Genomic DNA, 55,462 nt, shown 5'->3' with positions numbered 1-55,462 from the left:
CGCGTCACTCGCGGTGAGCGGGGTGCCCGTCGGCGAGGAGGCTCCCGTACGCCAGAGCCAGCACGGGGAAGCCGAGGTAGTGCAGCGCCAGGCGGGCCGTCTCCGCGGTGGACGGCTCATGGCCGGTGGCCTCCTTCAGGAGGGCGACCACGTAGTGCAGGCCGCCTCCCACGAGCGCGAACCACGCTTGGTTCTTGCTGAAGGTGGAGCTGTGCGCGGGCACCAGCTCGGCGGCTGCCCGCTGGACCTGGGCGAGGGTGACTTCGCGGCGGACGCCGTCGGAGAGGAACGTCGCGTTGACGGTCATGCGGATGGTCCTTCGGGTTGATATCGCGCCCGCCGTGGGGCTCGAATTGGCCGGGCCCCCGGAGACTCTCTGGCACGGCCTTCGTCTCCGGGGCGTCAGCGCGCCTGGACGTCCATGTGGAGGCGTACGGTGGTGCCCTGTTCGGGGGTGGAACGGATTTCGACCAGGTCGCAGAGCTGGTGCGCGAGCCACAGGCCGCGGCCGCCGAGCTGTCGGGCCGACGGCCGGATGCGGCCGGCCATCGGGTCGGCAATGTATCCGGCGTCCCGGAACTCGCACAGGAACACCGAGTCCTGGGCCCACGTACGCAGGGTTCCGGAGCCCCCGCCGTGGCGGATGCTGTTCGTGGCGATCTCGGTGGCGGCGACGGCGAGCTTCGCCTGCTGCTCCTGGGAGACGCCCGCGTCGGACGCGCACTGGGCGACCTTCGAGCGGACCGCGGCCAGGTCCCCGTACGTGTAGCTGACCTCCTGGTACGGATCGCACGGGGCGGGCAGTACCTCGAACGGGTAGGGTCCGGCGTCCAGGAAGTCACCGTTGGGTGTGTTCCGGCCGTCTTCGTGGATCAGCGGGTGGCAGCGGGAGACGGACCTCAGCGCGGCCTGGTCCCCGTCCGTGGCGTCGTAGGGGCACAGCATCGACCACGCGGAGCTGCGCGCGAAGGCCTGGTTCAGCAGCCACTCGTGCTGGCGCAGCTCCGAGAGGTGGGCGGCGTTGCGGGCCTGGCTCCAAGCGGTCTCGCCGACACCCCGTACCGGCCGGCCTCCCTCGCCGCTCCCCTCCAGCCAGGCGGTCCAGGCGGCGACGAGCCGCCCCGGATTGGGTCCGGCCGTTGCGGTGTCGACGAAGGTTACGGCGGGCTCGCCGGCCAGCTCGCCCCGCAGCAGTGCTGCCCTGGCCTCGGGGACGGCGACGACCACCGCCTCGTCGGCCTCCAGCGCCTCACGGATGTAGCCGAGGGTGCCGGTCATGAACTGGTCCTGACCCCGGTACGGGTACAGCTCGTGGCGGAAACGGGCCTCGCTACGGGCTGCCGACTCGGGAGCCCCGGGCGGCTGGGTGGTGCTCATACGGCCATCACCACCGGCACACCAGGCGCGGCGTACCCCGCGAGTTCCCAACACAGCCGCACGGTCTCGTTGGCACCCTCCACGACGACGTGCCGTCCGGGAAGGTGGTTCGCCGCCTCGACCAAGGCTCCCATTCCGGCGGCGTCGATCATCTGCAGACGCCCGAAACACAGCCTCATCCTCGGCGTGTACCGCAACGCCGCGCGAAGCGCGGCATTGAACGCCGCCGCCCCCTGTGAATCGATCACCCCGTCCACGCTCCAGCTGCCGACGCCCGTACTGAACATCCGGAAGGCCGGACGCTCTGCACGTGTGCCCATCTCATGCGGGTGCACACTCGCCACGTACTCCAGCGTATCCGCCTGCCACTGGGACGGACGGAACGCGCACACCACCATCGCGCCGCACTCCGAGGCGAACTCGTCGAGCCTGAGCTCCTGGGCCATGAGGTCGTGCGCCGCACCGGGCTCCGTCACCGGCATCCGCTCGGCAAGCACCCGTACCGAACGGTAACCCTCTCGGGCTGCGGTACGGGCTTCGCGCTTCACCGCCGCCAGAACCGAGTCGGCATCCCCCGGGTCGGGCAGATCGAGCACCACCGCGGCCGAGGCCCGGAACGTGTCCCCGGCAACGCCGCCGACCGCCCCGACCACCACGATCTTGTCCCCGTACAGGGCCCCGTCGGCCACGTACGCCCGTGCCGTACCAGGAAAGGGAGCAGCCGCGTCGACGCGCCAGCAGACGTGGTCACCGACGTCCACCTCGTCCAGCGTCGCCAAAGCCCGTGCCGCTCTCACCTCGCCCCCTTCTCGGCCGTCCGACCCCATGCATGGATCAGACTACTGCGCCGTGACGGGGCGATCTCGCTACGGCTGAATCATGCATCCCGGCACTGGCGCGTGAAGACACGGGGAGACACGCGGAGACACGTGGAGACACGTGAAGAACAGTCTCGGCCAGCTGGGCGGATGGGGCTCGGGATGGCCGGATGTGCCGCATCCTCGTCATTGCAGCCATCGGGGAGGGACGTGATGATCAGGTCATGCCCGAAACGCACAGAGTCGTCATCGCCGCCTTTCCCGGGGTGGAGCTGCTGGACGTCACCGGCCCGGCCGAGGTGTTCTCCGTCGCCTCCCGGGTCCTCGGCGGCGACCGGCCCGCCTACCAGGTACGGATCGCGACGGCCGATGGTGGCGAACTGCCGACGGGTAGTGGGGTCCGGCTGCTGGCCGACCTGGCCCTCGACGAGGTGGACGGCCGGGTCGACACCCTGCTCGTCGCCGGTGCCATCGACCTGGCCGACGGCGCGGTGGAGCCGGTGGTCGACGCCCAGGTCACCGCATGGTTGCGGCGGGCGGCTCCGCGGGCCGGCAGGACGGGTTCGATCTGCGCCGGCGCCCACCTCCTTGCCGCTGCCGGGCTGCTCGACGGGAGGCGCGCGACGACGCACTGGCTGACCGCTGCCCGGCTGGCCGCGGAGCATCCGCAGGTCACCGTCGACCCGGACCCGATCTTCATCCGCTCCGGACCCGTATGGACCTGCGCCGGTGTCACCTCGGGGATGGACATGGCGCTCGCGATGGTCGCCGAGGACCACGGCGGGGCAGTGGCCCTGGCCGCCGCCCGGATGATGGTCATGTACGTCAAGCGCTCCGGCGGGCAGAGCCAGTTCAGCGTGCCGCTCTCCGTACAGGACGAGGCTCCCGCCGACGACCGGATCGACGACCTGCGGCGGTGGATCGCCGACCACCTCGCCGAGGACCTGTCGGCCGAAGTCCTCGCCGAGCGCCTGCACTTGAGCGTGCGGCACTTCACGCGCGTGTTCCGTCAGCGCACCGGCACCACGCCTGCCGCCTACGTGGAGGCCGCTCGACTGGAGGCCGCCCGGCGATTGTTGGAGGAGAGCGACCACAGCCTGCCGGAGACCGCCGCGGTCAGCGGTCTGGGCTCGGTGGACACCTTGCACCGCTCCTTCCAGCGCAGGCTGGGAACGACCCCCGCGGAGTACCGGCGCCGCTTCCGGTAGCCATCCACTCCCCCGCCCCCCGGCCGGACGTACCGCGCACTCTCGATCGCCGCCCGGCGGATCTCAAGCATGCCCGCACACGGGCTGCCGCGACACACTGGAGCACACCATGTCCCGTACGAAGGTCCTCCCGATCCCGGTCCTGGGCCGGCACGCGGTCAACGCCTACCTGCTGTTGGGCAGTCGGCCGGTGATCGTCGACTCGGGGACGCCCGGCAGCGGCCGGCGGATCATCGACCGGATCACCGAGTACGGGGTGGACCCGGCCGACGTCTCGCTGATCGTCATCACCCACGGCCACATCGACCACTTCGGTTCCGCCGCCGAGCTGCACCGCCTCACCGGCGCGCCCGTCGCGGCCCACGTCGCCGACCTCGGACCGTACCGAGGCGGCCGGGCCCGCGCGCCATACCTGCCGACCGGACCGATGGGCCGCGCGATGGCCCGCCGCAAGGAGCTCCACGTCCAGGCCGAACCGTTCGAGCCCGACGTGCTGATCAGCGCCGCGACCAGCCTGGAGGACTTCGGTGTCGCGGGACGCGTCATGCCCACCCCCGGGCACACCGCGGGCTCCGTCTCCGTCCTCACCGACGAGGGCGACCTCGTCGCCGGCGACTTGGTCGCCAACTCCTTCATGGGCCTCATCCCCGGAAGGCCCGCCAACCCGCCCTTCCACGACGACCCGGTCGGCAATCTCGCCAGTCTCCAGGCGATGCTCGACCTCGACCCCACCGCCCTGCACGTGGGCCACGGCGCCCCCCTGCGCCCCGACCGGGTCCGGCGGTGGGCGCGGCGCGAACACCATCGCCTGGCCCGGCTCGAAGCGGCCGGCCGCCTCACCACGCGTGCGGAGGGCCGGCCCTGAACGAGGCGCACGCCGCGGCGGCCCGGGCGGGGGTGGAACCCGCCGCGAGTACACGAGCGGTTCTCGGGGCCGTTCGGGGATTACCGGCGAGCGGATGCGAGATGTCTAAGGAGGCGGTCGAGCAGTGCCGCCATTTCTGTGGCCGGATCCGCGCCGGCCGGGAGACGCGGTGGGCTCCCTGCGATGGCGCGCGTGGTGAACCCCGTATCCATATGGGGCAGTCGTGCGTCGACGACGTCCACGCCACGGCGGCGTACTTCGCGGGAGACCACTCCGAGCCAGACGGAAAGCGCCGATTTCGCGGCCGCGTAGTCAGCGGTTCCCATGAGCGGCGTTTCGACGATGGCGCCCGTGATCGCGGCGAGGAACCCGCCGTCGCGCACCACGGGGACCGCTCCGCGGAGCACAGCCATGGGGCACAGCGCGTTGACGGTCATCAGGTGTTCAGCGACCGCGTCCGGTACGGAGTCCGCACTGCCGAACGCGGGAACGCCGACGGCCACCAGAACTCCGTCGAGTCCGCCGAGAGCGGCGGCCGCCCGAGGTGCCGCTCGGGCGCAGCCGTCCAGGTCGTAGGCATCGATGGGAAAGGCCGGGCAGCCGGTCCGGATCGCCAGAGCGTCCAGTCGGGCGGTGTCACGCCCGGCCACGGCGGGCTGAGCCCCGCGGGCCAGCAGGCCGTGGACCGCGTGAGTGCCGAGCTCGCCCGTGGCACCGACCACCAGCACGCGGGGCGCCTCGCCGTCCACGAGCTACCGCCTCGGCAGTTGGGGCTGCGCGGTGCCGCCCGCCAGGACGCTCTGGGTGGCTTCGGCTTCCGGCGTCGTGTCGCCACGGTGGCGACGCTGCCAGTAGGGGTTGTCGTGAGGGAGACCGCCGCTGACTCGGCCGTACATGCCGAAGGTCATGATCAGCAGGCCCATGAGGAAGCTGAAGATCACGTTCGTCATACCGAAGTCGAGGATGTTGCCCGGCCGCCCGATGAGAAACAAGTGGACGAAGCCACTCAGCACGAACAGCACCCCGACTGCGATGTTGACGCTCGAAGCGACGTTGCCGCCGATCAGAGCCGCGACGAAGAGGAGCAAGCCGAAGACCACGGAGATGGTGCTCAGCAGCCCGTTCGTGGACATCCCCGCGATGCGCTGCCCGGCGGTGTCGAAGGAGGAGAGGCTGCCGGCGAAGCCGAGGCATCCGAAGACGAGGAGGAGGAGCCCGCACAGCGCAGCGCCGACCCGGTAGACGCGGCTGAGGGGATGATCGACCGGCAGTTCATCACGAAGGTCCATGGCCACTCCTGGGATCAGTCGCTTGTACAGCACCGACGAGTCGAGAATGACCGAAATGAGACGTTAGCGAAAGTCGCAGCGGTTCTGCACCGAATTGGCGTCTACACGGTCTGTGCGGAGCCGTCCCTGGCGGGTGTCACCTGCTCGATCGCCGGGAAGCGCGTGCCTGAGCATCCTCTCCCCACCGCGCCGCCCGGTCCGGATTACGGCAGAGCGCTACCGGCGTCCGGGGCCGCGGCCGCGGGTACCGGCGGCGTGGCCCACCGGATCCCGGCGATCACCGCACGGCCTCCGACCCCGGCCAAGGGCCGCAGGAGCCGTGCCGAGAGGGGAAGGGACAGCTGCCGTCTCGCCCATGGGGGCAGGAGGTCCACGGCGGCGGCGGCCAGGAGGGCGTACGGAACCCGTACGGCCCTCGGCAGCGGAGGATGCGACAGCAGGTACTCGGTCGTCTCGCGCGACTCCGCGGTGGAGCGGAGCTCTCCGCGGTACCGGGCGAGGCGGGCGGACAGCTCCGCGCGGGTGGCGGGCGGGTCCTCGGCGCCCAGGCGGGCGGCGACCAGCGCCATGTCGCGCACGTACGCGTCCTGCCCGGCCCGGTTCAGGGGCCGGCGCCCGTAGCGCTGGTAGGCCCGCAGGAAGCACTCCGCCTCGGCGGCGTGTACCCAGGCCAGGAGATGCGGGTCGGAGGCGCGGTAGGGCTCGCCCTGCGACGTGACCCCGCTGATCCGGTCGTGGACGCCACGCACCCGACGTACCGCCTGAGCAGCGTCCTGGTCCGTACCGAACGTCGTGACAGCCAGGAACGTACTGGTCCGCTGGAGCCGGCCCCAGGGGTCTCCCCTGAATCCGGAGTGCGCCCAGACGGCCGCCATCGCATGCGGGTGCAGGGACTGCAGCAGCAGCGCGGCCAGTCCGCCGACGTACATCGACGCGTCCGCGTGCACGAGTCTGATCGGACTGCCGGGCTCGAACCAGCGCGGACCGGGAGCGCCGTGGATGCGCGCACGCTTGTCGTGCGCCGAGGGGCCCGCCACTCGGCGTAGGAGCTCCTCCCCTGCCCGGGTCCGGAGCTCGGTGAGTGCTGGAGGTGACCAGAGCATGCTTCCATCATCGCGCCTGCGCCGCGTCCCGGTCGGACTGTGCGGGAATTCGGAGCGCCGTGGCAGGCGACCAGGCCGGGCAGATGTGGTCCTTCAAGGTTCGGGAAGGGGCTGGCTGGTACAGGCCGATCGCCTCGACGCCCAGCCGTTTCGCGGAGGCTTCGGCGGCGCGCTTGAGGTGGTCCGGGTCGCCGTTGACGGTCCAGCTCCCGTCCCCGGGTCGAGCGCGCCCACCCTTGGTGGCGGCCAGGACGTGGGAGGTGTCGCCGCCGTAACGGGCCAGGGCCCGCGACGAGTGTGACGCCGGCGTCGAGTGCGGCGTGGACGGTGGCTATGGCCATGCCCGGCCCTCGTCAGGGCGGTGTTCGATGGACAGCGGCATGGCGCCCAGCCCGATGGCGCTGACGGTGGTGTCTCCGATGGCGCGGTACTGCATGGTGGGGTGCTCCTCAGTCGGTGGTGGGGATGGCGGGGGATGCGGCGAGGGCCTCGGCGACGGCGCCGGGAAGCCAGTCGGCGGTGCGGGAGAACAGGTAACCCAGGCTTTTCGCGCGGGCGTTGCTCATTGCGTAGGAGCGGTCGAAGGAGAACGGCGAGGCCGGCGCGCCGGCGGCGACCATCCGGTAGACGGGTTCGCGGCCGACGGCGGCGGCAACCGTCGCGGCGAGGTCGCGCACGTCCAGCAGCCCGTCGGAGCAGGCGTTGACCGGCCCGGCGAAGTCACTGCCGGTGGCCGCCCAGAGCAGTACGGCCGCCAGTTCGGCGTGGTGGATGAACACCGTGGGCAGCGGGTCCTCGTGCACCTCGACGGCTTCGCCTCGGCGAATGCGCTCGGTGTAGTGGGCCAACCGGCCGGTGAACTCCCGTACGCCGCCGCCGAGTACGTGCGCACTGCGCACGCAGGCGAACGTGAAGCCACCGGCCCGGGCCAGGACGGCCTCCGCCTGCCGCTTGCCCTCCGCGTAGTGTCCCGCGAGGTAGGCCGCCTCGTGCCAGGGCAGGTCCATGGCCACGAGCCAGGCGGCCGGGTCCACGGTCTCCTCCGGCGCCCCGTGGCCCGGTGGCACGGCGGGCAGCGCAGCGGTCGCGGGGTCGTACACCTCGATCGTGGAGGTCATGACGTAGCGGCGCGTGCGGCCCGCGAAGACCTTGGCGGCGATCGCCGCCTGAACGGGCGTGTAGCAGACCTGGTCGACGACCACGTCGAAGGTGCGGGAGCCGAGGGCCGCGACGAGCGCCTCCTCGTCGTCGCGGTCGATGAGGAGGTGCTCGACGCCGGCGGGCGGCCGGCCGGAGCCCCGGTTCATCACCGTGACCTCGTGCCCTGCCGCCTGAAGACGCTCGACCAGGAGCTTTCCGAAGTACCGGCTTCCGCCGATGACGAGAATCCTTTGCATGCCTTCACTCTGGGCGCCTATCGTGATCAGCAGAAGTGATCACCTACTGGAAGCGCTTTAAGGAAAACTGTTGATCGATGTGCAGCGGCTGCGCGTACTGCGCGCCGTGGCGGAGCAGGGCAGCTTCACCAAGGCTGCCGCGGCGCTCCGCCTCACGCCCTCCGCCGTCTCCCAGCACGTGGCGCTGCTGGAACGCAGCCTCGGAGTCGAGGTCGTGGTACGGAGCACGCGCGGGGTCACCCTCACCGAGGCCGGCCGCATCATGGTCGGTGCCGCCGAGTCCGTGGCGGCCGAACTCGCACATGCCAGGCAGCGGGTGGAGCAGCTCGGCTCGGGCCGCACGCAGCTGACCGTGGCCACGTTCAGCACCGGCGGCCGGCACCTGCTGCCCGGCGCGCTGACCCGGTTCACGGCGGTCCGTCCCCGTACCCTCCTCCACGTCCGGGAAGGCGAGCCCGAGACCACCCTGCCCCTGGTCCGCCAAGGCGCCGTGGACTTGGCCCTCGCCTATCACTTCGACGGCCCCCTGCCCCTCGGGCCCGGCCCGAACACCGGCCTGACCTGGACCGCGCTGCTGGAGGACGCGCTGCACGTCGTACTTCCGCAGGCGCACCCGCTCGCCACCCGCGAATCGCTGGACATCGCCGAACTGGCGGCCGAGCCCTGGATCCTCGGCTGTCTCAAGACCGAGGCGTACCTGCACCGCTACGCCGAGCGAGCGGGCTTCACACCGGAAGTCCGCGGGAGCACCACCGACTACTTCTTCGCCCGCTCGCTCGTCGCCGCGGGCATGGGCGTCTCCCTCATCCCCTCCATCGCACTCCACCCGAGCGTGCCGGGCGTGCGCGTCGTCCCGGTCAAGGCGCCCGCTCCGACCCGGTACATCGGCGTGGCCACGATCGGCCGGCACGGCGAACGCCCGCACGTTGCGGCGTTCCTGCGGGCCCTGCGCGAGCAGGCGGCCCGGCAAGACCTGTCGGGGCCTGACGGCCACCGCAAGAACGCCACCTGACCACACGGCAGGCCGCGCCACCGGCGCGTGAGGCCGCAGGCCGGGGCGGGTCGGTTCGGGTCAGGCCAGGCCCGATGCGATGGCGCGGCGGACGGCGTCCGCGCGGTCACGGATCCCGGCCTTGGCGAACAGGTTGTTGATGTGCGTCTTGACCGTGGCCTCGCTGATGAAGAGCCGCTCGGCGATGCCCCGGTTGGGCAGGCCCTCGCCGATCAGCGCGAGGACCTCGCGTTCGCGGGGGGTGAGGTCCTCGGGCAGGGGCCCTTCGAGCGGGGGCGCCTTGGTCCTGGCGGTGGCGAGGAGGCGTTCCTGGACCTCGCGGTCGAGTACGGACTGACCGGCGGCCGCAGCCCGGATCGCGCGGGTGATGTCCTGGCGTCCGGCGTTCTTGGTCAGGTAGCCCCGGGCTCCCGCGCCCAGCGCGCCGAGAATCGAGTCGTCGTCGGCGAAGGTGGTCAGGACGACCACCGCGACCTGCGGGGCCTCGACGGCCAGTCGGCGGGTCGTCTCGATGCCGTCCATGACGGGCATCCGCAAGTCCATCAGCACCACGTCCACCGGGCCGGCGGCGACGGCCGCCAGTACCTCGGTGCCGTTCGCCGCGGCCGCGACGACCTCGATGCCCTCGGCCAGGGCGAGGACCGCGGCCAGCGGTTCGCGGACCGCGGCCTGGTCGTCGGCGACCACCACCTTCAACTGCTGCTCCTGCACTGCGTCTCCGGTCATTGCGGGATCACTGCCTCCACTTGCCAGTCGCCTCGGTGCGGGCCCTCGGTGGCCAGGCCCGCTGTGAGCGTTCCCCCCAGCTGGGCGACACGTTCACGCATGCCGATCAGTCCCATCCCGCTGCCCTCACCCGGGAGCACAGGTCGGGTGGCGGGGCGGTTGCGGATTCCCAGCACGGTCGATGCCGGGGTGAACGCCAGCTCGACCGAGACGGCTCCCCCGGGCGCGTGCCGGGCCGCGTTGGTCAGGGCTTCCTGGGCGATCCGCAACAGGCACCGGACCACATCGGCGGGCAACTCGCGCACGGCCCCGGTGACGGTGAGTGCGTCCCGGTGGCCCGAGGACGCGAGCATCGAGGCGAGGGTCTCCCGCAGCGGCAGCGCGTCCTCCCGCAGGGCGTGCACGGTCCACTGCGCTTGCTTCAGGCTCTCCTTGACGAGGCCGTGTGCCTTGGCGTGGGCCTCTCGGACCTTCTCCAGGTCCCCCGTGTCGATCAGCGCGTCCGCGAGCTCCAACTGCATGTTGATCCCGGCGAGGGAGTGCGCCAGGACGTCGTGCACGTCCCGGGCGATCCGGCCCCGTTCGGTGAGCACGGCGGTGCGCGCCTCGGCGCGGGCGGCGCGTTCGGCCGACTCGGCGGCGTCGATCGCCGCCCGTACGGCCTGCCGCTGACTGCGGTTGGCGATGCCGATGAGGACCGGGGCGCCGGCGGTGAGGCCGAACACCCACGGCAGCACCTCGTGCCCCGGTCCCAGGCGCAGGTACAGCACGGCACCGCAGAGCAGGCTGCAGAACCCCGCCAGGACGAGGGCCTGCCGGGTGTCCAGCCGGTATCCGATGTGGCCGGCGAGTATGAAAGCGAAGAGGTAGCCCGTTCCGCTGCTGCTCAGGCCGATCAAGGCAGCAGCTGCGACGACCCCGAGCGTGAGCCAGATGAGGGCGAGGCGCGGCGGGACCTTGTGCTCGGGCAGCCGACGGGCCAGCAGCGCCGCGGAGTTGACCACGACGAGTGCGGCTACGGCCAGGCCCCGGCCGCTCAGCCCCACGGGCCGGATCGTCAGGACTCCCACCGCGACGACCGCGAGGGAGACCACCCATTGCAGGCGCGGGTCGTGCCCGGGTACGGGACGCGTGCCCGCACCCCGGCCGATGTCGTCGCCGGGGTGCGGGGCGCTCTGGTCTGCGGGCACAGGCCGAAGATACGGCACGGTCAGACCGTGGTGCCGAGCACGGGCCGGGTCGGGGCCGTCCGCACCGCCCGGCTGCGTACGTAGATCGTGGCCACCCGGGTGACGACCTCGGTGAGTGCCATGAGGACGAAGGCCGCGACCCACGCCTGCCCGCTGGTGATGTGGTGCGCGAGGCTGAAGCGGGCGACGTCGTCGGCGCCGCCGCCGTGCTCCACCCAGATCTGGAAGCCCATTCGGGCCCCCATGCCCGCGATCCACAGGACCGCCGACACGGCGCCCGCCTTGATCAGGAGGTCCCCGTCGAGGGTGCGGATGCGGGTGTAGACCCCGCCGGCGATGCCGAGCGCGGCGCCCACCGCCGTCAGGGCCCCGATCAGGACGAGGTCGTTGCCGGCGGTGGGGACGGAGTCCAGGTACGAATAGGCCGTCAAGGCCACGATCGCCAGCGGGACCAGGAAGGTCTTGTGGTCGAGACGGCCCTCCCGCAGCTGCCGGAAGACGATCAGGACGAGGGCGATGTCGGTGATCCACTCGGTTGTTGTCATGTCCTCCAGACTGCTGCGGCGCCCTTCGCCACGCCTGGACCCGAGGGTGGAAAGGGGGGTGGAGATCGGGCACGGGCCTCCCCGTGGCCGCCGGATCGGCGCCGTGGTGGCGGACGCGGGCACGAACGCTCTGGCGCCTTGGTGCTCGGCCCGTTCAGGGGGCGGTCAGTGCCTCGACGAGTCGAGCGAACTCGGTGCGCTGCCGGTGGGTCAGTTGGGCATAGAGCGGTGCCTGCATCTCGTCGGTGATTCGCTCCGCCCGTTGCAGTCGGGGGATGTCGGCCGCTTCGGCGGGCTGCGGCCGGGGCCAGCCGTAGTGGGCTGCCTGCTCGACCCCCAGGTTGATGACCATGGCGGCTTCGGCGCTCAGCCCGACCCCGCGCACCGCGGCCAGGTGGCAGGCGCCGCGGTGTTCGCGCAGTACGTGTACGCGCTGCATGGCCGCTCCCACCGGGTCGCCGTCGGGGCACGGTTGCGCGCGCCAGCCGGCGAACAGGGGCAGTGCGGTGGTGTCGGCTGCCTCGATGAGTTGTCGTGCCAGGTGGTTGAAGTGCTCCACGTCGACGTCGGCGGGGATGTGCGCCCGCCCCCAGGCGCGGACGGCCTGCGCGTAGCAGGCGGCGGCCTCCAGCGCCGGCATCACGTGCTGCCCCGCCAGCCAGCCGCCGGTCACCAGCCCGGGGCCGAGGAAGCCCTGTACCGCTTGGACCACCGCGACCGGCGCCTCGCCGAGCACTCCGAAGCGACCGCGGCAGTAGAAGCCGCGGCCCGGGGCGAACCCGGCGCGCAGACCTGTCTCGGCGGTCGCCTCGTCGGACATGAACTCGTCACCGAAGTCATGGAGGGGGCTGGCCACGGCGGCGATGCACGGGAAGATTTCCATGGCCTTGAAGATCACCCACCGCAATCCGGTAGGTCAAGAGGAGCTTTTCTGCTGCGATCCTTTAGCTAAGCTATCGAGTCATGCTCGATATCCGCCGCCTGCACATGCTCAAGACCGTCGCCACCCGGGGCTCCATCACCGCGGCCGCCCGCTCACTGGAGCTGACAGCCGGCGCCGTGTCCCAGCAACTGGCCGCACTGAGAAAGGACGTGGGAGTCGACCTGCTACGGCCCGACGGGCGAACCGTCGCGCTGACGGAGGCCGGCCGTGTCCTCCTCGAACACGCCGACCGGATCCTCGCCGCCGTGAAGGAGGCGGAAAACGCCGTCGAGGCGGTCAAGGGCACGGTAGGCGCCACCGCCACGCTCGCCGCGTTGCCGTCCACCGTCGCCAGGATGGTGGCCCCCGCGCTCGCCACCCTCGCTTCCCGCCATCCGCAGCTCGCCGTGACCTGTCTCATCACCGACCAGGCGCAACTACGCGAACTCACCCTCGGCAGCGTCGACGTGGTGCTGGGGCAGCGCTATCACCACCTGCCCGCCGCGGCGCCCCGGGGCGTCAACGTCTCGCCACTGCTCGACGACCCCCTGGTGGTCGTCACCGCAGCCGACCAGGGTGGCGAGCAGCCCGTCTTGCTGGGCGATCTGGCCGCGCTCGATCTCGCCGTACCGCCGCCGGCCACGGACTGCGGACAAGCCGTCCTCCAAGGCTTTCGTCAGGCCGGCTTCACGCTCACGCCCCGCTACATCACCGCCGACATCGCCGCCCAGGTCACCCTCGCACGGGCCGGCCTCGCCACCGCGCTCGTCCCCCGCATGGCCATCGACCCGACCACCCCCGGAATCCGCACGTCCCCCATCGCGGACCACCCGATCCAACGGCTCCTGTTCGCCGCGACCCGACACGGCGACAGCCCGAACCCGACAACCACCGCCGTCATCGCAGCACTGCGCACAGCCGCTCGGGAAGGGAGGACCGGCACGTAGGGTTCCGGCCCTCGGCACGCTCGGTGTGGCGGGCGGCTGGGGGGTCGCCGAAGTGCCTCAGGAGGAATCGCGTACGACCAGTTCCGTCGGGAGCACCTGGCGCGGCTGCCCGCCCACCCCCTGTTCCGGGGCTTCGTCGGCTCCGGACTCCTCCGCGATCTTCTGCAGCAGGAGCCGGGTCATCGTGCGGCCCATCTCCTCGATGGGCTGGCGCACGCTGGTCAGGGGCGGGTCCATCAATCGGGCCACCGTGGAGTCGTCCACCCCCACGAGCGCGACGTCCTCGGGGACCCGCCGGCCGGCCTCGCGCAGTACGCCGCGTGCGCCGGCGGCCATCACGTCGGAGGCGGCGAAGACCGCGTCCAGGCCGGGGGCCCGTTCCAGGAGCTCGCGCATCGCCAGCCGGCCGCCCTCCTCCGTGAAGTCCGCGGTCGCCTCGAGCGACTCGTCGGGCTGGATCCCGGCCTCGGCAAGACCCGCGCGGTAGCCGCCCAGACGGGCGCGGGCCACGTACATGTCCAGCGGCCCGCTGATGGTCGCGATCCTGGACCGGCCGCGCCCGACGAGGTGGGCGACGGCGGCCCGGCCCGCACCGATGTTGTCGGAGTCCACGTAGGCCACCGGCTCGGCCTCCGAACGCCGCCCGTTCATGACGACCGGCAGGCCCAGCCGCGCGATCCGGTCGGGCAGCGGGTCGTCCCCGTGGACGGATGCCAGCAGTACGCCGTCCACTCGCTGGGCCGCCAGGTAGTGCTCGAACCGTTGCCGCTCGGCCTCGGTGCGGACGAGCGTGAGCAGCAGCTGCCTGTCCGCAGCGGCCAGCTCGGCGCTGACCCCGCGGATCAGGTCGAGGAAGTACGGCTCCGAGAACACCCGCGCCTCGGTCTCCGGAATGACCAGGGCCACCGCGTCGGTCCGACTGCCGGCCAGCGCCCTGGCCGCCTGATTGGGCAGGTACCCCAGCTCCGCGACCGCCCGGGCCACCGCGTCCTTGGCGCGCTCGCTCACCCGCGGCGCACCGTTGATGACCCGGGAGACCGTGCCCCGGCCGACACCGGCCAGGGCCGCGACCTCTTCCAGAGTGGGCCTGCGGCCGCTCTGCCGTCCGCTCACGCTCTTGGACTCCCCTCGTGTGCCGTCGCCCTCCACTTGGGCGCACTCCGCTCGGGCGCGGGCCCGGTCCGCCGATCGGCAAGGCAGGACGGTACACCCGACTCCTGGCCGTGGGGATACGTTACGCCGCACGGGAGTGGGAGCGCTCCCACGATACTTCCGATCCCCTCCCGCCGCCATGGTCGCGTACACGATCCGGCAGGGGCACTGCACCCCAAGGCGGAGCCGGTTACCTCCGGAAGCTTGCGCGTAATGAATTCGCCTTCATCTCTTGACACTCACACCCGTCAGGCAGCAACCTTCCGGCAATTGGTGGGAGCGCTCCCATGCAGGGTGCGACTACGGCTTTCACATCAGGCCCCGGCTGGGCTCCCGACCGAACCGCGCGCAGCCCGCCGGGCCCCCACGGCACCCATCGAGCAGCACCCTGGACGAGGAGAGTGGAATGCGTACTTCCAGCAGCACGCACGGACGCGGACGCCGCACCGCGAAGAATCCGGTCGCCGCCGTCGCCGTCATGGCGATCGGTGCGGCCCTGCTCACCGGCTGCGGCGGCGACGGCGACGAGGGCAAGGGCGGCGGCGCGGCCGACCGCGGGCAGATCACTCTGCGGATCGGCACCTTCGGTTCCTTCGGCTACGACGACGCGACCGGGGCCAAGCTCTACGCCGAGTACACGAAGGCCCACCCGAACATCAAGATCGAAGAGTCGAACGTCGCGGACGCCCAGAAGTACTGGGACACGCTCAAGCTGCGCCTGTCCCGCGCCAGCGGCCTCGCGGACATCCAGGCCCTGGAGGTCGGCTACATCGCGGAGGCGACCGGCCCCGCCATGGCCGACAAGTGGGCCGACCTCGGCACGTCGGGCGGCGCGGACCTCGGCGCGTTCCTGGACTGGAAGGTCAAGCAGGCCACGACGGGCGACGGCAAGGTGATCGGCCTCGGCACGGACATCGGCCCGATGGCCATCTGCTACAACAAGGACCTCTTCGCCAAGGCCGGGCTGCCGACCGATCGCACCGAGGTCGCCAAGCTCTGGGCGGGCGACTGGGCGAAGTTCATCCAGACCGGAGAGGCGTACAAGAAGAGCGCCCCGGAGGGGACCTCCTTCCACGATTCCGCGAGCGGTCTGTTCAACGCCGTGATCTCCAGTGAGCCGGTGCAGTACGCCAACGCCAAGGGCGATCTGGACTACGAGAACAGTCCGGGCGTGAAGAAGGCCTGGGAGACCGCCGTGTCGGCGGCCACGGGTGGACTGACCGCAAAACTCCGCCAGTTCGACGAGAAGGGAACCTGGAACGCAGCGTTCAAGAACGCGAAGTTCGCCACCGTGGCCTGCCCGAGCTGGATGACGGGGATCATCAAGGAGCAGGCGGGCCCGGAGAACCAGGGTAAGTGGGACATCGCCGCACCGCCCGTGGCCGGGAACTGGGGCGGCTCGTTCCTCGCCGTCCCGAAGTCGGGCAAGCACACCAAGGAGGCGGCCGAACTCGCCGCCTGGCTCACCGCTCCGGCCCAGCACGCCAAGGTCTTCGGCGTGAACGGCAACATCCCCTCCTCCAAGGACACCCTGAGCTCTCCGGCGGTGCAGGGCGCGAAGCTGCCGTACTTCGGTGACACCCCGGTCGGCAAGATCTACTCGGAGGCCGCGGCCGGCATCACGCCCGCCCCGATCAGCCGCTGGGACGGACAGGTGAAGACCTTCCTCACCGACAACGGCATCCTCGACATCGAGCAGCGCGGCACCGACCCGGCGAAGGCCTGGGAGAACGTCAGGAAGCTGGTCGCGGACAAGATCGACAAGTAGCCGGGCATCCGGCGGGCCGCCTCCGCCAGCCTCCCGCCGCCGCCCGCCTCCCCGCGGGAGGGCGGCGGACCGCGCCGCCACCTCCCCATCGCCGCACCAGCGCACGCATCGACCTGGAAGGACGCCCCCGTGGCCACCTCCGTACGGGCGACCAGTGGCGGCTCCCCGCCGCCCGCCGTACAGCCATCGACCCCCGGCACCGACTCCCGCGAGCAGCGGCCCTCCGGCCGGGGCGGACTGCGCAGCACGCTCTACCGCCTGGACCTGAAGGCGGTCCCCTACGTCTTCCTCGCCCCCTTCTTCCTCACCTTCGCGGCCTTCGGGCTCTTCCCCCTGATCTACACGGGCTGGCTCTCGCTCCACCGGGTGGAACTCGGCGGCAGCGCGCAGTGGAAGGGACTGGAGAACTACACCTCCCTGGCGGGCAGCGCGTTCTTCTGGAACGCCCTCGCCAACACCTTCACCATCGGCGTGATCTCCACCGTGCCCCAGCTGCTGATGGCCCTCGGCCTGGCCCACCTGCTCAACTACAAACTCCGTGGCCGCGGTTTCTTCCGCGTGGCGGTGCTCGCCCCGTACGCCACCTCGATCGCGGCGGCGACGCTCGTCTTCGCGCAGCTGTTCAACACCGACTACGGGCTGATCAACACCGTGCTGGGCTGGGCCGGTTTCGAGCCGGTCGCCTGGGAATCCTCCAAGTGGCCCGCGCAGATCGCCATTTCGGTGATCGTCACGTGGCGCTGGACCGGCTACAACGCACTCATCTACCTGGCCGCGATGCAGGCCGTACCACAGGACCTGTACGAGGCCGCGGCACTGGACGGTGCTTCGCGCCGGCGCCAGTTCCTCAGCGTGACCATTCCCTCGATCCGGCCGACGATCCTGTTCACCCTCATCGTCTCGACCATCGGGGCCACCCAACTCTTCGGTGAACCGATGCTCTTCGGCGGCAGTGTCGGCATCAGCGGGGGCAGCGGCAACCAGTTCCAGACGCTGAGCCTGCTCATGTACGAGAAGGGCTGGGTGACCGGCGCGCTGGGGCAGGCGTCCGCCATCGCCTGGGTCATGCTCCTGCTGCTCCTGCTCATCGGCGGCTTCCAGGCTCTGGTCTCCCATTCGAACCACCGTCGCGGCAGCGGCAGCGGCCGCGTCCGCGCAGGCCGCATGCGCACGAAGGCGGGGAGCTGAACCCATGGGCCTCACACGCGACACGACCACTGCCCGGGCGCCGCGCGCCGGGCGCTTGCGCCCGTCGGCCGGCCGCCAGCACCACGCCGGCCCGCTGACCTATGTCCTCCTCGGCCTCGCCGCCCTGGTCTCTCTCTTCCCCCTGTACTGGAACCTCGTCGCCGCCTCCCATACGGGCGAGCGCGTCGTCAAGGCTCCGGCCCCGCTCCTGCCGGGCCCCCGGCTGTTCGACAACCTCTCCTTCGCCTGGAACCAGGTCGACATGGGCGAGGCTCTGGTCAACACGACGGTCGTGGCGGGGCTCGTGGCCCTGTCCACCGTCCTGTTCTCCACCCTGGCCGGCTTCGCGTTCGCCAAACTGGCGTTCAGGGGCAAGGGCGCGCTGCTGGCGCTCGTGGTGGCCACCATGACGATCCCGCCGCAGCTCAGTGTGATCCCGCTCTACCAGATCATCACCGACCTCGGCTGGGTCGATCAGCTGCAGTCGGTCGTGCTGCCCTCGCTGGTCGCCGCATTCGGCGTGTTCTTCATGCGCCAGTACCTCATCGAAGCCCTGCCCGTGGAGCTGGTGGAGGCCGCGCGGATGGACGGCGCGCACAGCATGCGCATCATCTGGCACGTGGTCTTCCCGGTGGCACGACCCGCGATGGCGGTCCTCGGGATGCTCGTCTTCGTGCAGGCGTGGAACGACTTCTTCTGGCCCTTCATCGCGCTGACCCCCGACGGGAACCCCACCCTCCAGGTCGCCCTGGCCGGCCTCGGCTCGGGAAACCACACCGTCGACCAGGCCGTCGTACTGACCGGGGCGCTCATATCCACCCTGCCGCTGCTGCTGGTCTTCGCCGTCCTCGGCAAGCACATCGTGGGCGGCATCACCGCCGGCGCCGTCAAGAACTGACACCGGCGGCGCCATCCGGCACGGCTTCAGCCTCATCCTCACCCTCGTCCGAACCTGCGTTGGGAGCGCTCTCCTATGACCGCGTCCGAGAACCGGCCGCTCACGGCCACCCGCACCTTCCCGCCCGACTTCCTGTGGGGCACGGCCACGGCCGCGTACCAGATCGAGGGCGCCGCCCGAGAGGGCGGCCGGACCCCGTCCATCTGGGACACCTTCTCCCACACCCCCGGCAAGGTCTTCGAAGGCCATACCGGTGACGTGGCCGTGGACCACTACCACCGGTTCCCCGAGGACGTCCGTCTCATGTCGGAACTCGGCCTCGGCGCCTACCGGTTCTCCGTCTCCTGGTCCCGCGTTCAACCGACCGGCCGGGGCCCCGCCGTCCAGCAGGGCCTGGACTTCTACCGCCGGCTCGTCGACGAACTGCTCGCCGCCGGCATCACGCCCGCCCTCACCCTCTACCACTGGGACCTCCCCCAGGACCTGGAGGACGCGGGCGGCTGGCCCGAGCGCGCGACCGCGGGGCGGTTCGCCGAGTACGCGGCTCTGGTGGCCGACGCCCTCGGAGACCGGGTGAAGCACTGGATCACCCTCAACGAGCCCTGGTGCAGCGCGTTCCTCGGCTACGCCTCCGGCGTCCACGCCCCCGGCCGTACGAACCCGGTCGCCGCCCTGCAAGCCGCCCACCACCTGAACGTCGGTCACGGCCTCGCCGTCCAGGCCCTGCGGGCGGCGCTGCCCGGGGACGCTCAGGTCACGGTCTCCCTCAACCTCCACGAGGTGCGCCCGCTGACCTCCTCGGTCGAGGACCGGGAGGCGGCCCGGCGCATCGACGCCGTCGGGAACCGGATCTGGCTCGGCCCGATGCTGGAGGGCGCCTACCCCGAGGACCTGTTCGCGGACACCGCACACCTGACCGACTGGTCCTTCGTCCGGGACGGCGACACCGCCACGGTGCACCAGCCCCTGGACCTGCTGGCCGTCAACTACTACACCCCGACGGTCGTCGCGCACGCGGCGGAGGGCGACGCGGTGCCGCAGGAGGACGGGCACGGCCACAGCGAGCACTCGCCGTGGGCGGGCTCGGAGGGCGTGGCCTTCCACCGGGCGCCGGGGGAACGTACGGCGATGAACTGGGCGGTCGACGCCGACGCCCTGTACGACCTGCTGACCCGGACCGCCGCCCGGTACCCCGGGCTTCCGCTCGTGGTCAGCGAGAACGGCGCGGCGTACGAGGACGAGATCGGCCCCGACGGCACGGTCCACGACCCGGAGCGTGCCGCCTACGTCCACGCCCACCTCGACGCGGTGCACCGGGCGATCACGGACGGGGCGGACGTGCGCGGCTACTTCCTCTGGTCGCTGCTCGACAACTTCGAGTGGTCCTACGGCTACGCCAAGCGGTTCGGCGCCGTCCACGTCGACTACGACACCCTGAAGCGCACCCCCAAATCGAGCGCGCACTGGTACTCGCGCGTTGCCCGGACAGGAGAGCTGCGCCCTCCCGGCTGTGACTGAGCACGATATGTGGCCCGAATTCTTCGAGCCCGTCCGCCCCCCGGCAGGGTCGCTCCGTCCCGGCCTGCTGCCGGGACGGAGCGGGGCGTACGAGTCGGGTTCAGCCGGTGCTTGCGCGCCGGCGTCGGCGGAGGACGGCGGCTCCACACGCGAGGGCGAGAGCCGCACTGGAACCGCCGGCAAGAAGCAAGGCGGAGGACGAGGCATCATCCGCCTTGCTCAGGGTGCTGTATCCGCTGGAGTAGCCGTTGGTGTCGTACTCCGAGCCGGGCAGCTTGTCCGCGTAGCGGGCCTTGACCAGTTTCTGGTAGTCGCTGAGCGACACCGAGCCCTGGCCGCCGAGTCCTTGCCTGGCCTGGTCGTTGAGTGGCTCGACGGTGGTGAGCTTGAGCTGGTACCAACCGCGGATCTGCGGCTCGGTGAAGACCAGCGTGCCCAGGGCGGCCTTCCCCGCATACACGGCGTCGCTGTCGCCGTCGCGGATGGCTGCCAGGTGCCAGCCGCCGCCTTGAGTGGGGGCGAGCATGACGGTCGCGGTGCGGCCGTTGACCGGTGCGCTGAGCGAGGAGACCAGCTGCGTCAGCTTGACCGCCTCGGTGGGCAGTGGCTTGGCGGTGCCCGCGACGAAGCCGGGGGCGATCTCGTTCCGTGCCAGCGGGTCCTTGATCGTGAAGGCCGGGAGGTCTCGGCAGGGCTCGGCGGTGTCGGGGATCGTCTGCACCGGCTCGCCGGCGCTGCCGGAAGGCACCGGAGTGCGCAGGAACCGGCAGACGGCGTCGCGGACGGAGGTGGACTTCACCGCGTCGAGGGCGGACTGGTAGTCGGGGATGTCGGCGGGGAGGGGGTCCCTGGCCGGGGCCGCATGGGCCGGGCCCACGACGGACAGCAGAGCGGACGCACTCAGTGCGATGACGATGGACAGGCGGGAGGAGCGAGAGCCCGTCCGCTTGCCGAACATTTCGGTGTCGCGCATGTCGCCTGCCTTAGCGGGAGATGCCGATGCGGGAGTGGGTCCACTTGGACGAGCTGTTGCTCACGTAGTCGTTGTAGTTCCACCAGGTGTACGTGGTGGTGTCCGGCCAGGGGTCGGCCACTGCGATCGTGCTGTTCGACGTGTCGAAGCCGTAGACGACGTTCATGTGGCCGCCGCCGGAGGCCCACCCGATGCGGGCGCCGATCGGCCGGGCCGCCTTCACGTCCGTGTACACCTGGTTGAACGTGGCCGCGGTGCTGAGACCGGATCCGGTGTGGGTCATGCCGAGGCTGCTCCAGCCCCTGGCCATGTCGTCGAGCGTGGCGGGCTGGTTGTTGCAGCCGTAGTAGGGCTGGGCCCTGTTGCAGAAATCCGTCTGCGTGGAACCGAAGCCCTGGAACTTGGCGATCGTCAGCCCGGAGGCGACCCAGCACCACTGGGTCTTCTCCTGCTTCAGCATGGTGATGGTGTCCTGACCCGCCTCCGCGTGAGCCGTGCCTCCCGCGGTCGCGAGCGACCCCAACGCGGCCAGTACGACGGCCGACGCGGCGGCTCGATACCTGAATTTGCCCATGTTCCTGCCTTCCCCTCATGGGTGGAACGAGATGAGCGGGGCAACCTGGCACGAATATGACGGCGCAGCATGTCGAAGGCATAGGGTATCGCCGCTGATTTACCTCGGACTGATTAATCGCCATGTAATCGGATATGTCAAAGTGATTCCTTTTGGGGCGAGTGTCATCTCCTGGTGCAGGTCCCGGGCGGGCACCGCCCGTCCCGGTCAGGCTGCCGGGGCCGTCAGCGCGGCCTTGGCTGCCAGCCTCAGATTCCTGATCATCGGATTGGTGTCGCCCTTACGGCTGACCAGGACGACCTGGCTGGGGGGAGCGCCCTCGATCGGGATGGTGACGAGGTTGGGACGCAGCGAGCTGCGCCGATCGCCGGCCGGCAGGACCGCGATCGCCCTGCCATCCGCGACGAGTTCGAGTTTGTCCTCATAGCTTTCGATCGGCGGCACCCCGGCCCCGAGGATCCGGTAGGAAGTCCAGTCCTCGGTTTCGAACGCGCACGGTGCTGGTTCTTCGCCGGCCAGTTCTTCCGCGGTCACCGACGCGCGGTCGGCCAGGCGATGGCCACGCGGGACCACGAGCATCCGGGGTTCGCGGTAGAGCGGGGTGGTGAGCACGTCATCGGCGGCGAGCGGCAGCGGGGCCCGGGCGATCAGAGCGTCGACGCGCTTGTCGGAGAGCGCCCCGATGTCGCGGCAGCTCAGGTACCGGGTGGTGATCTCGGCGTCCGGGCAACGGCGGCGCAGTTCCCGTACGGCGGCGGTGATCACCAGGTCTTCGACGTAGCCGATGGTGATTCGTTCGGTCTCGGCTTGTTCCCGCACGGTCAGCTCGGCTTGGCGGGCGTCCTGCAGGAGGGCTTGGGCCCGGGGCAGGAACCTTTGGCCGGCCGCCGTGAGCCGGGCGCCTTGAGGTACGCGGTCCAGCAGTCGTGCGCCGAGGTACTTCTCCAGCCGTTGGATCTGGCGGCTCAGTGCCGGCTGGGCCACGTGCAGCTCGGCGGCGGCCCGGCCGAAGTGCTGGTGCGCCGCCACCACGGTGAAGTAGCGCACCAACCGCAGTTCCAGGTCCTGTCCGAGATCGTTCACCGTTCCAGCGTACGCGTCATGCTGTTTCGGAATGACGACGTTGCCGAACCGGTGTTGGACGGCCGCGCCGTCGAGAGCCTTGGATGAAGGAGTAAACGTCTCCCCGAGAAAGCGACAGGCGCGATGAAGGCGATCCGGTTCCACGAAGCGGGCGGCCCGGAAGTTTTGCGGTACGAAGAAGTGCCGGTTCCCGCGATCGGCCCGGGCGAGGTGCTCGTACGGGTGCACGCGGCGGGCATCAACCCGCCGGACTGGTACCTGCGCGAGGGGATGAAGATCATGCCGCCCGAGATGAGGCCGGTGCTGGAGTTCCCCCTGATCCCCGGAACGGACATGTCCGGTGTGGTCGAGGCGGTCGCCCCCGACGTGCAGGGGTTCGCCGTCGGCGACGAGGTCTTCGGCATGCTGCGCTTCCCCGGATTCGACGGCCGGACGTACGCCGAGTACGTGGCCGCGCCGGCTTCGGACCTGGCTCACAAGCCGGCCCGCATCGACCACGTACAGGCGGCTGGGGCGCCGATGGCCGTGCTGACGGCCTGGCAGTACCTGGTCGACCTCGGCCACGACGTGCCGTCGCCTTTCACCGGCCGGGTGCACCGGCCGGTGCCGATCACGCCGGGGATGACCGTGCTGGTCAACGGAGCCGCCGGCGGAGTGGGCCATTTCGCGGTGCAGCTGGCGAAATGGAAGGGGGCGCGCGTGATCGCGGTGGCCTCGGGCCGGCACGAGCAGTTCCTGCGCAAGCTCGGCGCCGATGAGTTCATCGACTACACCAGGACGCGGGCCGCGGACGTGGTCAGCGGTGTCGACCTGGTGATCGACGCCGTCGGCGGCCCGGACGGCTCACGCTTCCTGACCGTGCTCAAGCGCGGCGGCACCATGCTGCCGGTGTTCTTCGCCCAGTACGACCCGGATGAGACGGCGCGTCTGGGCATCGCGGTGTCTAACATCCAGGTACGTTCCAGCGGCCCGCAACTCGCCGAGATCGGGCGCCTCTTCGACGAGGGCAAGCTCCAGGTCGCAGTGGACGCCACCTACCCGCTGCCCGATGCGGCCGGCGCACACGTGCGGGCTGCGCAGGGCCACATCCAGGGCAAGATCGTACTGACGGTGGCCTCGTGAAGAGCCGCACCGTCGGCGCGCGGCGTGCAGGCGCTCGAAGCCATGGATCGCGCCTGCACGGGGTGCCTCCGCCGGGGCTCGGCGCAGGCCTGCGGCCGTATCGTCAGTAGACGTGTCCGACGTGCGCGAGGGCCTGTTTCAGCAACACCGCGTGCCCGCCCGGCATCTCGCTCTGCACGGCCGGTGAGACCGCCTCCTGCGGGCTGAACCAGACCAGGTCCAGAGCGTCCTGTCGGGGGCGGCAGTCACCCGCCACGGGCACGACGTACGCGAGTGACACCGCGTGCTGGCGGGGGTCGTGGTAGGCGGTGACACCGGCGGTGGGGAAGTACTCGGCGACCGTGAACGGCTGCAGGGAGGTGGGGACACGGGGCAAGGCCACCGGGCCCAGGTCCTTTTCCAGGTGGCGCAGCAGCGCGTCGCGGACCCGCTCGTGGTGCATGACGCGGCCGGACACCAGGGTGCGGCTGATCGTTCCTTCAGCGTCGATCCGCAGGAGGAGTCCGACGCTGGTGACTTCGCCGGAGTCGTCCACGCGTACGGGAACGGCCTCGACGTACAGGATGGGCATGCGGGCCCGGGCGGCGTCGAGCTCGTCCTGGGTCAGCCAGCCGGGCGTGGTTTGGATCATGTCAGACATCGCCAGATCATACGCTCCGGGGCAGCGCGGAGCCCAGATCTCCGGGCCTGCGTTCTTCCAGTCCGCCGCGGCGCTGATGCGGCGGACCGCCGTATGGCCGGTGTCCGTTCGGAGGAGTTGAGCGGCCCGGTGGCTGCGCGCTTGGGCCACCAGGCCGCGTATCACGTCGAGGACTGCGGTGATCTCCTCCGCCACCACGAACAGGACGAAAGAGCGGATGGCCGGCCACCGGAGCCGGGCACGCTCATCCTGGGCGTGGCCACGTCACGGTGCGTCAATGCTCGCAGGACGGCCGGACGCGGAACAGTTCGGTCCGCAGCACGGGGGTGCCGTCGACCGGTGCCGGGTTCTCCGCGGTCGGCGTGATGCCCCCGGCGGCGACCTTGTCGAGTGTCGTCAGGCCGTCGGCGTCGACCGTGCCGAACACCGTGTAGTTCGGTCGCAGTGCCGAGTCTCCGTAGACGACGAAGAACTGTGAGCCGTTCGTGTTCGGGCCGGCGTTGGCCATCGCCAGCAGGCCGCGTCCGTAGAGGCGGCGCGCGCCGGTGGGATCGGTGGGTGCGGGCGGCAGGTCCACCGGGAGCTCGTCCTTGTACTTGTAGCCCGGGCCGCCTTCACCGGTACCGGTCGGGTCGCCGCACTGGAGGACCTTCAGCGTCGGATACGCCGTCAGACGGTGGCACACCGTGCGGTCGTAGAACCCGTGCCGCGCCAGGTGCAGGAAACTCTGGACCGTGCACGGTGCCTTGGCCCGGTCCAAGTGCAGCGGGAGCGGGCCCTGGCTGGTCGGAACGGCCATGTCCACCGTGCCATGACTGGGGGTGCGCCGCGGGTCGGGCGGCAGCGGAACGGGACGCGCCGGCGGCTCGTCCGGGGTCTGCGTGTACTGGCAAGGGCCGTGGGTGGTGCGCGGCGGAGCGCCGTCGGATGCGCTCGCGGCACTCCCCCCGGAGACGACTAACGCCACGGCCGCGAATGCGCTGATCAGTGCCCGTTCCATCTCGCACGCCCTCCCGATGATCGCCAAGTCCTGAAGCGGTCGCAGTCTAGGGTGTGGGTTTGGTCGGCGGGAATAGCGCCAGCGGCGGGTGGCCGGCGCGGGGCGGTCCCGTAGACCCCACGGCCGACTCGCGCACGGCCGCTCTCCTCGTTCCGATGGCGTACGGATGTATGGCCACGGCCGAATCCCTGCGGTCCGGAGGGATCCGGCGTGCTGTCCCGTCCCGTTCAGCGCATGGTGGCGTTTCGGAGTGCGAGAGAACTGGCGCGACGACGTAGCCCCTGCTCAGCGCTTCGCTCCCTGGGTACGGCCGCCGACGCCGCAGGCGGACTACAGCCAGTCTCCTTGCTGCCCGACCGGCTCGACGGAGCGTTGAGGCGGTGGGAGACCGCCCTCGAAGAAACGCAGGCGGGTCGTTGGGTCCGTGACCTCGTGGAACGGCAGGTGATCGAGGACACTGCGCGCCGCCACCACCCGTAGCCTCTTCATGGCGGGCGAACGGCCCCGTTCACCGAAGACCTCTGGCACGAACGCGTCGGGAGGATCCCGAACTGGGCGGGGGCTGAGGCTCGCGGCCCGGTCAGTCGGCTGGGTGCTCCAACCGGTAGCCGGGCGTTTCCCTCCGTACCCTGCGGGCGAGGCCGAGTTGCTGTCTGGCATCTACGCGGTCGTCGAGCAGGGAGAAATCTGGATGCGGCAGCTCCAGAGGGGCGAACTGCCACCAGAAGGCGAGATCGCTCAGGTTGAGGCCTTCCTCACCGGCCCGGGGTCCATCGAGGACCTTGCGCTCTTCTTCTACGACTGAGTCCACCAGGACGTTCGGGTCACCCTCCCGTCACTGGACGGCTTCCGTGAGGCGTTCGACGACATCTCGGACTTGGTCGGCAGTGACCGCGGCCAGGTGGCGTCGATCCGCCCCCGGTTCAGCCGGGAGTACAAGGCCCGGCGATCACTGCCGGTATCGGCACGCGCGCGCGGTCCGCGAGCGTGCGGACCGGTCCCTCGCCGTACAGCAGCGCATCACACAGCTCGAACTGCGGACCGCTCCGGGAGACGACACGTCCGCCGACGGCCTACGGCTGGCGCTGGGGCTGCGTCGGCGGATCGTCCAGGCAGATCGCTGGTGCCCGTAGCGCACGATATGATGGGAGGCCGTTCCCGGGCAGTTTTCCCAGCACGAAAACAATCGCTTTTGCAGGATTTTTCACTCCCTCACGGGGCTCTGCAGTGACATGGCTTGACATAAGCACGTTTGACCGCCTTGCGCGCCGAACCACTCCTGACCGTTTTCGCAGAATGGCGCCCACAGTGACGCATATCCAGACCATCGAGCGCGCTCTACGCGCAGGCGCTCCGCATGAGCTTCTCGGCACGCTCCGTGCCGGCTTTGTGCAGCATTTCGGTGCCACCGGAGTCGACCTGCTTGTGGCGGACTACAGTTCCACCGTCCTGCAGCCGGTGACCGATCTTCCGCATAAGGACCGGCCTTTGGCAGTACAGGCCACCCCCGAGGGGCGCGCCTTCATCAGCCAGGAGCCTTACGGAAAACACCTTTCCGAGGACGGGGCGATCGAGCTGCATCTGCCGGTGACCGTGCGCGGCGACAGGCTCGGGATCCTGACCGTGCGCCTTCCCGAGGACCGGTGCACTCCTGAGGCGGTCGAGGAAATGACGGGACTCGCCGAGGTCCTGGGTCACGAAATCGTGGTGGCCGAGCGTGACACCGATCTCTATCTGCAGGCCCGCCGCAGCCAGCGACTCACGCTGGCTGCGGAAATGCAGTGGCAGCTGCTGCCCGCCCGTTCCTGCGCGCGCCAGGAATACGCCATCGGGGGACAACTGGAACCCGCTTACGATATTCACGGCGACAATTTCGACTGGTCCACCACGGCCGATACCCTCACCCTCACCGTCACCAACGGAATGGGCGAGGGAATTCACGCATCTCTGCTGACGAATCTTGCCGTCAATGCGCTCCGGAACGCCCGCAGGGCCGGAATCGGAATCGCCGACCAGGCTGCTCTCGCCGATCAGGCCATCTATGCCCAGTACCAGGGCGCGCAATACGTATCGACCCTGCTGCTGTTCTTCGAAATCGCCACAGGTCGCGTGCAGGTGGTGGACGCCGGCTCGCCCCAGCTGTGGCGTCAGCGCGACAGGAGCGTGGAGCGCGTCGCCTTCGAGGCACAGCATCCGCTCGGCATGTTCGACGAGACCCTCTACGAGGCACAGGAATTCCAAGCTCTGCCAGGAGACCGCCTGGTCTTCGTCAGCGACGGGGTCTACGGCGCGCTCTCCGGAGCGGGGGAAGCGTACGAGGACCGGGCGCTCGCACGAGCCATCCAAGCCGTCAGTTTCCTGCCCGCCGCCGCAGTCCCCGGGGCGATGCTGGAGGAGCTGAGGGCGTACCGCGAAGCGGATCCCGACGATGACGCCCTGGTCGTCTGCCTCGACTGGTTCGGCCGCAGCACCGCGCCCTCGCAGTGACCACGGCCGACGCGGACACCGCCCGCTCGGCTGCCAGATTCTCTCGGTATTCACGAGCCTCGGAGCGGCTCATCCCACGGAGTGACCACAGGGTCTCTGGTCCTCCTCGTCGGTGGCGTCGAGCTGGGCGGTGAGACCCGCGAGACCTTTGGCCAATGCCCGGCGTTCGGAGGGGGGCATGTTGTTGATGGCCCGGTGCAGCATGCTGTCGCGCTGCTCCCGGATGCGTTGCAGATGGCGTTTCCCCGCGGGCGTCAGCCGCAGGGCAACCTCGCGACCGCTGTCGGGCGACGCCATGCGTTCGAGAAAGCCTATGGCTTGCAGGCGATCGCACATGCGGGTGACGGTCGGCGGTGCGGAGGCGAGCTGCTGGCACACCGTCCGCATGCGAATGCCGTCCTGCCGGTCGACGACGTACATCAGGCGCAGTTGGGACGCCGAGCCCGGCACGGTGGCCTCGGCAGTGGAATTCCTGGCGTACTCCCACATCACGTCCAGGAGTTCGGTGATGGAGCTGGCCGACTGAGTCGCCTCGTGAACTATCCCGCCGGATGCGGCGTCTGGTGCGTTCATCACTGCCCGTCAGTGTGTGCTTCTGTCCGGTGAACGGCCGGGCAGTGGCTCAGGTGCCGGCGTCCGGCCGGTGGGGACGGAACACCGTGGCCTCTTCCTCGTGCGTCGAGTCCTCGGCGGCGCCGGTGGGGGAAGGTGCCGTGAGGTGGTCGAAGGTACCAGTCAGGCGCAGGAGCTGGTCCAGGTTCGCGGGCCGGTCCTCCAAATGCAAACGTACCTCGGCTGCGGCGGTACGGCGGCTGATCATCAGCAGAGCAGACAGGCCCATGGAGTCGATCGTGCCGAGTCCTCCGCAGTGCAGGTGCAGGTGACCCAGTCCGGGCCGGGTCGAGAGCTGCGCCGTGGCCTCGTTCACGAGGAGGTCCGCCGTGTCGTGGTCGAGATCGCCGTCGAGCTCTATGCGGACCCGGTCCCCGGTGTCGACCCTCGTCAGCCGCAGATGGTCGGGGGGCGGTGTGGTCATATGGTTTTCCCTGCCTCGGAGGGGTGACGGGTGGCGACCGTTCGCGTCGCTACGGTGGAGGATGCGGTATCCCTGACCGCCCGGTGGGGCAGGTCGTCTTCGATCGGCTGATGGCCCAGGGGGTGTCCGCAACGTAGCGGCGGCGGCCCGACAGTGCGGTCCCGGACGTTGCGGACGCCCCCTGGGCGTGGGCGGGACATCTGTCGGCCGCCGCGTGGAAGGGCGGGCGGGGTGCTGACGCTCATCCTGTGAATCTGCCCCGGGTGTGCCCGTTCACCGCGCTCAGGTGGTGGGTGCGGGGCGCTGCGATCACGACGACGGCCATGTCGTCGTGACGCCGATCGCCGAGCCACTGGGCAGCCAGCATCTGCACGTGGTCGACGATGCCTTCGGCGGTCATGCCCGCACAGGCGGAAAGGGCGCGCTTGAGGCGCTCGTCGCCGAACAGGACGTCGCCCATGGGCCCGCCCCTGGCTTCGGTGATTCCGTCGGTGTAGAGGACGCAGCACTCCCCCGGCGCGAGGGTGACGGCGGCGGTACGGGCGGAGATCTCGGGGATGGCTCCGACCAGGGTGCCGCGGGTGTCGGCCTCTTCGACCGTGCCGTCCCCCCGGATGATCAGCGGCGGCGGGTGGCCTGCGCTGGTCAGTTTGAGGTCCACCTCGTTGCCCCGGAGTTCGGCCGAGGCCAGGACCAGCGTCGCGAACCGGGCGTGATGGGAGTTGAGGAGAGCGGTGTTCAGCAGCGAGAGCATCCGCTGGTGGTCGTCCGCCAACGGCAACAGGGCATGCAACGTACTGCGGACCTTGCCCGTGAGGACAGCGGCCTCCAGGCCCTTGCCGCACACGTCCCCGAGAGTGACCAAGGCGGCATCGCCCTCGGTGGCGGGGTGCACGTCGTAGAAATCTCCGCCGATGCGCTCGTGATCGGCCGACGGCCGGTAGCGGCCGGCGAAGTCCACACCGGCGACCTGGCGGAGGGTCGGGGGCAGCAGCTCCCTCATCAGCACCTCGGTGATGGCGCTCTGCTCCGCGTAGAGGCGGGCGGCCGACAGCGCCGCCCCGGCTCGCGCGGCGAACAGGCGGGCGAAGACCTCTTCCTCGTCGCTGAAGGAGTCGGTCTTGGCCCTGCGCAGCAGGACCAGCGCCCCGGCGGGGACCCCGTGCCCGGGCAAGGGGGTGATCACTATCGAGCCGACCGGCCCGAAGCCCTCGGGCACCAGCCACTGCGGCGCCGTCGACGGATCGATCCACCGGGCGGGCACCGGCGGAAACCCGCGCAGCGCCTCACCCAGGCCCGGTACGTCGTCCGGGTCCACCGAATGGTGCGAAAGCTCGGGCACGCCGCCGCGCAGGCAGGTCACCACCGAAAGCCTGCGCCCATGGGCCGGGGCGATCGCGAGCGCCGCGTCCGCGAGGCACTCCACGGCCATCTGCGCGGTCACGTCCATGCAGCGCCCCACATTGAGGGTGGAGAGCAGGGCGCTGGAGGCCTCGGCGAGGAAAGCGGTCCGCTTCCGCTCCATGTGCAGGGCGTCCCGAACGAGCTGGTGGTCGGTGTCGTCGACCAGCCACCAGGCCACCGCGCCGTCGTCCCGCACGCTGGGGTGCGCCTCGAAACGGCGCCCACCGATCACCCCGGACGGGCCTGGATCCGCCTCCGGCGCGCCGTGCGGGCCGAAGCGGAGCACAGTACGGTGCGCTGCGGCGAGCCAAGCGGGGGCCACGTCCACGAGAGTCGTCCCGGGCGCGGCGTGTGGCAGGAGCACGGCAGCCGCTTCGTTGCGCTGCACGAGGGCGCCGTCGATGTCGACGACCAGGACGGGGTAGGGAGCCGTGCCCCAGGGGAATTCAGCATCCGGCTTCGCGATGGTGCGTGCTCGGGTGTGATCCAAATAAGGAGGATCCGCTACGCGAACCCCTCACCTCTTCAACTCGACGGAACGTTGCTTGAAGGCAACAATCTCTCACGGCGGAGGCGTCTGGCAAACGGACGCCTCCCCGCCACTCGCTCAGCCGAGGGAAGGGACCCCGCCCTCGACGACTGCCATCAGGCGTTCGGGCGGGCCGAGACCGAGCGGCGCACTCAACCGGTGCGGCGATACGCGGGCCGCGCGATGAGGGGCCGGCGCAACCATTCAGTGCCGGCGTCCGAGCCGTTCACGGCATGGCGGGCTGGGGGCTGACGATTTTTTGTGCACCGGCTTAGCCTGCGCTTCATGAACCTGGATGCCGAACTGGGCGCTCTTGCTGCCCAAGAGGACCTTCCCGCGGGCCTTGTGTGGCGCTTGCTTCGGCATCCGCAGGCACGCCGCTCGGCGGCGCTCCTACGCAGGGACCTGACGCCGAAGTTGATGGAGGAGATCATCAGGCTCGGCTCCGCACGCAGTCTCGCCGCCAACTCCTCCGTGCCTGCGCGGGTTAGGGCCCGCTTGGCGGAGCATCCGCAGCCGTCGGTCCGGGCCGCGGTTGCGGCGAGCGTCACGGACGAACCGCCCGGGCTTCTGGCGCGCCTTGCGGATGATCAGGACCCCCTCGTTCGCGGGTTCCTCGCGATGAACGAGCATCTGCCCCCTGAGCTCCTGGCCGCGCTGGCCGCGGATTCCGAGCCGAGTGTGCGGTCGTCCGTCATCGAGAACTGGAAGGATGCACCGGAGCCGGTACGACGGGCTCTGCTGACAGATCCTGATCCGCATATCCGCCGGTCTGCCGCCTCGGCATACTCACCGCCGACAGACCTGGTGCCCGTTCTCCTCGCCGATCCGGAGACCCGGGCGAGCACCGTCCAGTACGTCGACCCGTCCCCACAACTGGCCGCTGACCCGGATCCCGGCGTGCGCGCAGCCGTGGCTGCCCATCCGAATCTGCCCGGTGAGCTGAGAAACGTGCTCATCGCAGACGCGGACGTCGGCGTCCGTAACACCATCGCGGCCCGCCCGGACATCCCCTCGGCGCTGCGTGAAAGTCTCGTGGCCACCCTGGCGACTGACGACCCCGTGGCTGAATGGATTATGTCCTTCCAAAGAAGCACCCACACAAGCCCGCCACCCGCACCGGCTCCACCCATGCTCACGCGAGGGCAAGCGGAAGACCTGCTCGCCCGCGCCGGCCTGTAGACCTACGGGCTCCGGATCAGGCAGCCTGGACGGGATCGATCACTGCTGGTCCGGCCTCGGTCCGGACTCTCGTACTACATCTGATACGGCGCGTCATGATGGTGATCGCCGGCCGGGCGATGATGGCATGGGAGTGCCGGACCAGGACAGGTGGTCAAGAGCGGCAGTGCGAGCTGCGCGCGGTCCTCACAGGAAGCGGCGGATCGGGAGGACGGCCGCTTCCCGGGACCTCTGCAGGAGGTCCCGACGCTTCCAGCGCCCGGGCTCGATCAGCACGCTCTTCTCTCGATCCTCATCGAAGTGACCATCGAGAGTGGCCGTGAAGTCGCGGTCGAGAACGGCGAGCATCACTTCCTCGTCGTGATCGAGCGAGCGCCGATTGAAGTTGGTGGAGCCCACCAGCGAGGCGACCCTGTCGATCGTGAGCGTCTTCGCGTGCATCATCGTCGGCTGGTACTGGTAGATCTTCACACCGCAAGCGGTCAGGTCCTCGTAGTAGCGCTGCCCCGCCAGCTGGCAGACCCGCTTGTCGGTGTGTGGTCCGGGCAGCAGGATTTCCACCTCCACCCCGCGGCGGGCGGTGTCGCAGAGCAGCCCGGTGAAGTAGGCGTCGGGGGCGAAGTAGGCGGTGGTGAGACGGACACGCTCCTCGGCTGACTCCAGGACGACACGGATCAGGGTCTGCATGTCCTGCCAGCCGAAGGAGGCGGAGCCGCGGACGACCTGGACGACCGATGTGCCGTGCTGCTCGCTGCTGACGAAACGGTCGCGGTCGTCGAAGAGTTCCGCGTGGCACTCGGCCCAGTTCTGGGCGAAGGCGGCGGCCAGGCCGTCGACGGCGGGCCCGGTGACCTGGACGTGGGTGTCGCGCCACTCGTTCTCGTTGCGGGCGTTGCCGCACCACTCCTGCGCTATGCCGACGCCGCCGGTGAACGCGGTTCGCTCGTCGACGACGAGGACCTTGCGGTGGCAGCGGTGGTTCTGCTTGAAGGGTGAGAGGTAGAGCGGTTTGCGGAACCAGGCCACGTCCACGCCGGCCTCGTCCATCAGGTCCAGCTCGTCCTTCTCGATGAGCCGGCTGCCGAAGCCGTCCAGCATGAGGCGCACCCGCACTCCGGCGCGGGCGCGCTCGGCGAGCGCCGCGGCGAACTTGTGCGCGATGTCACCGCGCCAGTAGACGAACGTCATCATGTCCACGGTGTGCCGCGCCTGCCGGATCGCAGCGAGCATCGCGTCGAAGATCTCGTCGCCGTTGCGCAGCGGAACCAGGGTGTTCCCCTCGGTCGCCGCGATGCCGATGAGCCGCTCCAGTCTGCGTCTGAGCCGCAGTGCACGCTCCTCGCAGAGGTCCGTGTCCGGCCCGTTCTGACCGTCCAGGGCCGCCGTACCTTCGATTGTCTGAGTCATGCTCCACCTGTATGTGTTTCGAGTGCGGCGGGGTGCGCCCCCACTGCCGTTGACGGTACGGCGATCGAGCGGCCGCAACGGCTCGCCGCCCGACAGTGCGCTCATGCGCTGATGCCGCCTACCCCCTGGACGCCGGGAGATTCGCCGCGATCCCGCAGGCTGGACACCGCGGTCGGCGGCCCGCCGACGAGGGAGCGGTGAGCACAGGACCGTACGGACCGGGCCCACGCTATTATCCGGCCATTGGCCAGAAATCGATCACGTACCGCTCCACCCCGTAGGCCGTTCCCTCATCCCGCTCGAAGTCGATCTCCAGAACCGGCCAACCGCCCCGCATCGCGCGGTGAGCTCCACCTGGTGCCGCCTCTTGTACTCGTCGGCGCGTTCGCAGATCAGGATTATTCGGACGGTTCCGCAGGAGCGCAGGCACGCCTGCGCGAGTTGGGGCCGACGCAAGGTGAACGCGCACGCCTGCGCATGGTCGGTCAGGTGGCATATGGCCTCGTTCGACTCCCCCACCTGGTGTGTTCTTCCGTCAGCGTGTTCCGGGCTTGTCTGCGACGCCGCCGGGGACCTGGCCCGTTTGAAGCTTCCGTCTGGCCGACTCCGCAGGGCGTTCGACGCGAACCCGACCTCGGGGCATCCCGGCACGCGAGGCCGGAGCCCGTGGGAGCCAGCACACGGCCCGGCTCTTCACGGCGTCGGCCGTGATCGTCATCGCCGTCTTCCTTCTACGCCGCGGCACGGGACAGGACGAAGGCCGTCAGGAAGCCCAGGACCGTGGTGAGCCCCGCGAGGAGGTGCGCCTCCTCGAAGGCCTCCGGGATCATGGTGTCCGCGACCATCGCGAGGATCGCCCCGGCGGCCACGGCGGTGATGGCTGCCATCCACGTGCCGGAGACTCCGCCGAGGAAGGCGTAACCGGCCAGCGCCGCGAGCCCGGACACTCCTGCGATGACCGACCAGAGCGTGAAGACGTACGCGCGGCTGCGGCCCGCGCGCTTCATTCCGGCCGCGCTGGCCATCCCCTCCGGCACGTTGCTGATGAAGACGGCCACAACGGTGGCCAGGCCGACGTTTCCCCCACCCAGCAGGCTGGTACCGATGACCACCGACTCCGGGATGCCGTCGAGCAGGGCGCCGAGCGCGATGGCGTTGCCGGATCCGGGCTGCGCGGCTTCCGAGGGCTGGCGGGCGCCCGACCGTTTGCGGTGCCGGGCTCCGCGGCGGGCCAGGTACACGTTGGCCACGGTGTACGCGCTCGCGCCGGCCACCGCCCCGGCGGCGGTCGGCAGGACGCCGCCCTGCCGGTACGCCTCGTCGACCAGCTCGAACGAAACGGCCGAGATGAGCACGCCACTGCCAAAGGCCATGACCAGCGCGATCCACTGAGCGGGGACCCGGAACAACGTCCCGACGGCCGCGCCCACCAGTAGGGCCGCTCCCGCAAACAGCCCCCACCCACCGGCAATCAGCGCACCCGCCATGACCTGCTCCCCAGCCCTCGCTGCCCGTCGTCACGCCCGAACCTGCCCCGAGAACGAAAGTCAACCCTCCCCCGCCCGGCCGGCCGGGCCGTGTTCCGGCGCGCGTTTCGGGGGCGGGTTCCAGCCCTCCGTCAGCGGTCGGCCAGTAGCTGGTCCAGAAGCGTCCAGTCCAGGTGGTCTTCTTCGGTCCCGGGCGGGACCAGGAGGCAGGTGGTCATCAGCCAGGCGGACATCTGCATCCGATCCAGACTGAGGAGGGCGTCTTCGCCCTCGGGTCCCAAGCGCAGCCACACGACACCGTCGGGGGTGGCAGCGGAAGCGGGCCAGACGGTCACGTCTCCTGAGCCCGCCGGGGCGCGGGTGCCGGCGATCAGCACGTCCCGGCCCAGCTTCCAGACGACGTCGCCGTTCGTGGGGCTGTGAAAGGTGGCTTCGACGCACAGCGGGTCTTCGCGGCGGTAGAGGAAGGTGACGGGAACCGGTGTGGGCCGGTGGCCACGGGGGTCGTATTGGCGGGCGACGGTGCACCAGCGGCGCGCGGCGTCGGAGCTGGAAGTGGTCTGCACGTCATCGACTCCTGTTGGGGGGGGTGGGGCGTAGGGCGCAGGGGGGCGCTCGTGCTGCCGCGTCTACCCCCCGTTCGACCTGCGAAGCGGGGTCCCACCGGGGCCAACTGAGTGAAGTCGGTCGGAACCGGGGCGCCCGGTGCCGTGGGCGGCCCCTTCGGTCGAGCGGGCGTACTCGGTGGGAGTCTGACCGAAGTGCTTCTTGAAGGCGCGGGTGAAGTGGCTGCCGTCCGCGAACTGCCAGTGTGCGGCGAGTTCCGAGATGCTCAGGCGACCCGACGGCGCGCTGAGGGCGAGCCGGGCCTCATGCAGTCGCCGGTGGCGGATGTAGGTGCCCACCTGCTCGCCCACCGCGGCGAATGCCCGGTGCAGCGTACGGACGGAGACGTTGAGCTCACGCGCGAGCATCGCCGGCGAGAGTTCGGCATCGGCGAGCCGACGGTCCGCGAGGTCCTTGGCCGCCTGAGCGAGGGCGGGAGCCAGCCGGGGTTCCACATCGTCGAACCGGCCCTTCGCCACCGCCTTGGCCAACTCGATCAAGGTGCCCTGGGCAGCTTCCACACCGGCCGGGCCGAGGTCGGCCACGGTTTTGTGGATCATGTCCGTAAGGGCCGTCAGCAAGCGCATCTCGGCCGAGGCCGCCGGCCCGGTGACGGCCCGGTTCCCGAGGAGGGGTTTGAGCTCGCCGGGCGGCAGGACAAGGAACTTCGCCGTGAGATCCGCCGACGTCTCGAAGGCGGTCAGGCGCCCGAGGTGCCGGACGAGGAACTGCCCGGCCGACACCGTCTGGTCGCCGTACCCGGGCGCGCTGCCCAGAGTCCACGCCCCGCGCCGCACTACGTACATGGCCACCAGGTCCTGGTCGCCGCCCGGAACGTCCGCGGTCCGGGTTGCCGACGCGGCGTGAAGATCGGCGATCGCCGCGCCGTGCACCTTGGTCACGTTGCCCTTGACCCGGAAGTCGCCGATCGTGTCCGGGCTGAAGGCCGGCAGTTGGAAGACGTCGTCGCCGATCTGCGTCTGCCACCCGCGCCGGAAGGCGTCGAGGCCCCGCCGTGCGGCGCCCGGGCCGGTCGAGTCCACCGCGAACACCCCGCGCGCGCTGTCGCCTCCCGCTCCAGTACTGCGCATCCCTGTCCGATCCCCCGTCATCCTTGCTTGCACGCCGACCAGTGGTGATCGTGTTCCGTAGGACGTCGCCACGGCTCATGGGAGCACCGTGCCAATCTTCCTACGGGCTGCGCACAGGGATGCGGTCGAGGGGCGGAGCTGATGCTGCCGGACCGGCGAGATGGGCTGACCGTCCGATGATCCACCGAGCGCGCCGGCGGAAATGCGTCGATGCCGGCGCCTGCTCCGGTCACCCCTGGGCCGGCGCGGCTCGGCAGTCAGCGGGCGATCGAGATCGCGAAGGGGGTGAATCCGGTGGCGCGGATGACGTGCGGTACGAACAGGATCGCGGCTTCCGTGGCGCGGGCGGTCCGAATTCCTCCGAGGTCGGTGATCCAATCCTTCTGCCATCCAAGGTCGATGAGCATTTCGCGGACGGTCTGCTTGGCGTGCGCGTCCTCGCCGGAGAGGAACGCGGTGGGTGGCTGCGTGAGCGTGGTCGGGGCAGTCATCACCGGGAAGAGCATGGTGTTGAGGGTCTTGACGACGTGCGTTTCGGGGAGGGCTTCCTGGAGCCGCTCGGCAAGGCTGGAGCCGTGGTAGATCAGGTCTTCGGGCAGGCCGTCCGTACCGTCGGTGGTGGCGTTGGAGACGTCGACGAGGATTTTGCCGTGCAGTTCCTCACGCAGGGCGGCGAGGCGTTCCAGGGAGCCCGCGCCCGGAGTGGCGTTGATGACGATCCGAGCTTCCCGGGCCGCGTGCGCGGCGGCGCCCGGCGCGCGGTCCACCACCGTCACCTCGTGCCCTGCCCGGCTGAGGGCTGTGGCCAGGTTGCCGCCGACGCGGCCGTTTCCGAGAACTGCGATTGTGGTCATGGTGATCCGGTCTTTCCGTTCGTGCATGGGGTGGTGCGTGTCAGCGGGTGCGGGTCGGCGTGTGTGGGTCAGCCTGAGAGGGTGGCGACGGCCTCGGCGTGGACGCCGGGTGCGGCGGCCAGGAAGCTGTTGCTCTCGGGGGTCCAGGGGCGGCCTTCGGCGTCGGAGATCCGTCCGCCGGCCTCGGTGACGAGCAGCGCCCCGGGGAGCAGGTCCGCGCGAGCCCCGGCGAACTGCCAGAAGGCGTCGGTCCTGCCGGCGGCCACGTTCGCCAGGTGCAGGGTGGCGGGGACGGAGGTGCGGACGACGAGGGCGTCGAAGAGCATCGCGGTGATCGAAGCGCCGACGCGCCGTACGACCTCCTCGTTCTCGTCGGGCCGGGCCTGGCTGGTGGCGACGATGCTCAGGCCGAGATCCGCGGTCTGCGAGACGTGCAAGGGGCGGCCATCGAGGTGGGCGCCGGCTCCGGCGAGCGCGGTGTAGGTCTCGCCGGTCAGCGGCAGGTGGACCACGGTCAGGACGGGCCGGTTCTCCCGTACGAGGGTGGCGGTGACCGCCCATTCCGGCAGCGCGTGCAGGTGGTTGACATTGCCCTCGGCCGGATCCACCACCCACCACTCGCCGGGCGGCAGCGCCCCGCCGTCGAGTTCGTCCTCCACCCAGCCGGCGTCCGGGCGCAGCTGCGCGAGCCGAGGGCGCAGGATGTCGAGGGCCGTGTCGTCGTTGACGGCGAGCGCGCTCATCAGCTCCTCGCGCGTCTCGTAGCGGACGACGTCGCCGAAGCGCTCGCGCAGCGCCGAACCCGCTGCGCGCACGGCGATCGCGGTGTGGTCCAGCAGGTCGGCGTCGGACTTGGCGACATCAGTGGTCTGAAGTGTTTCGGGCATGGTGGTACTCCGTTTGACCGGGGGGGTGAGGGCTTGGGGAAGCGCAGTGGGCGCTGACGAGGGCTCAGGCGAGCAGCTCGGCGGCCCGTTCGGCGATGGCGTAGACGGTCGCGTTGGCGTTGGCCGACGGGATGGACGGCATCACCGAGGCATCGGCGACCCGCAGTCCCTCCAGCCCATGGACGCGAAGGGTGGCAGGGTCGACGACGGCGTCGGCGTCGGTTCCCATGCGGCAGGTGCCTGTGAAGTGGAAGTAGGGGCCGGTGGCCTTGCGGATGAACTCGTCCACGGATTCGCCGCTCGTCGCGGAGCCCGGCACCGCTTCCTGCTTGCGCCAGTCGGCGAACGCGTCGGCCTCCCCGATGCGGCGTGCCAGGGCCAGGCCCTTGCGCATGACCGCCAGATCGCGGTCATCACTCAGGTATCCGGGATCGACTACGGGCGCGCCGGCGGGGTCGGCGTCCGCGAGGCGCACGGTGCCGCTGCTGTGCGGCGCCATCGCGGAGAAGGCGATGGAGTAGCCGTTGGCCGGCGCCCGGCCCCAAGGCGAGGGGAGCGGTGCGGCGACGACGTAGACCTGAAGGTCCGGGCGGGCCGCGGCGGCATCGCTGTACAGCAGGCCCATCATCTCGGCCGGCGGATTTCCTGGAACGAACGGTACGGGCCGCATGGCCTCGTACACCACGCCCGCCAAGGGATGGTCCTGCAGGTGCGAGCCCACTCCCGGCAGGTCAGCGACGACGTCGATGCCGTGTTCGTCGAGGTGGCGGGCGGGGCCGATCCCGGACAGCATCAGAAGGTGTGCGGAACCTATGGCCCCCGCGGTCAGTACCACCTCGGCACTCTCGACGGACACTTGCCGGCCGCCCTTGACGTACTCGACGCCCGTGCAGCGGCCCGCGGCGGTGCGCAGCCGCTGCACGGTCGCGTCGGTGACGACGTCGAGGTTCGGGCGGTCGAAGTACGGACGGATGTAGGCGTCGGCGGCGCTCTGTCGGGCGCCGCCGGGCAGGTTCATGTCGCTCCACCCGAATCCGGTCTCCAGCCCGCCGCCGATGTCATCCGCGCGTGGGAACCCGGCCTGGGCCGCTGCGTCGATGCCGGCCATGGCCAGGGGGTGGGGTTCCGGCACCGGGGCGACCACGACCGGCCCGTCCGTGCCCCGGAGGGAAGCGTCACGATTGCGAGTGTTCTCGCTGCGGCGGAAGTAGGGCAGCAGATCGTCGAAAGCCCAGCCCGGTGCGCCGAGTCCGGGCCATTCGTCGTATCCGGAGCGGTGTCCGCGCAGGTGGTATAGGCCGTTGATGCTCGACGATCCGCCGAGCGCCTTGCCGCGCAGCACGTCAGCGGCCCTGCCCGTACCGGCCTGTACGGTCGAGGCGCTCAGCCAGAGGGATGACGGGTCGAACCCCAGGAATCCCCAGGGAGATGCCATCGCGTCGGTCGCGTCGCGTGCGCCCGCTTCCAGCAACAGCACCCGTACATCGGGGCGTTCCGAGAGCCGGGAGGCGATCACGCACCCCGCTGTACCCGCTCCCACCACGACATGGTCGTAAAGCCTCTTGCCCATCATGTCTCCGCTTCCCACGGCAGCACTGTCCGACTGCCGGGCTTCAGAAAGCAGCTCTCGGACGATCGAAGAGCTGCCTACGTTCATGCACTGAAGGGGGCGAAAAGTGGGGACGGTCTCTTCACGCGCCCCTCTGGCTGCCCCGTCCGGGCTCAGCCCGGGTTTCCCTCTGCCGTCGAGCTTAGGAAGCCGCCACGGCGCGCACTTGGACCACCGCGACATCCGTTCGGAACCTCAGCGCCATACGACGACAACGAGCCCTTGCCGCGTACGTTCACGGGGGAAGGGCAGCGGTGGCGAGACGAGCCGACCCCGAGGGGGCGGGCCACAGGCGTACGGCCTGGGGTCTGTACGGCTACCCGCGGTACGAGCGGCCATTGCCGCCCTTCGGACGGGCAACGAGCTCGATCAGCCACAGCGCCGGCACCAGCACCCCGATCGCGACCCACCAGAGGTCGCCACGAGACACCCGCACGCCGCCAAGAGGTTTGAAGCCGGCCATCGCGAGCACGGGAGTGTCACGACCAAATCCGGTACATCACGAGGAGGTCCCCATGTCGGGCACCGAGAAGACCAAGGCACACACCGAACAGGCCAAGGGCAAGGCCAAGGAAGCCCTCGGCCGGGCCCTCGGCAACCAGCGGATGACTGCCGAAGGCCACGCCGACCAGGCCAAGGGCAACGCCCGGCAGGCCAAGGAGAACGTCAAGGACTCCTTCCGCCACTGACCACCCGCCAGCGGCTACGACAAGCGGCCGCGGCACCCGCTGGGCCCCGACCCCTCCCCCGGGTCGGGGCCCAGCCACGTCCGCCGGCGAGCACGCGCCACCATGCGCTCACGCCGACCAGGGCAACGACGGACGGCAGCCCGTCGGGCATGTGCCGACAGCGCCGACCGGCTCGGAGCCGGCATGACAGAGCTGCGCCACGCCGCGAGCACGGCGTGACCAACTCCCCAATCGCCAGCCTGTGTCACCAGACGTACGGTCGCTGACCCGACATGATCAACCGACCGCACTACACACACAGATGTTCCAAGGACTTGATCCGCTCCTGCCTCCGCGGCCCTGCCCGTCGCATAGTGGACGGCATGGGAGATCAAGAAGACAACGACCCCGGCATGCGGCTGGAGGCCCGTGGCCGGCGGGTTGTGGTGCGCGTCGGCGGTGAGATGGACATCGACCGGGCTCCGATGCTGCGCGCCGCCCTGCACGCCGCGATCACCCAGGAGGGCGGACCGGCCGAGATCGTCGTGGACGTCGCCGCCCTGTCCTTCTGCGACTCGGCGGGCCTCAACGCGTTCATCAGCGCCCGGCGCACCGCGGGTGAGCACGGCCGCAGCATCAGCCTGCGCAACCCCACACCCCAGTTCCGGCGGTTACTCAAACTCACCGGAGCCGAAGGCCTGTTCTCCATCACCCAGATCTGACCCCGGCACCCGCCCGCCCGCCACCGGATGGGCGACGTGGGCGTGCACGGCACGCGGGTAGCGTCGAAATGGTCTCGCGGCCCGCGCCGGCATCAGCGCGACCAGGGGGCGCAGGGCGCTTCAAGGCCACGCCGCACGCCGCCTCAGCGGCAGCGTCCTACGAGACGTCGACGGTATGCGTGACACGTCGACGGCGTGCGTGACGGCCGCGTCCCAGCGGCTCGTCAGGGCACGAAGACGCGGCGTCGCCCCCGTGCCGCGGCCAGTTCCGCGGCGGCGCGGCGGGCCGACGCCGCGTGCAGGGGGGAGTTCCAGGCCAGCGCGACGCGTTCGGCGCGCGCGTACGCGTCGGCCGCCGCCTCCTTCTCGCCGAGCAGGCAGTACAGGTCCCCCAGCGGGTGCGCGAGCGGCCGGGTGGCGTAGGCCACGCCCGCCGCGCCCCCGAACTGGTCCCGCAGCGGCAGCAGATGCCCGACCAGCAAGGCCGCCGTGGTGGTGTCCCTCCAGAGGACGGCCAGTTCGCTGCGGTAGTCCAGTTCGATGCCGTACAGGTGGTCCGTCACCGGCAGGGCCGGGAACCGGATCTCGCGGGCTTCGTCCAGCCGCCCCTGACGGGCCAGGAGGAGGGCGTGCGCCACGGCCACCGGCGCGCCGACCTCCTCGTGCACCTCGCGTACGCTGCGCTCGATGTCCGCCGTCCGCCCCTGGGTGAACCGAATCGTCCACAGACCCAGCGTGCGCGGACCGGTCGCAAGGTGCGCGCCCACCCGCCGGAACAGCTCCTCGGCCTGGGCGTACCGCTCCTCCGCCTCGGTGAACCGTCCCTCGACGGCGGCGAGCATGGCCCGGGTGGTGGCGTTGAGGCCGCGCGCCCAGAGCATGCCGTACCGGTCGGCGAGGTGCAGCCCCTCCGTCGTGTGCCGGCGGACGCCCGCCGGGTCGTTGCGCGTGGCGGCCGTCATGGCGTCCAAGTGCTCGCACACCCACTGGTACGCGGGCAGGTCGTGCTCGGCGGCGAGGAGGCGGAGTCGGGCCACGAGAGCGTCACGTGCCCCGGCCTGCCGTTCGTACGGCAGCAGTTTGGCCGAGGTCATCAGGGCGGAGGCCAGGAGCCGGGGCTCCCCGGAGGAGCCGGCGAGCGCCAGCTGCGCGTCGGCCGCCTCACGGGCGCGCGCGGCGTCCTCACCGGCCACCGCGTCCGCCAGTACCTGGAGCACCCGGGCCCGGGTCGCCCCGTCCAGTGCCCGGTCGCCGGCGAGCCGCTCCAGCCGGGCCAGCGCCGTCCGGTCGAAGAGGCCCTCCAGTCGGCTGCGCCAGGGCGAGGGCTCGGTCCACGCCCCGTAGACCGCGGCGACCAGGTCGTCACGGTTGGCCCGTACCGCCAGGTCCGCGGCCCGCTGCCGGGTGCGGCGCGCCGCGTCGGTGGCGCCGGCGCGGACCTGGGCGCCGAGCAGGCGCACCAGCAGGGCGATGCTCGCGTCGGGATCGGCGTACGGGTCCGCGGTGGCCGCCGCGTGTACGTCGAATGCCTGCGCGAGCAGCCCCACGGCCACGTCGTGCGCGTACCTGCGTTCCGCCTGCTCGGCCGCGCGCAGGGCGTAGTCCACGGCGAGGGGGGCGTTCGCGGACCGGCCGGAGCGGGCGAAGTGGTGGGCCAGCGCCGCCAGATCGTCGGGGCGGTGGCGCCGCAGGACCGCGGCGACGCGGTCGTGCAGCCGGGCGCGGCGCACGCCGGTCAGGTCGGTGTAGACGGTGTCGCGCACCAAGGCGTGTACGAAGCCGACCCGGCCCGGTCCCGGCTCGGTGAGCAGGTCGGCGGCGAGCGCGGCGTCGAGCCCTTCGAGGACCGTTTCCTCGTCCGTGTCGGCCGCCTCCACGAGCAGCGCCGCGTCCGTGTCCGCGCCCATGACGGCCACCAGGCGCAGGGCGGCGAGCGCGGCGTCGGGCAGGAGGGCGAGCCGCCGGCGCAGGACGTCCCGTACGCCCTGGGGGACCTCGGACAGGGCGACCAGGGCGCCTTCGCTGTCCAGGAGGCGGGCGCTCTCCCACACGTAGAACGGGTTGCCGCCGGTGCGCGCGGTGATCGCGGCCACGGTGTCCGGGGAAGCGGGGGTGCGGCAGACCGCGGCGACGACGGTGGCGACGGCGTCGGCCGCAAGCCCGCCCAGCGCGATCCGGTGCGGGGTCCGGGGGGCGAGCTGGGCGAGGGTCTTCGCCAGGCGGTCGCCGACCTCGGCCGGGCGGTAACAGGCGACGGTGAGGAGCGGGACGCCGGTGACCGCGGCGGCTGCCTCCAGCAGCGCCAGCGTCTCCCCGTCGGCCCGGTGCAGGTCCTCCAGGAGCACGGCGAGCGGCCTGCCGTCGGCCGCGGCGGAGAGCCATGCGGCGAACGCCCGGTGCATGCGGAAGCGGCCGGCCGTGGCCTCGTCCCGGGTGGCGGCGGGGGCCGCGTCCGGTTCGTGCAGCAGGACCGCCAGTTCGGCCGGGGCGGCGGGGGGTCCCTGGCGGGCGAGAGCGCCGAGCGCCTCGACCCAGGCCCAGGCCGGGGGCGCACCCTCGTATTCGGGGCAGCGTCCGACCACCACCGTCCAGCCGTCACCGGCCAGCCGGTCGGCGAACCGGGCGAGGAAGGCCGACTTCCCGGCCCCCGCCTCCCCCGTGACCAGCAGCAGTCCTCCGCCCGCCCGTGCGGCACGCGCGGCGGCCTCGGCGGTGCGCAGTTCCCCGGCCCGCCCGAGGAACGGCCGCGCCGCCTCGGACCCGGCCGGCGCCGGTGGCGTCCGTACGACGGCGAGGGCGGGGCCCGGGGTACGGGCAGGGGCAGGGGCAGGGATACGGGCAAGGACAGCGGCCGCGGGGGCCGCGGTTACAGGGACACCGGCCGCATGCGACGCGTCGAGGCCGCCCGCCGGGTCGATGCCCGGTGACACCTCGGCGCGCAGGAGGTCCAGGCGCTGCTCCAGGACGGCTTGTTCGACGCGGGTCAGGACGGGCGACGGATCGCAGCCCAGCTCCTCCCGCAGCACGGCCCGCGCGCGGCGCAGCGCGGTCAACGCGTCCGCCTGGCGTCCGCAGGCCCAGTGCGCGAGCGCGAGCAGCCGCCACCCCTCCTCGCGCAGCGGCTCCGCCTCCACGAGTGCGGCGGCCGCCCGCGCGGCCTCGGCGGGGGGCCCGCTGCGCAAGTCGGCCGCGACGGCGAGCTCGCGGGCATCCGCCAACAGGGCCGTCAGCCGGGCCGCTTCGGGTGCGGCCCACTCCTCGTCGACGTGTTCCTGGAAGGCCGGGCCCCGCCACCAGGACAGCGCCTCGGCCAGCAGCTCCCGCGAGCGCGGGGCGGCTGCCCGCCGGGCCTGCTCCAGCCGGGCTTCGAAGTGCCAGGCGTCCACGGCCTCGTCCGGCAGGCGCAGGGCATATCCCGGCGCACGGGTGACGAGCACGCCGGCGGGGGCGCGCGGCGCCCGTTCCGGTTCCAGGAGGCGGCGCAGGTTGGAAACGTAGGCCTGCAGGGAGGCGCTGGCCTTCGCGGGCGGGGTGCCGCGCCACAGGTCCTCGGCGAGCCGGTCGACCGAGACCACGGCGCCCCGGGCGGCGAGCAGCCCGGCGAGCACGGCCCGCTGCCGGGGAGCTCCCAGGGGGACCGGCATGCCTTCCGTCTCGGCTTCCAGGGGGCCCAGCACTCGTATGCGCAACACGTCGGCGAATCTACCGGAGAAGACCGGGACGATCACTGGACGACGGTTAAACGCACCTGCTCAGAGGGGTTTCGCGGGGGGCGGAGGCCACGGCCAAGCCAGCGCCAAGTGGAGCGCAGTGGACGCCAAGCGGCGCTCCGTACGCTGCTCCCGCCCGTTCCGCCATCGATCACCCGGAGCATCGAGCGTGTCCCACAGCACCACCCCCAGTCCCTCGCCCGGCCGCCCGTACACCCACGAGATGGTCGTCGTGCACCGCGTCTTCAGGCGCGAGTCGGCCCTGCTGCCCCGCCTGGTGCGGGCCGTACCCGAAGGCGCGACGGGGCGGGCAGAGGTCGTCGGCGAGCACCTGGCCGAGTACGTCACGGGGCTGCACCACCACCACACCGTCGAGGACGAGACGATCTGGCCGCTGCTGCGCGAGCGGGCCGAGGCCGTCGCCGAGGGCGCGGACATCGTCGTGCGCATGGAGGAGCAGCACGCTCGGATCGACCGGAGCCTGGCCGAGGTCACCGACCGCGCGCCCGCCTGGCAGCGGAGCCCCGACCGGGCGACCACCGAGGAGCTCGCAGGGGCTCTGGAGCAGCACCGGCACGCGCTCCTGGAACACCTCGACGACGAGGAACGCCTGGTCCTGCCCCTGGTGGCGGAGCACCTGACGGTCGCCGAGTGGGACGCGGTGGGCCGCCGGGGCATGGAAACGGTTCCCAAGGACAAGCTCCTGCTCGCCCTCGGCGCCCTCCTCGAGGACGCGGACGCGCAGGAGCGGGCCTACTTCCTGGAGCGGGCACCCCTGATCGGCCGCCTGATGTGGCGGGCCTTCGGCCGCCGCCAGTACACCGCCGCGTGCCGAACCCTGCGCGCCCCGATCGAGGGCGGCACAGCTCGGTGAGCCGCCTCACACCGGCGCCGAGCCGTGGCCTCGTCGCGATGCTCCCCGGCGGGACCTCCCACACGTCCCGGCCGACCGCAGCCGCCCAACCGTCCACGACCTCGCCGCACGCAGGGCAGCCACGCTCGTCAACGGAGCCGCCCACAACCGGACGACCACGCATATCGGCGCAGACGGCAGAATCCGGACCGGGAAACCGGCACTGGTGTGACGAGCGTCCTGACTGGTAGTACTCGAACCGGGGTGCGAGGCTGGCGCGTTGCGTGAGTTCGTCGCGCACCAGTCCCATACGCTCGCTTTCGAACCAAAACAGGTGTCATGTCGTCTTCTTCTGATCTGGGGATCCTTTCCCTCGCCTTTGCCGTGCCGGGTGCCGTGCTCGGTACGGCGTCCTACTGCAAAGTCCGTACGACCCGGCGCCTGCTGCGCGATGGCGCGCGGGCCCAGGGGGTGGTGATCCGCCTTGCGACCATGCGGATGCAGGGCGCGGGCTCTGACGACTCGATCACCATCCGGAGCACCGGGACCACGGCGTACGCCCCGGTCGTCGCCTGGAACACGGCGGACGGCCGCGCCATGGAGACCACGGCGAGCCTGGCCCGCCCGCTCGCCAGGACTCCTGCCGCCGGGACCCGGGTCGAGGTCCGCTACGACCCCGCGGACCCCTCCAAGTGGGTTCTTCCAGCCGGAGGCAACGGCCTGTGGTGGGTGTTCGTCGCACTCGGAGCGCTCTTCACCGTGCTCGGGCTCGGGTTCGGCCTCGGGGCGCTGTACGCGTAGGTGTCCTGACGGCGAGGAGCATCGATACCACCGTTCAGTTCAGTTCAGTTCAGTTCAGTTCAGTTCACCGGGATGATGTCCGGCGCCCCCAGCCGCACGGCGTCGGCCGTCCGGTCGTCCGGCTGCTGTTGGGCCTCGCGCTCCGCGGCCACGCGCTTGAGGTAGTGGTCGACCTCGCGGTCCTGGTGCGCCCCGTCCCATCCCAGGTGGGGCGCCATCAGCTCGGCCACCGTCCGCGCCGCGTCCACCCCGCGGTCCCAGGACTCGATGGAGATACGGGTGCGCCGGGCGAGGACATCCTCAAGGTGGCGGGCCGCCTCGTGGGTCACCGCGTACACGGCCTCGACCCTCAGGTAGTCGTCCGAACTCGGCAGCGCCTCACCGAGCGAGGGGTCTTCCGCCACCAGGGCGAGCAGTTCAGGCGCGAGGGAGCCGTAGCGGTTCAGGAGGTGTTCGATACGGGCGACGTGGAGCCCCGAGCGCTCGGCGAGTCGGTGCCGCGCGTTCCACAGTGCCGGATAGCCGTCGGCGCCCAGCAGCGGAACCCGGTGCGTCACGCAGTCCGGGATCTTCTCGTCCAGGCCGCGAACGGCCTCGTCGACCGCGTCCTTCGCCATCACCCGGTACGTGGTGTACTTGCCGCCCGCCACCACGACCAGCCCGGGCACCGGATGGGCGACGAGGTGCTCCCGGGACAGCTTGCTGGTCTCGGCCGCCTCCCCCGACAACAGGGGGCGCAGGCCCGCGTACACGCCCTCGACGTCCTCGGGGACCAGCGGGGTGGCCAGGACGCTGTTGACGTGTTCCAGCAGGTAGGTGACGTCCTTGGAGCTGAGGGCGGGGTGCGCCTTGTCGAGCGTCCAGTCGGTGTCGGTGGTCCCGATGATCCAGTGCCGGCCCCACGGGATGACGAACAGCACGCTCTTCTCGGTGCGCAGGATCAGACCGGTCCGGGAGTTGATGCGGTCACGGGGGACGAGCAGGTGCACGCCCTTCGAGGCGCGGACGTGGAACTGGCCGCGGGTGCCGGCCATGGCCTGGGTGTCATCCGTCCACACCCCGGTCGCATTGATGACCTGCTTGGCCCGCACCTCCGTCTCGTCGCCGCTCTCCAGGTCGGTGATGACGGCCCCGACCACCCGCTCGCCCTGCCGCAGGAAGCGGCTGACACGGGTGCGGTTGGCGGTCAGTGCGCCGTACGCAGCGGCCGTACGGGCGAGGAAGAGGGTGTGCCGGGCGTCGTCGACCTGGGCGTCCCAGTACTGGATGGCGCCCACCAGGGCGTCGGAGCGCAGGGCGGGCGCCTCGCGCAGGGCCCGGTGCCTGCTCAGGTGGCGGTGGAGGGGCAGGCCTCCGGAGGTGCCGGAGGCCCGCGCCATCGCGTCGTAGAGCAGGACCCCGCTGCCGACGTAAGGACGTTCGGTGACGCGGTGTTGCAAGGGGTAGAGGAACGGCACCGGGCGCACCAGGTGGGGTGCGAGGTACCGGAGCAGGAGACCGCGTTCCCTCAGCGCCTCGGCGACGAGGCGGAAGTCGAGCATCTCCAGGTAGCGCAGGCCTCCGTGGATGAGTTTGCTGGAGCGGCTGGACGTACCCGAGGCCCAGTCGCGGGCTTCGACGAGCCCGACGCTCAGGCCCCGGGTGGCGGCGTCCAGGGCGGCCCCGCAGCCGACGACTCCGCCCCCGACGACGAGGACGTCGAGTTCGCCCCGTCCCATCGCGGCGAGGGCCTGGGTGCGGGCCCGGGGTGAGAGGGCTACCGGATCGACCATGGTCTCCTCCTCGGTGTCTCGGGCCCGCGGCCGGAACCTACTCGACCTTGGCCCAGTCGAGCGTGCGCTCCACCGCACGCTTCCAGCCCTCGTAGCCCTCGGTGCGCCGTTCCTCGGACCACGCGGGCTCCCAGCGCTTGGACTCCTGCCAGTGGGTGCGCAGTTCGTCCGTGTCCCGCCAGAAGCCGGTGGCGAGCCCGGCCGCGTAGGCGGCGCCGAGCGCGGTCGTCTCGGCGACGACGGGGCGGCTGACCGGTACGCCGAGGACGTCGGCCTGGGTCTGCATGCACAGGTCGTTGGCGGTGACTCCGCCGTCGACCTTGAGCACGTCGAGGTGGACGCCGGAGTCCTGCTCCATGGCTTCCACCACGTCCCGGGTCTGGTAGCAGATGGCCTCCAGGGTGGCCCGCGCCAAGTGTCCGTTGTCGTGGTAGCGGGCGAGCCCGACGATCGCGCCGCGGGCGTCGGAGCGCCAGTACGGGGCGAACAGGCCGGAGAAGGCGGGGACGAAGTAGATGCCGCCGCTGTCCTCGACGGTTTTCGCCAGCCGCTCGCTCTCGGCGGCGTTACTGATGATCTTCAACTGGTCGCGCAGCCACTGCACGGCGGATCCGGTGACCGCGATGGATCCTTCGAGGGCGTAGATGGCGGGGCTGTCGCCGAACTGGTACGCCACCGTGGTCAACAGGCCGTGCTGCGAGCGGACCAGTTCCGTGCCGGTGTTGAGCACGAGGAAGTTGCCGGTCCCGTACGTGTTCTTCGCCTCGCCGGGCGCGTAGCAGACCTGCCCGACCGTGGCCGCCTGCTGGTCGCCGAGGACGCCGGTGATGGGGATGGCCCCGCGCAGCGGCCGGGAGGTGCGGGTCTTGCCGTAGGCCTCCGGGTGGGACGACGGGTTGATGGTGGGCAGCATGGAGCGGGGGATGTTGAAGAAGCCCAGCAGTTCGTCGTCCCAGTCGAGGGTTTCCAGGTCCATGAGCATGGTGCGGCTGGCGTTCGTGACGTCGGTGGCGTGGACGCCGCCGTCGGGACCGCCGGTGAGGTTCCACAGCACCCAGCAGTCGGTGTTGCCGAAGAGGGCGTGGCCCTGCTCGGCGGCCTCCCGGACGCCGTCGACGTTCTCCAGGATCCACTGGATCTTGCCGCCGGAGAAGTACGTGGCCGGGGGCAGTCCCGCCTTGCGGCGGATGATCTCGCCCTGGCCACCGCGCTCCAGTGCGGCGGCGATGGAGTCGGTACGGGTGTCCTGCCAGACGATGGCGTTGTAGTAGGGGCGTCCCGTGCGGGGGTCCCAGACGACGGTCGTCTCGCGCTGGTTGGTGATGCCTACGGCCGCCAGGTCGGAGGCCTCCAGGTTTCCGTGCCGGAGGGCGTTCTGAATCACCGAGTTGGTGCGCTCCCAGATCTCCACCGGGTCGTGTTCGACCCACCCCGAGCGCGGAAGGATCTGGTTGTGCTCCAGCTGGTGCCGCGCCACCTCGTTGCCGGCGTGGTCGAAGATCATGAAACGGGTGCTCGTGGTCCCCTGGTCCACTGCGCCGACGAAGTCAGCCATGGGGTGCCGCCTTCCTTTGGGATGCCGTGCGTGGGGGCCGGCGTCCGGGACGGGACGGGCGGTGTCCGCCCGTCCCGGATCCGGTCAGCTCTCGTCCGGTGCCGGTACGCGTCCGGGAGGTTCCGGTTCCGCGGTCGGCAGGAACCTGCCGATGAGCAGCTTGTAGATGCCCGCTCCGAGCAGACCTCCGATGAACGGTCCGATGATCGGCACCCAGAAGTAGAGGTTGCCGTATTGATCTCGCCATGCCGTGCCGTATCCGGTGAAGAAGCTGGCCAGGCGGGGGCCGAGGTCACGGGCCGGGTTGATCGCGTACCCGGCGTTGGTGCCCCAGGCCATGCCGATCGCCACGACGATCAGGCCGACGATGAACGGGGCGAGGTTGGCCCCGGGAGGCGTGCCCAGCAGGTCGGTGACCGCGAAGATCAGCAGGAGCAGGATCGCGGTGCCGATGATCTGGTCGCGCAGGGCGCCCCACTCGTGCACCGGCAGGTTCGGGTTGCCGTTGGCCGGGAGCGTGGAGAAGACGCCCTGCGTCTTGATGGTGTGGCCGGGGTCTGCCTTGGCCAGCGCCTCGGAATAGTTCCAGCGGACGATCAGTGCCGCGACGAAGGCCCCGGCGAGCTGGGCCAGCGCGTAGGGGGCCACCCGCTTCCACGGGAAGCCCTTGAAGGCGGCGAGGGCGAGGGTCACCGCCGGGTTGAGGTGGGCGCCGCTCAGCCTCGCCGCGACGTAGACGCCCAGGGTCACGCCGAGACCCCAGGCCCAGGCGATGCTGTCGTGGTTTCCGAGGCCGCCAGGGGGGTCCGTGAGGGCTCCGCCGGCGACGACCTGGGCCACCACACCACAGCCGAAGAGTATGAGGATCATGGTGCCGGCGAATTCAGCCGAGAGTTCGCCGATCAGCCCTGACGCTTTGAGGCGCTCTTTCATGGGTGCCCGCTTCCCGCCCGTCCGAAGACCGGCATTCGACTGCCCCGAGCCCCCCGGGATCAGCGTAAGGCGGCTCACCCGTCCCGGAAAGCGGGCTGGTCCCGTCCCTCTGATGGAGTAGTCCGCGGGTGCGGCGGCCGGGGTCCCCGGCGGGGCGTCGTCCGAGCTCTCGCGGATCTCCGGGGCCCGGCAGCACACTGTTCGTAGGGCGTGCCCGCGCGGACGCGCCTGCCCGGCACGCAGCGCTCGGTGATCCTGATCCTGATCCTGATCCTGATCCTGATCCTGATCCTGGTCGCGATCCCGATCCGGGAGGGCGCCCGGGCCGCTCACCGCCGGCTCCGACCGGGAGGCACACGATGAAGATGTTGATCAACAGTCCGCAGACCGTGGTCGCGGACGCCCTGCGAGGACTGGCCGCGGCCCATCCGGAACTGGACGTGGACGCCGAAGCGCGGGTCGTCGTACGGCGGGACGCGCGCCAGGGCGGGCGGGTCGGACTCGTCTCCGGTGGCGGCTCCGGGCACGAGCCGCTGCACGCCGGATTCGTCGGACCCGGCATGCTGTCGGCGGCTTGCCCGGGCGAGGTGTTCACCTCCCCGGTTCCCGACCAGATGCTGCGGGCGGCCAAGGCCGTGGACTCCGGCCAAGGGGTGCTGTTCGTCGTCAAGAACTACACCGGGGACGTGCTGAACTTCGACATGGCCGCCGAGCTCGCCGAGGAGGACGGCATCCAGGTCGATCGGGTGCTGGTCAACGACGACGTGGCGGTCACCGACAGCCTGTACACCGCCGGGCGTCGCGGTACGGGAGCCACGCTCTTCGTCGAGAAGATCGCCGGTGCGGCGGCGGAGGAAGGCGCGTCGCTGGCGCAGGTCGCGGCGGTCGCCCGGCGGGTCAACGAGGCCTCGGGCAGCTTCGGCGTGGCGCTGAGCGCCTGCACCACCCCCTCGAAGGGCACCCCCACCTTCGACCTGCCCGACGGCGAGCTGGAGCTGGGCATCGGCATCCACGGCGAGCCGGGCCGGGAGCGCCGTCCGATGATGCCGGCCGGCGAGATCGCGGAGTTCGCCGTCGGCGCGGTACTGGACGACCTGGCAACCTCCGCCCCGGGCGACGGACCGGTGCTGGCCCTGGTGAACGGGATGGGCGCGACGCCGCTGCTGGAGCTGTACGGCTTCCACGCGGAGGTGGCCCGGGTGCTGGCCGCTCGGGGCGTCCCGGTGGCCCGGGCCCTCGTGGGGAACTACGTCACCTCGCTGGACATGGCCGGGTGCTCCGTCACGCTGTGCCGGGCCGACGAGGAGATGCTGCGGCTGTGGGACGCGCCGGTGCAGACGGCTGCGCTGCGCTGGGGCCGCTGACCACTCGGCCGTGCCTGCCCCGTGCCGAGCGGACCGGAGCCGGGCACGGCCGCGCGGGCGCCGTACGGGCGCGGTGTACGGGTCGTACGGGCGCGGTGTGCGGGTCGTACGGGCGCCGTATGCGCCTCGCGCTCAGACGGGCTGTGTGGCGAAGAGCTCCAGGTGGCCGCAGTTCGGGCAGCGGTACGCGTCGATCTGGCGGCGGGGGCGGCCCATCCTCTTGGCGCCGCCCAGCAGACCTCGCTCTAGCGGCCCGGCTATCCAGCGCGCATAGCCGCGGGAGCCGTCGCCGCTGTCCTCGACGAAGCCCTGCTCGATGCCGATGGTTCCGCAGTACGTGCACTTGACTTCGCTCACGGGCCGATTGTAGGTGCGTCGTACCGGCCCGTGGGCTCGATACTCGAACTGCACGTTCGACTCCGGGCCCGCCCCTCTTGCGGCCCCGGAGCACGGCTCCTGGCTGTGCCGGTCGGGCAGGAACCCGCAAGACGCTGTTCAACGCCCAAGCGGAACCCCCGGGTAGGGGCCGGAGGTTCGCTATCGCCTGCGTTCGCTGGTCAGGCGTGCTTGTCCGACGGCTGCCGTACGGGCTGCACCGACCAGCTCGGCGGTTCGTCGTCGCCCGAGTCCTCGTCGCGCTCGGCGTCGGCGGCCGTCTCATGGACCTTGCCCGGCGCGTGGTGGACCGGCGCGTAAACGGCGTAGAGCTGTAGGGGCTCGTCACCGATGTTGGTGACGTTGTGCCAGGTGCCGGCGGGCACGAAGATCGCCCATCCGTCCTCGACCTCCCGGTCGAAGTCGAGTTGGTCCTTCGTGCGGCCCATCTGAACGCGGCCCCGGCCCGCGTCCAGACGTAGGAACTGGTCTGTCTCCGGGTGCGCCTCCAGGCCGATGTCCTCGCCCGCCGGGATCGACATGAGGGTCAGCTGGAGGTACTTCCCGGACCAGGCGACCGCGCGGTAGTTCGAGTTCTCGAGCGTCGCCTTCTCAAGGTCGAAGCTTTGCGGTTCCGGCCCGATGTCCTTGATGGTCACACTTCTCTCCCGGTCGACAAAGGCGTTACGCGGCACGCGGCTGCGGTATTGCGGCAACTCACCTCAACACTCTCAGAGCCCTGGGCACTTCCGGTCGCAAACACGCGAGCCGATCCCAGGTGTCGTCCGGCGAACTGCTCCGCGGTCGGGCGGGTCGCGGCCAAGAGGCGGTCACCATCGGCGTCCAGAGCCCCCGGAGTGCGGAGGCCTCGTCCGCGGAGCGGTGGCCGCACGCGCCGGCTCCCGGCCCCCGGAGTCGGGGACCGGGAGCCGGGAGGCGGGAGGCGAGCCGGTGGGACCGTCAGCAGTGGCCGACGCTGGTCTGGCCGGCCACCAGCGACGAGTGGACGTAGCCGGTCCCCACGTAGCTGGAGACGCGGAACCAGCGGTTCGAGGCGTAGTTCGAGCTCGGCGGGTAGACCCACTGGCTGTCGGTCCAGCACAGCATCGTGACGCCGGTCCCGTTGGACAGGTAACCGAGCGAACCGCACCCGGTGTTGGCGCAGGTGCGTTCGTTCGCCCCGCCGCTGTTGGACGAGATGTAACTGCCGGCCGCGTCGGCGCCGCCGGCGCCGGCGAGCAGACCGGTCAGGGCGACGGCGGCCGCGGCGGCGGCGAGTCCGGCTCGGGACCGCAGGGTGGTGGACGTCTTGCGCATCGTCGTTCTCCTCGGAGACTCGCGGTGGTGTGGAGCGCCCCGGCCGATCCGGCGGCGCTCCACCAGGGAGCCATCCCGACGGCGGCCGGGGGAAGGAATCGAGCGCGGCTCGACCAGACCCGTACGGTGGTCCGTACAACTCCGTACAGGCCGGCCGCCTGGCCCTTCACCTGCACGGCGGCGCGTACGGCAGTCCGGGGACGAGCTGGGCCCACTCCTGAGCGGTGATGACCGTCCCCGCGCGCTCGCACAGCCTCCGGGCGATCTCCTCCTCGTCGCGGGACCACAGCAGGGCGGCCGGGCCCGCGCCGCCGGCCGCGAGGGAGCGGCCGTCCGGGCTGTACGCGACGGCGTACGCCTTCCCGCCGAGCCCGCTCAGTACGGTGCGGGGCCGCGTCCGCCGCGGATCACCGGTGTCCCACAGCCAGACGGTGCCGTCCGTACTGGCCGCGGCGAGGGTGCCGCCCTCCGGGGCGAAGGACAGGGCGTACACGTAGCTGCTCGGGCCCGTCAGGGTCGGCCCGGCGGTGCGCGGGTGGTCCCCGCTCACGTCCCACAGCCACACGTCGCGGTCGGCGGTGCCGGCCGCCAGGATCTTGCTGTCGGGGCTGAACGCGACGGACATGACGTAGCTGCCCGGCCCCCGCAGGGTGGACTCCGGCACCGGGCGGCCGCCGCCCCGCGGGAGCCGCCACAGCAGCACCTGCTTGTCGACCGTGCCGGCGGCGAGCCACCGCCCGTCCGGGCTGAACGCCACCGAATAGACGTAGTTCGTCGGCTCGGACAGTTCCGCCGAGAACTGCGGGTGCGCCGGGTCCGCCGTGTTCCACAGGCGTACGGTCCGGCCCTCGCTGCCCACGGCCAGGATCCGGCCCGTCCGGTCGAAGGCGGCGGACTGGATGGTTCCGGTGCCGCCCGGCAGGGGTTCTCCGTAGGGCACGGCGCGGTCGGGGCGGGAGAGGTCCCACAGCCACAGCTTGCCCTCCCGGCCTCCCACCGCGAGGGTGCGGCCGTCCGGGGTGAAGGAGACCGTCGCCGAGTACCCCGTGGGATTGGTGAGGGGCTGCCCGACCGGGCGCGGGCTCCAGGGGTCGGAGAGGTCCCACAGCTGTACGTCGCGCCCCGCGACGGCGAGCAGCTTCCCGTCCGGCGCGTAGCCGATCGCGTTGACCGTGCCCTGGAAGCCGCGGAGCGGGCGGGGAGGCAGCTGCCACAGGCGTACGGTCCCGTCGGCGGCGGCCGACACCAGCTGTCGGCCGCCGGGATGGAAGGAGAGCGAGGTGACGGGGCCGGGGTGCGGGAACACGCCGGCGAGGACGCGCGTCCTGGCGTCGTACAGGCGCACCTGGTTGTCCGCGCTGCCGGTCGCCAGCCACTGCCCGTCGGGGCTGCAGGCGACGGCGTTGACGTAGCTGGCCGGGCCGTCGGGGGTGGCCGGTGCGCCGCCGATCACGGCGGGCGGGGCGGGGGCGGAGGCAGAAGCGGAGCCGGGGGCGGG

Annotated in this window: 54 protein-coding genes and 1 pseudogene; 17 read left to right on the top strand and 38 right to left on the bottom strand. The window is 71.1% G+C overall.

The window, feature by feature from the left end; genetic code table 11:
- Window positions 1-4 precede the first annotated feature (4 nt).
- The 3 genes from ACS04_RS34365 to ACS04_RS34355 form a co-directional block, all read right to left on the bottom strand.
- Window positions 5-307: a hypothetical protein gene (locus ACS04_RS34365; protein ID WP_048480795.1), complete on the bottom strand. Its 303-nt coding sequence runs from the start codon at window positions 305-307 to the stop codon at window positions 5-7.
- 95 nt (window positions 308-402) lie between these two features.
- Window positions 403-1,377 (bottom strand): sensor histidine kinase, encoded by a 975-nt coding sequence (locus tag ACS04_RS34360; protein WP_048480794.1) that lies wholly within the window; start codon window positions 1,375-1,377, stop codon window positions 403-405.
- The gene (locus ACS04_RS34355) at window positions 1,374-2,138 is read right to left on the bottom strand and encodes an MEDS domain-containing protein (RefSeq protein ID WP_342449613.1); all 765 of its coding nucleotides are present in this window, start codon (window positions 2,136-2,138) and stop codon (window positions 1,374-1,376) included. The genes ACS04_RS34360 and ACS04_RS34355 overlap by 4 nt, the downstream gene beginning before the upstream one ends.
- Before the next feature lie 281 nt (window positions 2,139-2,419).
- On the opposite strand from ACS04_RS34355, the gene ACS04_RS34350 reads away from it, so the two are divergent.
- Both ACS04_RS34350 and ACS04_RS34345 read left to right on the top strand, forming a co-directional pair.
- Window positions 2,420-3,403: a GlxA family transcriptional regulator gene (locus ACS04_RS34350; protein ID WP_048480792.1), complete on the top strand. Its 984-nt coding sequence runs from the start codon at window positions 2,420-2,422 to the stop codon at window positions 3,401-3,403.
- 109 nt (window positions 3,404-3,512) lie between these two features.
- A complete protein-coding gene (locus ACS04_RS34345) occupies window positions 3,513-4,268 on the top strand; it encodes an MBL fold metallo-hydrolase (RefSeq protein WP_048480791.1) in 756 nt (251 codons plus the stop codon).
- Window positions 4,269-4,348: 80 nt separating this feature from the next.
- Here the strand turns inward: ACS04_RS34345 and ACS04_RS34340 are convergent, their stop codons facing one another.
- From ACS04_RS34340 to ACS04_RS34320, 5 genes and pseudogenes are all read right to left on the bottom strand, one after another.
- Window positions 4,349-5,017 carry an SDR family NAD(P)-dependent oxidoreductase gene (locus tag ACS04_RS34340; protein WP_048480790.1) on the bottom strand — a complete coding sequence of 223 codons (669 nt, stop codon included), beginning with the start codon at window positions 5,015-5,017 and terminating at the stop codon, window positions 4,349-4,351.
- Between the two features lie 3 nt (window positions 5,018-5,020).
- Window positions 5,021-5,557 carry a DUF4383 domain-containing protein gene (locus tag ACS04_RS34335; protein WP_048480789.1) on the bottom strand — a complete coding sequence of 179 codons (537 nt, stop codon included), beginning with the start codon at window positions 5,555-5,557 and terminating at the stop codon, window positions 5,021-5,023.
- A gap of 203 nt (window positions 5,558-5,760) precedes the next feature.
- Window positions 5,761-6,660, bottom strand: coding sequence for an oxygenase MpaB family protein (locus tag ACS04_RS34330; protein ID WP_048480788.1), 900 nt, complete (start codon window positions 6,658-6,660; stop codon window positions 5,761-5,763).
- Between the two features lie 115 nt (window positions 6,661-6,775).
- Window positions 6,776-7,096, bottom strand: a pseudogene (locus ACS04_RS38810) (aldo-keto reductase family protein); the annotation flags it as partial.
- Between the two features lie 13 nt (window positions 7,097-7,109).
- Window positions 7,110-8,057, bottom strand: coding sequence for an NAD-dependent epimerase/dehydratase family protein (locus ACS04_RS34320; RefSeq protein ID WP_048480787.1), 948 nt, complete (start codon window positions 8,055-8,057; stop codon window positions 7,110-7,112).
- A 70-nt stretch (window positions 8,058-8,127) separates the two neighbouring features.
- Between ACS04_RS34320 and ACS04_RS34315 the strand changes: the two genes are divergently transcribed.
- On the top strand, window positions 8,128-9,069 hold the full coding sequence (locus ACS04_RS34315) for a LysR family transcriptional regulator (RefSeq protein WP_048480786.1): 942 nt from the start codon (window positions 8,128-8,130) through the stop codon (window positions 9,067-9,069).
- A 60-nt stretch (window positions 9,070-9,129) separates the two neighbouring features.
- On the opposite strand, the gene ACS04_RS34310 is transcribed toward ACS04_RS34315, so the two are convergent.
- From ACS04_RS34310 to ACS04_RS34295, 4 genes are all read right to left on the bottom strand, one after another.
- Window positions 9,130-9,795, bottom strand: a complete 666-nt coding sequence (locus ACS04_RS34310; RefSeq protein WP_048480785.1) for a response regulator transcription factor — start codon at window positions 9,793-9,795, stop codon at window positions 9,130-9,132.
- Window positions 9,792-11,003 carry a sensor histidine kinase gene (locus ACS04_RS34305; RefSeq protein ID WP_048480784.1) on the bottom strand — a complete coding sequence of 404 codons (1,212 nt, stop codon included), beginning with the start codon at window positions 11,001-11,003 and terminating at the stop codon, window positions 9,792-9,794. Before ACS04_RS34305 ends, ACS04_RS34310 begins: the two co-directional genes overlap by 4 nt.
- A gap of 2 nt (window positions 11,004-11,005) precedes the next feature.
- Window positions 11,006-11,530, bottom strand: a complete 525-nt coding sequence (locus tag ACS04_RS34300; RefSeq protein ID WP_048480783.1) for a hypothetical protein — start codon at window positions 11,528-11,530, stop codon at window positions 11,006-11,008.
- Between the two features lie 154 nt (window positions 11,531-11,684).
- Window positions 11,685-12,413 carry a helix-turn-helix domain-containing protein gene (locus tag ACS04_RS34295; protein WP_158977813.1) on the bottom strand — a complete coding sequence of 243 codons (729 nt, stop codon included), beginning with the start codon at window positions 12,411-12,413 and terminating at the stop codon, window positions 11,685-11,687.
- Window positions 12,414-12,493: 80 nt separating this feature from the next.
- Between ACS04_RS34295 and ACS04_RS35675 the strand changes: the two genes are divergently transcribed.
- A complete protein-coding gene (locus ACS04_RS35675; protein ID WP_053081108.1) occupies window positions 12,494-13,399 on the top strand; it encodes a LysR family transcriptional regulator in 906 nt (301 codons plus the stop codon).
- Between the two features lie 57 nt (window positions 13,400-13,456).
- Here the strand turns inward: ACS04_RS35675 and ACS04_RS34285 are convergent, their stop codons facing one another.
- Complete coding sequence (locus ACS04_RS34285) at window positions 13,457-14,512, bottom strand: LacI family DNA-binding transcriptional regulator (protein WP_048480911.1); 1,056 nt, start codon at window positions 14,510-14,512, stop codon at window positions 13,457-13,459.
- 445 nt (window positions 14,513-14,957) lie between these two features.
- Here ACS04_RS34285 and ACS04_RS34280 point away from each other — a divergent pair, with 445 nt between their 5' ends.
- The 4 genes from ACS04_RS34280 to ACS04_RS34265 all read left to right on the top strand — a co-directional run bounded on the left by ACS04_RS34280 (window position 14,958) and on the right by ACS04_RS34265 (window position 19,923).
- On the top strand, window positions 14,958-16,319 hold the full coding sequence (locus tag ACS04_RS34280) for an ABC transporter substrate-binding protein (protein ID WP_048480782.1): 1,362 nt from the start codon (window positions 14,958-14,960) through the stop codon (window positions 16,317-16,319).
- Between the two features lie 129 nt (window positions 16,320-16,448).
- Window positions 16,449-17,507, top strand: coding sequence for a carbohydrate ABC transporter permease (locus ACS04_RS34275; protein WP_048480781.1), 1,059 nt, complete (start codon window positions 16,449-16,451; stop codon window positions 17,505-17,507).
- Between the two features lie 4 nt (window positions 17,508-17,511).
- Entirely contained in the window at window positions 17,512-18,405 is an 894-nt protein-coding gene (locus ACS04_RS34270; RefSeq protein ID WP_048480780.1) for a carbohydrate ABC transporter permease, read from the top strand.
- A 75-nt stretch (window positions 18,406-18,480) separates the two neighbouring features.
- Window positions 18,481-19,923 carry a GH1 family beta-glucosidase gene (locus ACS04_RS34265; protein WP_048480779.1) on the top strand — a complete coding sequence of 481 codons (1,443 nt, stop codon included), beginning with the start codon at window positions 18,481-18,483 and terminating at the stop codon, window positions 19,921-19,923.
- Window positions 19,924-20,023: 100 nt separating this feature from the next.
- On the opposite strand, the gene ACS04_RS34260 is transcribed toward ACS04_RS34265, so the two are convergent.
- The 3 genes from ACS04_RS34260 to ACS04_RS34250 all read right to left on the bottom strand — a co-directional run bounded on the left by ACS04_RS34260 (window position 20,024) and on the right by ACS04_RS34250 (window position 22,553).
- Window positions 20,024-20,896, bottom strand: coding sequence for a hypothetical protein (locus ACS04_RS34260; protein WP_048480778.1), 873 nt, complete (start codon window positions 20,894-20,896; stop codon window positions 20,024-20,026).
- Between the two features lie 10 nt (window positions 20,897-20,906).
- Window positions 20,907-21,470: a papain-like cysteine protease family protein gene (locus ACS04_RS34255; RefSeq protein WP_048480777.1), complete on the bottom strand. Its 564-nt coding sequence runs from the start codon at window positions 21,468-21,470 to the stop codon at window positions 20,907-20,909.
- A 207-nt stretch (window positions 21,471-21,677) separates the two neighbouring features.
- On the bottom strand, window positions 21,678-22,553 hold the full coding sequence (locus tag ACS04_RS34250; RefSeq protein WP_048480776.1) for a LysR family transcriptional regulator: 876 nt from the start codon (window positions 22,551-22,553) through the stop codon (window positions 21,678-21,680).
- Window positions 22,554-22,676: 123 nt separating this feature from the next.
- Between ACS04_RS34250 and ACS04_RS34245 the strand changes: the two genes are divergently transcribed.
- Complete coding sequence (locus tag ACS04_RS34245; RefSeq protein WP_048480775.1) at window positions 22,677-23,675, top strand: NADP-dependent oxidoreductase; 999 nt, start codon at window positions 22,677-22,679, stop codon at window positions 23,673-23,675.
- Window positions 23,676-23,778: 103 nt separating this feature from the next.
- Here ACS04_RS34245 and ACS04_RS34240 read toward each other — a convergent pair whose 3' ends face one another.
- The 3 genes from ACS04_RS34240 to ACS04_RS38525 form a co-directional block, all read right to left on the bottom strand.
- Window positions 23,779-24,306, bottom strand: coding sequence for an NUDIX hydrolase family protein (locus tag ACS04_RS34240; RefSeq protein WP_048480910.1), 528 nt, complete (start codon window positions 24,304-24,306; stop codon window positions 23,779-23,781).
- Window positions 24,307-24,589: 283 nt separating this feature from the next.
- Window positions 24,590-25,315: a peptidylprolyl isomerase gene (locus ACS04_RS34235; RefSeq protein WP_048480774.1), complete on the bottom strand. Its 726-nt coding sequence runs from the start codon at window positions 25,313-25,315 to the stop codon at window positions 24,590-24,592.
- 580 nt (window positions 25,316-25,895) lie between these two features.
- A complete protein-coding gene (locus ACS04_RS38525) occupies window positions 25,896-26,126 on the bottom strand; it encodes a hypothetical protein (protein ID WP_158977810.1) in 231 nt (76 codons plus the stop codon).
- A 485-nt stretch (window positions 26,127-26,611) separates the two neighbouring features.
- On the opposite strand from ACS04_RS38525, the gene ACS04_RS34225 reads away from it, so the two are divergent.
- Window positions 26,612-27,802, top strand: a complete 1,191-nt coding sequence (locus tag ACS04_RS34225; protein WP_048480773.1) for a PP2C family protein-serine/threonine phosphatase — start codon at window positions 26,612-26,614, stop codon at window positions 27,800-27,802.
- Between the two features lie 69 nt (window positions 27,803-27,871).
- Here the strand turns inward: ACS04_RS34225 and ACS04_RS34220 are convergent, their stop codons facing one another.
- The 3 genes from ACS04_RS34220 to ACS04_RS34210 form a co-directional block, all read right to left on the bottom strand.
- Window positions 27,872-28,375 (bottom strand): MarR family winged helix-turn-helix transcriptional regulator, encoded by a 504-nt coding sequence (locus tag ACS04_RS34220; protein WP_048480909.1) that lies wholly within the window; start codon window positions 28,373-28,375, stop codon window positions 27,872-27,874.
- A gap of 49 nt (window positions 28,376-28,424) precedes the next feature.
- Complete coding sequence (locus tag ACS04_RS34215; protein ID WP_048480772.1) at window positions 28,425-28,838, bottom strand: STAS domain-containing protein; 414 nt, start codon at window positions 28,836-28,838, stop codon at window positions 28,425-28,427.
- Window positions 28,839-29,079: 241 nt separating this feature from the next.
- Window positions 29,080-30,732, bottom strand: a complete 1,653-nt coding sequence (locus ACS04_RS34210; RefSeq protein WP_107438784.1) for a PP2C family protein-serine/threonine phosphatase — start codon at window positions 30,730-30,732, stop codon at window positions 29,080-29,082.
- A 324-nt stretch (window positions 30,733-31,056) separates the two neighbouring features.
- Here ACS04_RS34210 and ACS04_RS34205 point away from each other — a divergent pair, with 324 nt between their 5' ends.
- Window positions 31,057-31,953 (top strand): hypothetical protein, encoded by an 897-nt coding sequence (locus ACS04_RS34205; RefSeq protein ID WP_158977807.1) that lies wholly within the window; start codon window positions 31,057-31,059, stop codon window positions 31,951-31,953.
- A 186-nt stretch (window positions 31,954-32,139) separates the two neighbouring features.
- Here ACS04_RS34205 and ACS04_RS34200 read toward each other — a convergent pair whose 3' ends face one another.
- The 8 genes from ACS04_RS34200 to ACS04_RS38520 all read right to left on the bottom strand — a co-directional run bounded on the left by ACS04_RS34200 (window position 32,140) and on the right by ACS04_RS38520 (window position 40,366).
- Window positions 32,140-33,360, bottom strand: coding sequence for a phospholipase D-like domain-containing protein (locus ACS04_RS34200; RefSeq protein ID WP_048480771.1), 1,221 nt, complete (start codon window positions 33,358-33,360; stop codon window positions 32,140-32,142).
- A gap of 731 nt (window positions 33,361-34,091) precedes the next feature.
- Complete coding sequence (locus ACS04_RS34195; protein WP_048480770.1) at window positions 34,092-34,847, bottom strand: ZIP family metal transporter; 756 nt, start codon at window positions 34,845-34,847, stop codon at window positions 34,092-34,094.
- 131 nt (window positions 34,848-34,978) lie between these two features.
- Window positions 34,979-35,413 (bottom strand): SsgA family sporulation/cell division regulator, encoded by a 435-nt coding sequence (locus tag ACS04_RS34190; protein ID WP_053081106.1) that lies wholly within the window; start codon window positions 35,411-35,413, stop codon window positions 34,979-34,981.
- A 63-nt stretch (window positions 35,414-35,476) separates the two neighbouring features.
- Window positions 35,477-36,544, bottom strand: a complete 1,068-nt coding sequence (locus ACS04_RS34185; RefSeq protein ID WP_245236693.1) for a helix-turn-helix domain-containing protein — start codon at window positions 36,542-36,544, stop codon at window positions 35,477-35,479.
- A gap of 257 nt (window positions 36,545-36,801) precedes the next feature.
- Entirely contained in the window at window positions 36,802-37,398 is a 597-nt protein-coding gene (locus ACS04_RS34180; RefSeq protein WP_048480904.1) for an NADPH-dependent F420 reductase, read from the bottom strand.
- A 68-nt stretch (window positions 37,399-37,466) separates the two neighbouring features.
- On the bottom strand, window positions 37,467-38,285 hold the full coding sequence (locus ACS04_RS34175; protein WP_048480769.1) for an inositol monophosphatase family protein: 819 nt from the start codon (window positions 38,283-38,285) through the stop codon (window positions 37,467-37,469).
- A gap of 64 nt (window positions 38,286-38,349) precedes the next feature.
- On the bottom strand, window positions 38,350-39,855 hold the full coding sequence (locus ACS04_RS34170) for a GMC family oxidoreductase (RefSeq protein WP_107438794.1): 1,506 nt from the start codon (window positions 39,853-39,855) through the stop codon (window positions 38,350-38,352).
- Window positions 39,856-40,210: 355 nt separating this feature from the next.
- Window positions 40,211-40,366: a hypothetical protein gene (locus ACS04_RS38520; RefSeq protein WP_158977804.1), complete on the bottom strand. Its 156-nt coding sequence runs from the start codon at window positions 40,364-40,366 to the stop codon at window positions 40,211-40,213.
- A gap of 43 nt (window positions 40,367-40,409) precedes the next feature.
- Between ACS04_RS38520 and ACS04_RS37160 the strand changes: the two genes are divergently transcribed.
- Together ACS04_RS37160 and ACS04_RS34165 are read left to right on the top strand one after the other, a co-directional pair.
- On the top strand, window positions 40,410-40,583 hold the full coding sequence (locus tag ACS04_RS37160; RefSeq protein ID WP_078865644.1) for a CsbD family protein: 174 nt from the start codon (window positions 40,410-40,412) through the stop codon (window positions 40,581-40,583).
- 362 nt (window positions 40,584-40,945) lie between these two features.
- Window positions 40,946-41,284, top strand: coding sequence for an STAS domain-containing protein (locus ACS04_RS34165; protein WP_063839345.1), 339 nt, complete (start codon window positions 40,946-40,948; stop codon window positions 41,282-41,284).
- 224 nt (window positions 41,285-41,508) lie between these two features.
- On the opposite strand, the gene ACS04_RS34160 is transcribed toward ACS04_RS34165, so the two are convergent.
- Window positions 41,509-44,976, bottom strand: a complete 3,468-nt coding sequence (locus ACS04_RS34160; protein ID WP_245236692.1) for an ATP-binding protein — start codon at window positions 44,974-44,976, stop codon at window positions 41,509-41,511.
- A 187-nt stretch (window positions 44,977-45,163) separates the two neighbouring features.
- Between ACS04_RS34160 and ACS04_RS34155 the strand changes: the two genes are divergently transcribed.
- Both ACS04_RS34155 and ACS04_RS34150 read left to right on the top strand, forming a co-directional pair.
- Window positions 45,164-45,868, top strand: a complete 705-nt coding sequence (locus tag ACS04_RS34155) for a hemerythrin domain-containing protein (RefSeq protein ID WP_245236691.1) — start codon at window positions 45,164-45,166, stop codon at window positions 45,866-45,868.
- Between the two features lie 318 nt (window positions 45,869-46,186).
- The gene (locus ACS04_RS34150) at window positions 46,187-46,648 is read left to right on the top strand and encodes a DUF3592 domain-containing protein (RefSeq protein WP_048480766.1); all 462 of its coding nucleotides are present in this window, start codon (window positions 46,187-46,189) and stop codon (window positions 46,646-46,648) included.
- 59 nt (window positions 46,649-46,707) lie between these two features.
- Here ACS04_RS34150 and ACS04_RS34145 read toward each other — a convergent pair whose 3' ends face one another.
- The 3 genes from ACS04_RS34145 to ACS04_RS34135 form a co-directional block, all read right to left on the bottom strand.
- Window positions 46,708-48,420, bottom strand: coding sequence for a glycerol-3-phosphate dehydrogenase/oxidase (locus ACS04_RS34145; RefSeq protein ID WP_048480765.1), 1,713 nt, complete (start codon window positions 48,418-48,420; stop codon window positions 46,708-46,710).
- 37 nt (window positions 48,421-48,457) lie between these two features.
- Window positions 48,458-49,975: a glycerol kinase GlpK gene (gene glpK, locus ACS04_RS34140; RefSeq protein ID WP_048480764.1), complete on the bottom strand. Its 1,518-nt coding sequence runs from the start codon at window positions 49,973-49,975 to the stop codon at window positions 48,458-48,460.
- Window positions 49,976-50,059: 84 nt separating this feature from the next.
- Window positions 50,060-50,908, bottom strand: a complete 849-nt coding sequence (locus tag ACS04_RS34135) for an MIP/aquaporin family protein (protein WP_048480763.1) — start codon at window positions 50,906-50,908, stop codon at window positions 50,060-50,062.
- 210 nt (window positions 50,909-51,118) lie between these two features.
- On the opposite strand from ACS04_RS34135, the gene ACS04_RS38515 reads away from it, so the two are divergent.
- Both ACS04_RS38515 and dhaK read left to right on the top strand, forming a co-directional pair.
- Window positions 51,119-51,271 (top strand): hypothetical protein, encoded by a 153-nt coding sequence (locus ACS04_RS38515; RefSeq protein WP_158977801.1) that lies wholly within the window; start codon window positions 51,119-51,121, stop codon window positions 51,269-51,271.
- Entirely contained in the window at window positions 51,268-52,272 is a 1,005-nt protein-coding gene (gene dhaK / locus ACS04_RS34130) for a dihydroxyacetone kinase subunit DhaK (RefSeq protein WP_048480762.1), read from the top strand. Before ACS04_RS38515 ends, dhaK begins: the two co-directional genes overlap by 4 nt.
- 132 nt (window positions 52,273-52,404) lie before the next feature.
- Here dhaK and ACS04_RS34125 read toward each other — a convergent pair whose 3' ends face one another.
- The 4 genes from ACS04_RS34125 to ACS04_RS34110 all read right to left on the bottom strand — a co-directional run.
- Window positions 52,405-52,629 (bottom strand): hypothetical protein, encoded by a 225-nt coding sequence (locus ACS04_RS34125; RefSeq protein WP_209441840.1) that lies wholly within the window; start codon window positions 52,627-52,629, stop codon window positions 52,405-52,407.
- A 200-nt stretch (window positions 52,630-52,829) separates the two neighbouring features.
- Window positions 52,830-53,306, bottom strand: coding sequence for a cupin domain-containing protein (locus ACS04_RS34120; protein WP_048480761.1), 477 nt, complete (start codon window positions 53,304-53,306; stop codon window positions 52,830-52,832).
- A 301-nt stretch (window positions 53,307-53,607) separates the two neighbouring features.
- Entirely contained in the window at window positions 53,608-53,964 is a 357-nt protein-coding gene (locus tag ACS04_RS34115; RefSeq protein ID WP_048480760.1) for a hypothetical protein, read from the bottom strand.
- A gap of 166 nt (window positions 53,965-54,130) precedes the next feature.
- A partial coding sequence (locus ACS04_RS34110; RefSeq protein WP_048480759.1) for a WD40 repeat domain-containing protein occupies window positions 54,131-55,462 on the bottom strand: 1,332 nt, incomplete at its 5' end.

This window comes from Streptomyces roseus, assembly GCF_001044425.1.
GTDB classification, from domain to species: domain Bacteria; phylum Actinomycetota; class Actinomycetes; order Streptomycetales; family Streptomycetaceae; genus Streptomyces; species Streptomyces roseus.
The sequence above is the reverse complement of the archived record's forward strand: the minus strand, read 5'-3'. Positions and strand labels throughout refer to the sequence as shown.

Bases quoted from the DNA above. Each gene is read 5' to 3' on its own strand.
- ACS04_RS34365 (WP_048480795.1), bottom strand. From the start codon at position 307: ATGACCGTCAACGCGACGTTCCTCTCCGACGGCGTCCGCCGCGAAGTC.
- ACS04_RS34360 (WP_048480794.1), bottom strand. From the start codon at position 1,377: ATGAGCACCACCCAGCCGCCCGGGGCTCCCGAGTCGGCAGCCCGTAGC.
- ACS04_RS34350 (WP_048480792.1), top strand. From the start codon at position 2,420: ATGCCCGAAACGCACAGAGTCGTCATCGCCGCCTTTCCCGGGGTGGAG.
- ACS04_RS34345 (WP_048480791.1), top strand. From the start codon at position 3,513: ATGTCCCGTACGAAGGTCCTCCCGATCCCGGTCCTGGGCCGGCACGCG.
- ACS04_RS34335 (WP_048480789.1), bottom strand. From the start codon at position 5,557: ATGGACCTTCGTGATGAACTGCCGGTCGATCATCCCCTCAGCCGCGTC.
- ACS04_RS34330 (WP_048480788.1), bottom strand. From the start codon at position 6,660: ATGCTCTGGTCACCTCCAGCACTCACCGAGCTCCGGACCCGGGCAGGG.
- ACS04_RS34320 (WP_048480787.1), bottom strand. From the start codon at position 8,057: ATGCAAAGGATTCTCGTCATCGGCGGAAGCCGGTACTTCGGAAAGCTC.
- ACS04_RS34310 (WP_048480785.1), bottom strand. From the start codon at position 9,795: ATGACCGGAGACGCAGTGCAGGAGCAGCAGTTGAAGGTGGTGGTCGCC.
- ACS04_RS34300 (WP_048480783.1), bottom strand. From the start codon at position 11,530: ATGACAACAACCGAGTGGATCACCGACATCGCCCTCGTCCTGATCGTC.
- ACS04_RS34295 (WP_158977813.1), bottom strand. From the start codon at position 12,413: ATGGAAATCTTCCCGTGCATCGCCGCCGTGGCCAGCCCCCTCCATGAC.
- ACS04_RS35675 (WP_053081108.1), top strand. From the start codon at position 12,494: ATGCTCGATATCCGCCGCCTGCACATGCTCAAGACCGTCGCCACCCGG.
- ACS04_RS34280 (WP_048480782.1), top strand. From the start codon at position 14,958: ATGCGTACTTCCAGCAGCACGCACGGACGCGGACGCCGCACCGCGAAG.
- ACS04_RS34270 (WP_048480780.1), top strand. From the start codon at position 17,512: ATGGGCCTCACACGCGACACGACCACTGCCCGGGCGCCGCGCGCCGGG.
- ACS04_RS34265 (WP_048480779.1), top strand. From the start codon at position 18,481: ATGACCGCGTCCGAGAACCGGCCGCTCACGGCCACCCGCACCTTCCCG.
- ACS04_RS34260 (WP_048480778.1), bottom strand. From the start codon at position 20,896: ATGCGCGACACCGAAATGTTCGGCAAGCGGACGGGCTCTCGCTCCTCC.
- ACS04_RS34255 (WP_048480777.1), bottom strand. From the start codon at position 21,470: ATGGGCAAATTCAGGTATCGAGCCGCCGCGTCGGCCGTCGTACTGGCC.
- ACS04_RS34245 (WP_048480775.1), top strand. From the start codon at position 22,677: ATGAAGGCGATCCGGTTCCACGAAGCGGGCGGCCCGGAAGTTTTGCGG.
- ACS04_RS34240 (WP_048480910.1), bottom strand. From the start codon at position 24,306: ATGATCCAAACCACGCCCGGCTGGCTGACCCAGGACGAGCTCGACGCC.
- ACS04_RS34235 (WP_048480774.1), bottom strand. From the start codon at position 25,315: ATGGAACGGGCACTGATCAGCGCATTCGCGGCCGTGGCGTTAGTCGTC.
- ACS04_RS34225 (WP_048480773.1), top strand. From the start codon at position 26,612: ATGGCGCCCACAGTGACGCATATCCAGACCATCGAGCGCGCTCTACGC.
- ACS04_RS34220 (WP_048480909.1), bottom strand. From the start codon at position 28,375: ATGAACGCACCAGACGCCGCATCCGGCGGGATAGTTCACGAGGCGACT.
- ACS04_RS34215 (WP_048480772.1), bottom strand. From the start codon at position 28,838: ATGACCACACCGCCCCCCGACCATCTGCGGCTGACGAGGGTCGACACC.
- ACS04_RS34205 (WP_158977807.1), top strand. From the start codon at position 31,057: ATGAACCTGGATGCCGAACTGGGCGCTCTTGCTGCCCAAGAGGACCTT.
- ACS04_RS34200 (WP_048480771.1), bottom strand. From the start codon at position 33,360: ATGACTCAGACAATCGAAGGTACGGCGGCCCTGGACGGTCAGAACGGG.
- ACS04_RS34195 (WP_048480770.1), bottom strand. From the start codon at position 34,847: ATGGCGGGTGCGCTGATTGCCGGTGGGTGGGGGCTGTTTGCGGGAGCG.
- ACS04_RS34185 (WP_245236693.1), bottom strand. From the start codon at position 36,544: ATGCGCAGTACTGGAGCGGGAGGCGACAGCGCGCGCGGGGTGTTCGCG.
- ACS04_RS34180 (WP_048480904.1), bottom strand. From the start codon at position 37,398: ATGACCACAATCGCAGTTCTCGGAAACGGCCGCGTCGGCGGCAACCTG.
- ACS04_RS34175 (WP_048480769.1), bottom strand. From the start codon at position 38,285: ATGCCCGAAACACTTCAGACCACTGATGTCGCCAAGTCCGACGCCGAC.
- ACS04_RS34170 (WP_107438794.1), bottom strand. From the start codon at position 39,855: ATGGGCAAGAGGCTTTACGACCATGTCGTGGTGGGAGCGGGTACAGCG.
- ACS04_RS37160 (WP_078865644.1), top strand. From the start codon at position 40,410: ATGTCGGGCACCGAGAAGACCAAGGCACACACCGAACAGGCCAAGGGC.
- ACS04_RS34165 (WP_063839345.1), top strand. From the start codon at position 40,946: ATGGGAGATCAAGAAGACAACGACCCCGGCATGCGGCTGGAGGCCCGT.
- ACS04_RS34150 (WP_048480766.1), top strand. From the start codon at position 46,187: ATGTCGTCTTCTTCTGATCTGGGGATCCTTTCCCTCGCCTTTGCCGTG.
- ACS04_RS34145 (WP_048480765.1), bottom strand. From the start codon at position 48,420: ATGGTCGATCCGGTAGCCCTCTCACCCCGGGCCCGCACCCAGGCCCTC.
- glpK (WP_048480764.1), bottom strand. From the start codon at position 49,975: ATGGCTGACTTCGTCGGCGCAGTGGACCAGGGGACCACGAGCACCCGT.
- ACS04_RS34135 (WP_048480763.1), bottom strand. From the start codon at position 50,908: ATGAAAGAGCGCCTCAAAGCGTCAGGGCTGATCGGCGAACTCTCGGCT.
- dhaK (WP_048480762.1), top strand. From the start codon at position 51,268: ATGAAGATGTTGATCAACAGTCCGCAGACCGTGGTCGCGGACGCCCTG.
- ACS04_RS34115 (WP_048480760.1), bottom strand. From the start codon at position 53,964: ATGCGCAAGACGTCCACCACCCTGCGGTCCCGAGCCGGACTCGCCGCC.